The sequence below is a fragment of the Streptomyces sp. NPDC003034 genome, assembly GCF_053591375.1.
This window is the reverse complement of the sequence record NZ_JBSFTS010000038.1, coordinates 1-44,796: the sequence shown is the minus strand read 5'-3', so window position 1 is coordinate 44,796 and position 44,796 is coordinate 1. Positions and strand designations below refer to the sequence as shown.

At 73.2% G+C, this 44,796-nt stretch carries 39 protein-coding genes and 1 pseudogene; 28 read left to right on the top strand and 12 right to left on the bottom strand.

Annotated elements, in window-relative coordinates; genetic code table 11:
* Positions 1-343 precede the first annotated feature (343 nt).
* Both ACWDX7_RS26720 and ACWDX7_RS26715 read left to right on the top strand, forming a co-directional pair.
* Positions 344-2,023, top strand: coding sequence for a PucR family transcriptional regulator (locus tag ACWDX7_RS26720; RefSeq protein WP_451489698.1), 1,680 nt, complete (start codon positions 344-346; stop codon positions 2,021-2,023).
* 166 nt (positions 2,024-2,189) lie between these two features.
* Entirely contained in the window at positions 2,190-2,966 is a 777-nt protein-coding gene (locus tag ACWDX7_RS26715; RefSeq protein ID WP_451489699.1) for a hypothetical protein, read from the top strand.
* A gap of 251 nt (positions 2,967-3,217) precedes the next feature.
* Here ACWDX7_RS26715 and ACWDX7_RS26710 read toward each other — a convergent pair whose 3' ends face one another.
* On the bottom strand, positions 3,218-3,883 hold the full coding sequence (locus ACWDX7_RS26710) for a GntR family transcriptional regulator (protein WP_451489861.1): 666 nt from the start codon (positions 3,881-3,883) through the stop codon (positions 3,218-3,220).
* Positions 3,884-4,037: 154 nt separating this feature from the next.
* Here ACWDX7_RS26710 and ACWDX7_RS26705 point away from each other — a divergent pair, with 154 nt between their 5' ends.
* Together ACWDX7_RS26705 and ACWDX7_RS26700 are read left to right on the top strand one after the other, a co-directional pair.
* Positions 4,038-4,901 (top strand): (2Fe-2S)-binding protein, encoded by an 864-nt coding sequence (locus ACWDX7_RS26705; RefSeq protein ID WP_451489700.1) that lies wholly within the window; start codon positions 4,038-4,040, stop codon positions 4,899-4,901.
* 198 nt (positions 4,902-5,099) lie between these two features.
* The gene (locus ACWDX7_RS26700) at positions 5,100-6,185 is read left to right on the top strand and encodes a DUF2637 domain-containing protein (RefSeq protein ID WP_451489701.1); all 1,086 of its coding nucleotides are present in this window, start codon (positions 5,100-5,102) and stop codon (positions 6,183-6,185) included.
* Positions 6,186-6,280: 95 nt separating this feature from the next.
* Here ACWDX7_RS26700 and ACWDX7_RS26695 read toward each other — a convergent pair whose 3' ends face one another.
* Entirely contained in the window at positions 6,281-6,688 is a 408-nt protein-coding gene (locus tag ACWDX7_RS26695) for an ATP-binding protein (protein WP_451489702.1), read from the bottom strand.
* Between the two features lie 485 nt (positions 6,689-7,173).
* The gene (locus tag ACWDX7_RS26690) at positions 7,174-8,637 is read right to left on the bottom strand and encodes a protein phosphatase 2C domain-containing protein (RefSeq protein ID WP_451489703.1); all 1,464 of its coding nucleotides are present in this window, start codon (positions 8,635-8,637) and stop codon (positions 7,174-7,176) included.
* A gap of 330 nt (positions 8,638-8,967) precedes the next feature.
* On the opposite strand from ACWDX7_RS26690, the gene ACWDX7_RS26685 reads away from it, so the two are divergent.
* Both ACWDX7_RS26685 and ACWDX7_RS26680 read left to right on the top strand, forming a co-directional pair.
* A complete protein-coding gene (locus ACWDX7_RS26685) occupies positions 8,968-9,945 on the top strand; it encodes a helix-turn-helix domain-containing protein (protein ID WP_451489862.1) in 978 nt (325 codons plus the stop codon).
* Positions 9,946-9,969: 24 nt separating this feature from the next.
* The gene (locus ACWDX7_RS26680; RefSeq protein ID WP_451489704.1) at positions 9,970-10,452 is read left to right on the top strand and encodes a DUF456 domain-containing protein; all 483 of its coding nucleotides are present in this window, start codon (positions 9,970-9,972) and stop codon (positions 10,450-10,452) included.
* A gap of 569 nt (positions 10,453-11,021) precedes the next feature.
* Here ACWDX7_RS26680 and rsgA read toward each other — a convergent pair.
* Entirely contained in the window at positions 11,022-12,086 is a 1,065-nt protein-coding gene (gene rsgA, locus ACWDX7_RS26675; protein ID WP_451489863.1) for a ribosome small subunit-dependent GTPase A, read from the bottom strand.
* Positions 12,087-12,648: 562 nt separating this feature from the next.
* Here rsgA and ACWDX7_RS26670 point away from each other — a divergent pair.
* Positions 12,649-13,038: a VOC family protein gene (locus ACWDX7_RS26670; RefSeq protein ID WP_451489705.1), complete on the top strand. Its 390-nt coding sequence runs from the start codon at positions 12,649-12,651 to the stop codon at positions 13,036-13,038.
* Positions 13,039-13,447: 409 nt separating this feature from the next.
* Here ACWDX7_RS26670 and ACWDX7_RS26665 read toward each other — a convergent pair whose 3' ends face one another.
* Entirely contained in the window at positions 13,448-14,563 is a 1,116-nt protein-coding gene (locus ACWDX7_RS26665) for a YihY/virulence factor BrkB family protein (RefSeq protein WP_451489706.1), read from the bottom strand.
* Between the two features lie 17 nt (positions 14,564-14,580).
* On the opposite strand from ACWDX7_RS26665, the gene ACWDX7_RS26660 reads away from it, so the two are divergent.
* The 4 genes from ACWDX7_RS26660 to ACWDX7_RS26645 all read left to right on the top strand — a co-directional run bounded on the left by ACWDX7_RS26660 (position 14,581) and on the right by ACWDX7_RS26645 (position 18,677).
* The gene (locus tag ACWDX7_RS26660) at positions 14,581-16,224 is read left to right on the top strand and encodes an acyl-CoA dehydrogenase family protein (protein ID WP_451489707.1); all 1,644 of its coding nucleotides are present in this window, start codon (positions 14,581-14,583) and stop codon (positions 16,222-16,224) included.
* 424 nt (positions 16,225-16,648) lie between these two features.
* Positions 16,649-17,917 (top strand): GAF domain-containing protein, encoded by a 1,269-nt coding sequence (locus ACWDX7_RS26655; protein ID WP_451489864.1) that lies wholly within the window; start codon positions 16,649-16,651, stop codon positions 17,915-17,917.
* Between the two features lie 24 nt (positions 17,918-17,941).
* Positions 17,942-18,505, top strand: a complete 564-nt coding sequence (locus ACWDX7_RS26650) for a GNAT family N-acetyltransferase (protein ID WP_451489708.1) — start codon at positions 17,942-17,944, stop codon at positions 18,503-18,505.
* A gap of 34 nt (positions 18,506-18,539) precedes the next feature.
* The gene (locus ACWDX7_RS26645) at positions 18,540-18,677 is read left to right on the top strand and encodes a hypothetical protein (RefSeq protein ID WP_451489709.1); all 138 of its coding nucleotides are present in this window, start codon (positions 18,540-18,542) and stop codon (positions 18,675-18,677) included.
* Between the two features lie 89 nt (positions 18,678-18,766).
* On the opposite strand, the gene ACWDX7_RS26640 is transcribed toward ACWDX7_RS26645, so the two are convergent.
* On the bottom strand, positions 18,767-19,732 hold the full coding sequence (locus ACWDX7_RS26640; protein ID WP_451489710.1) for a helix-turn-helix transcriptional regulator: 966 nt from the start codon (positions 19,730-19,732) through the stop codon (positions 18,767-18,769).
* Positions 19,733-19,795: 63 nt separating this feature from the next.
* On the opposite strand from ACWDX7_RS26640, the gene ACWDX7_RS26635 reads away from it, so the two are divergent.
* The 13 genes from ACWDX7_RS26635 to ACWDX7_RS26575 all read left to right on the top strand — a co-directional run bounded on the left by ACWDX7_RS26635 (position 19,796) and on the right by ACWDX7_RS26575 (position 30,662).
* The gene (locus ACWDX7_RS26635) at positions 19,796-20,182 is read left to right on the top strand and encodes a VOC family protein (RefSeq protein WP_451489711.1); all 387 of its coding nucleotides are present in this window, start codon (positions 19,796-19,798) and stop codon (positions 20,180-20,182) included.
* A gap of 372 nt (positions 20,183-20,554) precedes the next feature.
* Positions 20,555-20,803 (top strand): helix-turn-helix domain-containing protein, encoded by a 249-nt coding sequence (locus tag ACWDX7_RS26630; RefSeq protein ID WP_451489712.1) that lies wholly within the window; start codon positions 20,555-20,557, stop codon positions 20,801-20,803.
* 182 nt (positions 20,804-20,985) lie between these two features.
* Entirely contained in the window at positions 20,986-21,069 is an 84-nt protein-coding gene (locus tag ACWDX7_RS26625; RefSeq protein ID WP_312847410.1) for a putative leader peptide, read from the top strand.
* Positions 21,070-21,298: 229 nt separating this feature from the next.
* Positions 21,299-23,005 carry a nitrite/sulfite reductase gene (locus tag ACWDX7_RS26620; RefSeq protein WP_451489713.1) on the top strand — a complete coding sequence of 569 codons (1,707 nt, stop codon included), beginning with the start codon at positions 21,299-21,301 and terminating at the stop codon, positions 23,003-23,005.
* On the top strand, positions 23,002-23,181 hold the full coding sequence (locus tag ACWDX7_RS26615) for a hypothetical protein (RefSeq protein WP_451489714.1): 180 nt from the start codon (positions 23,002-23,004) through the stop codon (positions 23,179-23,181). The genes ACWDX7_RS26620 and ACWDX7_RS26615 overlap by 4 nt, the downstream gene beginning before the upstream one ends.
* The gene (locus ACWDX7_RS26610; RefSeq protein WP_451489715.1) at positions 23,178-23,894 is read left to right on the top strand and encodes a phosphoadenylyl-sulfate reductase; all 717 of its coding nucleotides are present in this window, start codon (positions 23,178-23,180) and stop codon (positions 23,892-23,894) included. Before ACWDX7_RS26615 ends, ACWDX7_RS26610 begins: the two co-directional genes overlap by 4 nt.
* A gap of 11 nt (positions 23,895-23,905) precedes the next feature.
* Positions 23,906-24,511, top strand: coding sequence for an adenylyl-sulfate kinase (gene cysC / locus ACWDX7_RS26605; protein WP_451489716.1), 606 nt, complete (start codon positions 23,906-23,908; stop codon positions 24,509-24,511).
* The gene (gene cysD, locus ACWDX7_RS26600; protein ID WP_451489717.1) at positions 24,508-25,458 is read left to right on the top strand and encodes a sulfate adenylyltransferase subunit CysD; all 951 of its coding nucleotides are present in this window, start codon (positions 24,508-24,510) and stop codon (positions 25,456-25,458) included. Before cysC ends, cysD begins: the two co-directional genes overlap by 4 nt.
* A gap of 2 nt (positions 25,459-25,460) precedes the next feature.
* Positions 25,461-26,801: a sulfate adenylyltransferase subunit 1 gene (locus ACWDX7_RS26595; protein WP_451489718.1), complete on the top strand. Its 1,341-nt coding sequence runs from the start codon at positions 25,461-25,463 to the stop codon at positions 26,799-26,801.
* Positions 26,802-27,025: 224 nt separating this feature from the next.
* Positions 27,026-28,147 (top strand): aliphatic sulfonate ABC transporter substrate-binding protein, encoded by a 1,122-nt coding sequence (locus ACWDX7_RS26590; protein ID WP_451489865.1) that lies wholly within the window; start codon positions 27,026-27,028, stop codon positions 28,145-28,147.
* 46 nt (positions 28,148-28,193) lie between these two features.
* Positions 28,194-28,994 (top strand): ABC transporter ATP-binding protein, encoded by an 801-nt coding sequence (locus tag ACWDX7_RS26585; protein ID WP_451489719.1) that lies wholly within the window; start codon positions 28,194-28,196, stop codon positions 28,992-28,994.
* Positions 28,981-29,883, top strand: a complete 903-nt coding sequence (locus ACWDX7_RS26580; protein WP_451489720.1) for an ABC transporter permease — start codon at positions 28,981-28,983, stop codon at positions 29,881-29,883. Before ACWDX7_RS26585 ends, ACWDX7_RS26580 begins: the two co-directional genes overlap by 14 nt.
* 5 nt (positions 29,884-29,888) lie before the next feature.
* Positions 29,889-30,662 (top strand): sirohydrochlorin chelatase, encoded by a 774-nt coding sequence (locus ACWDX7_RS26575; RefSeq protein WP_451489721.1) that lies wholly within the window; start codon positions 29,889-29,891, stop codon positions 30,660-30,662.
* A gap of 67 nt (positions 30,663-30,729) precedes the next feature.
* Here the strand turns inward: ACWDX7_RS26575 and ACWDX7_RS26570 are convergent, their stop codons facing one another.
* The 3 genes and pseudogenes from ACWDX7_RS26570 to mgt all read right to left on the bottom strand — a co-directional run bounded on the left by ACWDX7_RS26570 (position 30,730) and on the right by mgt (position 33,660).
* Positions 30,730-31,731, bottom strand: a complete 1,002-nt coding sequence (locus ACWDX7_RS26570; RefSeq protein WP_451489722.1) for a ketopantoate reductase family protein — start codon at positions 31,729-31,731, stop codon at positions 30,730-30,732.
* Positions 31,732-31,820: 89 nt separating this feature from the next.
* The gene (locus ACWDX7_RS26565) at positions 31,821-32,369 is read right to left on the bottom strand and encodes a DUF1697 domain-containing protein (protein ID WP_451489723.1); all 549 of its coding nucleotides are present in this window, start codon (positions 32,367-32,369) and stop codon (positions 31,821-31,823) included.
* Positions 32,370-32,389: 20 nt separating this feature from the next.
* Positions 32,390-33,660 (bottom strand): annotated as a pseudogene (mgt, locus tag ACWDX7_RS26560) (macrolide-inactivating glycosyltransferase).
* 244 nt (positions 33,661-33,904) lie between these two features.
* On the opposite strand from mgt, the gene ACWDX7_RS26555 reads away from it, so the two are divergent.
* Positions 33,905-34,762 carry a phosphotransferase enzyme family protein gene (locus ACWDX7_RS26555; protein ID WP_451489724.1) on the top strand — a complete coding sequence of 286 codons (858 nt, stop codon included), beginning with the start codon at positions 33,905-33,907 and terminating at the stop codon, positions 34,760-34,762.
* A 71-nt stretch (positions 34,763-34,833) separates the two neighbouring features.
* Here the strand turns inward: ACWDX7_RS26555 and ACWDX7_RS26550 are convergent, their stop codons facing one another.
* Both ACWDX7_RS26550 and ACWDX7_RS26545 read right to left on the bottom strand, forming a co-directional pair.
* Positions 34,834-35,553, bottom strand: coding sequence for an exonuclease domain-containing protein (locus ACWDX7_RS26550; protein WP_451489725.1), 720 nt, complete (start codon positions 35,551-35,553; stop codon positions 34,834-34,836).
* 176 nt (positions 35,554-35,729) lie between these two features.
* Positions 35,730-37,007, bottom strand: coding sequence for an SAV2148 family HEPN domain-containing protein (locus ACWDX7_RS26545; RefSeq protein WP_451489726.1), 1,278 nt, complete (start codon positions 37,005-37,007; stop codon positions 35,730-35,732).
* A 277-nt stretch (positions 37,008-37,284) separates the two neighbouring features.
* Between ACWDX7_RS26545 and glgX the strand changes: the two genes are divergently transcribed.
* Positions 37,285-39,399 carry a glycogen debranching protein GlgX gene (gene glgX / locus ACWDX7_RS26540; protein ID WP_451489727.1) on the top strand — a complete coding sequence of 705 codons (2,115 nt, stop codon included), beginning with the start codon at positions 37,285-37,287 and terminating at the stop codon, positions 39,397-39,399.
* Here glgX and ACWDX7_RS26535 read toward each other — a convergent pair.
* A complete protein-coding gene (locus ACWDX7_RS26535; protein ID WP_451489728.1) occupies positions 39,384-40,931 on the bottom strand; it encodes an MFS transporter in 1,548 nt (515 codons plus the stop codon). The genes glgX and ACWDX7_RS26535 overlap by 16 nt on opposite strands.
* Before the next feature lie 82 nt (positions 40,932-41,013).
* Here ACWDX7_RS26535 and treY point away from each other — a divergent pair, with 82 nt between their 5' ends.
* Together treY and ACWDX7_RS26525 are read left to right on the top strand one after the other, a co-directional pair.
* Positions 41,014-43,281 (top strand): malto-oligosyltrehalose synthase, encoded by a 2,268-nt coding sequence (gene treY, locus ACWDX7_RS26530; protein WP_451489729.1) that lies wholly within the window; start codon positions 41,014-41,016, stop codon positions 43,279-43,281.
* A 166-nt stretch (positions 43,282-43,447) separates the two neighbouring features.
* Positions 43,448-44,749 carry a M14 family zinc carboxypeptidase gene (locus ACWDX7_RS26525; RefSeq protein ID WP_451489730.1) on the top strand — a complete coding sequence of 434 codons (1,302 nt, stop codon included), beginning with the start codon at positions 43,448-43,450 and terminating at the stop codon, positions 44,747-44,749.
* The last annotated feature ends 47 nt before the right edge of the window (positions 44,750-44,796 follow it).

Below are 44,796 nucleotides of genomic sequence, written 5' to 3'. Positions count from 1 at the left end.
TCGGTGCCACCCGCAATCGGCACAGCTGTGGGGAACTCGGCCTTAGCGGCGAGCGCCTCCTCCCAGCTGGCGGGGCGAAGGAAGTCCATGAGCGGCTCTCTTCTACTTAATCGAAGGGTTTACTTCAAGCCAGGAGGCCCAAAGGCCCTCGACTGGTCGTTCATCTGCTGTTAACGCGGTGTGGAGCCAGTACACAAGCCGTGCGTCCCCCGGGTGCAGTCACCGAAACCATGAAGGAGTTGGCTGACGGCCTCCCTCGTCTTGTAGATTCGTATGAAAGGCAGGATGCAACCACCTGCCCGATTTCCAACGGCAACATTCGAGACAGATCGGCGGCGACATCATGCGGCTGCGCGCACTGCTGGAAACCGAGGCGCTGGGGCTGCGGCTGCTGGGCGGCGAGGACGAACTCGACCGGACGGTCCGCGGGGTCATGACGACCGACCTACGCGATCCCAGCCGATACCTCTCCGGAGGCGAACTGGTCCTCACCGGCCTGGCCTGGCGAAGAAATTCAGCCGACTCCGAGCCGTTCGTACGAATCCTCGCGAGCGCGGGTGTCGCGGGGCTCGCGGCGGGCGAAGCGGAGCTGGGGGACGTTCCCGACGATCTGGTCTCAGCCTGTCGGCGCAACCGGCTGCCGCTGTTCGCTGTGAACGAAGACGTTGCATTCGCCACGATCACCGAGTATGTCGTGCGCCAGGTCTCCGGCGAGCGCGCCGGCGACCTGGCGGCCGTCGTGGACCGCCACCGCCGCCTGATGACATCCGGCCCGGCGGGCGGCGGACCGGATGTGGTGCTGGATCTGCTCACCACGGACCTCGATCTCCGGGCCTGGGTGCTCTCCCCCACCGGCCGGCAGATCGCCGGTGCGGGCGAGCCGCTGGCGCCGGGCATCTGCGCAGCACTGGCGAGCGAGCACCTCGCGGCGGTCCGGACGGGCCGCAGGGGCCCGCACCGGATCTCCCTCCAGGGTATGACGTACTCCCTCTTCCCGATCAGGGGACACGGCCGCGGCGCCGCCGGCCAGGTGACGCGCGATGTGCGCGAGAGCGTGCTGTCCGACTGGCTGCTGGCCGTCGAAGCCGACGCCGGGGACTGGCCGGCCGAGCGCCTGGACCTGCTCCAGGGCGTCACCCAGCTGATCGCCGTGGAGCGGGACCGGCGCGACGCCGCCCGTACGGTGCGCCGCCGCCTCGCCCAGGAAGTGCTGGAACTGGTCCAGACGGGCGCGCCGCCCGCCGAGATCGCCGCGCGCCTGCGGGTCGCGACCCCGGTGCTGCTGCCCGGGCTGGGGGCGGCCCCGCACTGGCAGGTGGTCGTGGCGCGCGTGGACTGGGACAGCGGGGACATTCCCGGCGGCCCGGTGGCCCAGTCGCTGCTGGAGGAGATCCTGGTCGACCCGTCCGTCTCCGGGCCGGAACCCTCCGACCGGATCGCGGTCGCCCATGCGGGTGACGAGGCCATCGCCCTCGTACCGCTGCCGACGCTGACCGGGGACGCCGGGGAGGACAAGGGCCCCGACTCGGCGCTGCACGCCGACGAGCTGCTCAGCGCCGTACGGGAGCCCCTGGCGGCCGGCCTCGCCGACGACGGCCGGCTCACGCTCGGCGTCAGCGCGGCCGTGCACTCCGCGGAGGGGCTGCGAGGGGCGCTGGAGGAGGCCCGGCACGCCCGTCGGGTCGCCGCGGCCCGCCCGGGGCGGGTCTGTGCGGCCGGCCACCACGAGCTGGCCTCGCACGTGCTCCTGCTGCCCTTCGTGCCCGACGACGTCCGCCGCGCCTTCACGGCCCGGCTGCTGGATCCGCTGCGCGACTACGACCGGCGCCACCGCGCGGAGCTCATCCCGACGCTGGAGGCCTTCCTGGACTGCGACGGTTCCTGGACCCGGTGTGCGACCCGGCTGCACCTGCACGTCAACACGCTGCGCTACCGCGTCGGGCGAATCGAGCAGTTGACGGGCCGGGACCTGTCCCGGCTGGAAGACAAGCTCGACTTCTTCCTCGCACTGCGCATGAGCTGAGGAGATCCACTTGCGGCGGCCCGCGCCCCGGCCGGGGGCGGGCGGGCGAGGGATCCGGACTTTGTGAAAGAGTTCACCCGACCCCTTGGCCGAGCAAGCGCATTCGTGCTCTCATTTCGCCCCAGGGCTCAACGATGTGCTGCTTGATTGCTTTGGGGAGGGCAATGTGGCGTATACCGCCATGTCGAGTGCCGGAACTACCGGGGGAGACGACCCCCTCCAGCGGGCGATATGGCGGCTGCGCTCGCGCGGCTGTTGGACCGACGCCGCGGCGCTGCTGACGCCGCACCTCGACCACGCCGGGGCCGCCGTGCAGCGGACCGCGCTGCTGGTCGAGCGGTGCCTGTTCACCGGGCAGGGCTGGGCCGAGGCGGAGGACGCGCTGCGGATCGCCGAGGCGGTCGCGCGCGACGACGACGACCGGGGTTCGGCCGCCTGCGAGCGGGGCCAGCTGGCGTACGCCGCCACCGTGCTCGGCGTACGCGACCGGGCCGACGAGGCGCGGTCGGCGCTGGCGCGGGCGGCGGCCCTGCTGTCCCCCGGCTCCCGGACCCGGCCGCTGCTGGACTTCCGCCGCGGCCTGGTGGCGGAGCACCTGACGGACGCCCCGGAGTCGGCGCGGCCGGCGTACCAACGGGCCCACGAAGGGGCGGTCACGCACGGGGACACCCTCCTGCTGTCCTTCACCTGGCGGCACCTGGCCGCGCTGGCGCTGCGCGACGGGGAGGTGGCCGAGGCCCGCCAGGGCTTCATCGAATCCCTGCGCATCCGCGAGGAGTTGGGCTTCCTGGTCGGTACGGCCCCGGCGCTGGCGGCCCTGGCCGAAGCCGAGCCGGAACCGGAGGCGACCCGCCTGCGTGCGGAGGCCCGCCGCCTGTTCCACCTCCTGGGCGGCATCCCCACCTGGCTGGCGGACCAACTGGCCCCGTCGCCGGCGGTGTAGACCCCTAGGGCGTGTCTTTCGGATCTTGCCGGGCCCGCGTCGCCCGGCACCGCACCTCCCCGCGTTGTCGGGGCTTGCCAGTACGTCCAGTACGAGGCAAGCTCCTCCGCCTTGCGATGCACGGCACCGGACAACGCGGGCTCGGCCGACACGATCCGAAAGACACGGCCCAGGCCGTGCCTGCCCCGGCCGCCGGCACTGCCGGGGCTGAGCCGGTCGCGGAGGCGGCGGGCGGGGGGCGGGGGGCGGGGTCAGGGGCGTGAACCCGCGAAGTGCTCCCGTACGAGGGACTCCACCACGGGGAGGTCCCGTGCGATCAGCGCCTCCAGCAGCGCCGCGTGCTCCGCCGCATCGGCGACGAGATCCGCGGGCCGCACCTGCCGGGCGCCCGGCAGGGGCCATTGCGCCCGGCGGTGGAGTTCCTCCGCCACCTGGACCAGCTGGCCGTTCCCCCCGAGGGAAAGCACCGCGCGGTGGAAGGCCCGGTCCGCCTCCGCGTACCCCGCGAGGTCACCCGCCGCGGCGGCCCGCGCCGTGGCGGCGGCCGCCGGGCGCAGGGCCTCCCACGTGGCGGCGGGCACGGCGCCGGCCAGCCGCAGCATGACCGGGACTTCGAGCAGCGCCCGGACCTCGGCCAGCTCGGCCAGGTCACGCGGGGTGCGGGACAGGACGCGGAAGCCCCGGTTGGGCAGGCATTCCACCGCCCCCTCCAGCGCCAGCTGCTGCATCGCCTCGCGCACGGGTGTCGCCGAGACGCCGAAGCGCTCACCCAGGGCCGGCCCGGAGTAGATCTCGCCCGGCACCAGCTCTCCGTCGAGGAGCGCCGAGCGCAGGGCGTCGAGGATCTGCCCGCGCACCGAATGGCGCAGCACCTTGCGCGGAACGTGCTGCCCCGGAATCGACGGCTGCGCCGACACCCCGGCCTGGGCCGCCTCGTGCACTCGGTCCTCCTACAGGTCTCGACCAGTCCTGAGGATAGGTGACGGAACGCGCGTCGTTGAGGATACGCGGCGTCGCGATCGGGTAAGGTAAGGCTTACCTGTTAACGATCGCGTGATTCGGTGGTCCGTCATGACCGTCATGGCCGTCAGTGCCTCCCGCCCCGCCCCGGCCGGCTCTCCGGTGGCGGATGCCTACGCACGGATGGCCGAGGTCTTCGGCGCACTTGGCGTCGTCGAGCGAGCCGCGCACGAATCCGCCCCTCGCGGTGCGGGGTGGGTCGGCGCGGACGAGCTCGCGGCCGGCGGGCCGGGCCTGGACGCCTTCCTCGCCTGGGACAACGCCCAGATCCTGCGGGACTACGGCCACCAGGCCCGTCCCGACGTGGTGGCGAGCTTCGGACTGCACCGCTACGCCTGGCCCGCCTGCCTGCTGATCACCCTGCCGTGGTTCCTGCGACGGCGGGTGCCCCGGCTGCCGGCCGGCTCCGTCGCCTTCCAGCGGACCCGCGGCCGGATGTCCGTCGCCGTCGAGGAGTTCGCCTGCCTCCCGGACGACCCGGCGGCCGCTCTCCCCGGAGCCCGGGTCGTGCCCGACGAGGAGGCACTGCGCGCGGAGGTGCGGGCCGCGGTGGCCCAGCACTTCGAACCGGTGCTGGAAGGTTTCGGCCCCCGCATGCGGCGCGGCCCGCGGGCCCTGTGGGGCATGGTGACCGACGAGGTCGTCGAAAGCCTCTGGTACATCGGACACCTGCTCGGCGAGGAGCAGCGGGCCATGGCCGAGCTGGAGGCGCTGCTGCCCGGCTCGACCGCCCCGTACACCGGTGGCGCGGGATTCCGTACGCTCCGCGGACCGAACGGCGAGGAGCTGCCCACGCGGAACCGGGCGAGCTGCTGCCTCTTCTACACGATCCGCCCCGACGACACCTGCGTCACCTGCCCCCGGACCTGCGACGCGGACCGCATCGCCCGCCTCACGGGGGCCGCCCCCGCCTGAACCCACCCGCAGGGGTGATGGCGTTCGAACGCAGGCGGAGCGATCGGCCGTCCGTTCGGGCCACAACACCCTATCCGGCGGGCCACGCCCCCCGATGGCGTCCACTTGCCCCGAAACCCGCGTGTCCGGCGGATCCGCTGCGCCACTATGGCGCCCGGAAAGCCGCACAGCCGCATACGCGAGGCAAGGGACATCCGCATGAGACTGACCGACATATCGCTGGACTGGCTGCTGCCCGGCAGCCTGCTGATCCTGGGCGTGCTTGCGGCAGTTGCGGTACTGGCCCGTGGCAAGCGGGAAGGCGACAAGGCCGCCGCCGAGGACAGCTGGGAGCGCAGCGAGGAACGGCGGCGGCGCAAGGAAGCCGTCTACGGGACCGCCTCCTACGTCCTGCTCTTCTGCTGTGCGGCGGTGGCCGCCGCACTGTCCTTCCACGGGCTGGTCGGCTTCGGCCGGCAGAACCTGAGCCTCACCGGCGGCTGGGAGTACCTGGTCCCCTTCGGCCTCGACGGCGCCGCCATGTTCTGCTCGGTGCTCGCCGTCCGTGAGGCCAGTCACGGCGACGCGGCCCTCGGCTCGCGCATGCTGGTGTGGCTGTTCGCGGGCGCGGCCGCCTGGTTCAACTGGGTGCACGCGCCGCGGGGCATGGGCCACGACGGTGCCCCGCAGTTCTTCGCCGGGATGTCGCTCTCGGCTGCCGTCCTCTTCGACCGGGCCCTCAAGCAGACCCGCCGGGCGGCGCTGCGCGAACAGGGCCTGATCCCCCGCCCGTTGCCCCAGATCCGGATGGTCCGCTGGCTGCGGGCGCCCCGGGAGACCTTCGGCGCGTGGTCACTCATGCTGCTGGAGGGGGTACGCACCCTGGACGAGGCCGTGGAAGAGGTGCGCGAGGACAGGAAGGAGAAGGAGCAGGACCGCCATCGCAGGCGGGACCAGCAGCGCCTGGACCGGGCGCACTTCAGGGCACTGGGCCGGCAGAACCGGGCATTCGGGCGCGCCCGCGCCCGGCAGGTCGACATCCCGGGGCTGGTCCCCGGAGCGGGCTCCGCGCAGGTCGGCGCGGAGCCCGCCATATCCGAGCCGGGACAGCTGCCGCCCTTGCATCAGCTACCCTCCGCCGGATCGACCGGCCGGCCCTCCCTGCAGGCCGTGACGAGGAGCGAGGCCACTGATCCGGGTGGTCCGCGGACGGTGGACCTCACCGCCGAGGACGACACCCAGGCCCTTCCCCGGCTCGACTCGCTGGAGCGCAAACTGAAGGACCTGGAGCAGCAGTTCGGCTGACCGGGCCGCTGCGCGGACCCCGCCGGATTCGTGGACCGTCGGACCGTAGGACCCGTCCGACCGGCTTTTTCAGGGGGCCCCGCCGGACCCGCCGTTCAGGCGGGCGCGGCGGGGTCCGCCGCCTCCAGTTCGAACCACACCACCTTGCCGCCGTCCCGTGCGCGCGTATCCACCCCCCACGCATCGGCGAGCGCCTGCACCAGCAGGAGTCCCCGGCCGTGCGTACGGTGGTCCTCCCCCTGTGCGGCCGGCCGGGGCCGGTGGGCCGCGTGGTCCCGGACCTCCGCCCGCAACCGGGTGCCGGCGAGACTCACGGTCACCTCCGCGCCCTGATCGGTGTGGACGAGGGCGTTGGTGACGAGCTCGGTGATCAGCAGCTCCGCGGCGTCGGCGGTGTCGGCCCGGCACCGGTGGCGCATCACCTCCCGTAACGCCCGGCGGATCTCGCCCACCGCCTTCAGATCCGCCCGGCGCACGCTCCGCGTGATCCGCAGCGTGTCCACCGCTCCCCCGTCCCCGGCATACGGCTCACGCGGTACGGTCCTCCCCCGCCACTGCTTTCCCGTCTTGGCCCCCACGCGCACCGCGATGTACCCCCCGCGTCGGTGTCATCTCGAACTGGTCTACGGGATGCATGCCCGCCGGACGGTTCCGCACTCCTGCGGCCTTGCGGCCGCGGCGCAGCGCGGCACAGCGCGGCGACGGGATCAAGCCATCCGGATCACCGGGCCCGCCCCGCCGTTCAGCACCGTCCCGCCGGCGCACGCGCGGAACCGGCCACGGTATCCCCCCTGCCCTGACACGCGGAGCCGTATGCAACGGCGGCCCGGGCGATGGCGTCGAGGGCGGAATTCCTGTACGTCCTGCCGTTTAGGAGGGCAGGCCGAAAACCGGCATCCCCGGCTCCACCAGTCCCCGAGATGAGGTGCCGAAGGGGACGCCTTCGACGGGCCGGCCGTACTGCACCGGGGTGAGGAGATCTCCCCGGTTAGGCCTCCCAGACCGCGGCGGCCGTCCGGTCGTCGGCGTATCCCTTGAGGCGGAGCTGGGTGTCCGCGAGGAAGGCCGCCAGGCCGGGCGGTTCCGGCTCGGCCCACCGCGCCGCGAGTTCGGCCCCGAGGGCCGCCTCCTCCCGCATCGGCTCCGCGAGGCCGCCGGAGCACAGCAGCAGGGTGTCGCCCGGCTGGGCCACGGCCGCGCGGAAACGGAAGCCGCCCTCGGCGGGTGCGGCCGGCCGGGGCGGTCCGGCCGGCTCGGCGGCCGCCGGCTCACCCGGCCGGAGCTGTCCACGCGGCTCCAGGTCCTGCCACTGCCCCGCCCGGAGGCGGAACACCCCGCCCACGCCGGCGCCGAAGCACACCCGGGTGCGGCAGCGGGGATCCACCGGGAGGAGCAGGCCGCGCAGTCCGGCGGTGTACGCCTCCTCCGGGAGCCCCAGCTCCGCGGCACGGGCCCGCAGCCGGCCGTAGCCCCGGTCGGTGAGCCGCTGGAGGCCCGAGCGCAGGGCGTCGCGCCGCCCGGCCAGGATGTCCTCGGCCAGCCGCTCCCGGCTGCGTCCGACGGCCGCGGCCACGGCGCGGCACAGCTCGGCGGCGGCCTCGGCGGCCCCGGGGGCGGCCCGGTCCCCGCCGGCCAGGACCACGAGGACCAGGGCGTCGTCGCCGCCGCCGAAGCGGGCGGTGAGCAGGAAGTCCCGGCGGGCCTCGCCGCGGAAGCGGGCGGAGTCCCCGCGCAGGGACGCGGCACGCAGGGTGTAGGTGCCGTAGCGGGCGCCTTCCAGAACGGTGTCGGGGCTGAGGCCGTCGAGGGCGGCCGGGTCGGCGGGAGGGAGCGCGCCCGGTTCGGCGGCGTAGGTGGGGGCGCGGTCGCCGAGGTGGTGCACCGCGGGGCGCGCGGCGGCGGTTCCGTCCTCGGGGGCGGGCGCGGATGCCGCGCCGGACGGGGCCTCGCGGCGGGGAACCGGCCGGCTCCGGGGCACCCGCCCGGCCTGCTGCACCGGCGGCACCTCCACGTCCCCGAGCGCGTACCCGGTGGCTCCCTGCCGCGGATCCCGCTGCGGGGGCGGGGGTACGGCGGGCGCGGCGGGCGGGCCGGGCGGGGGTACGGGCGCAAGCGCGGGTGCGGGCGGGGGTACGGGCGGGGGCGGTGGTGCGGCAGGGGGCGGTGGTGCGGCAGGGGGCGGGGGTGCGGGCGTCGTTGCTGCCCCGGCCCGGCGCGGGGACGGGAGGAACGGCTCCGGCGGCCCGTGCTCCGCCTCCGGGGGCCGCGCTGGTTCCGGCTCCGGGCGCGGGGCAGGCCCCGGCCCGGGCGCCGGTCCGGCTGCCGGTCCCGTCACCAGTACCTCCGCCGACCGGAAGCGGTGGTCCAGCGTGTCCCCGGGGTCGGGCTCCGGTCCCGCGTCCGGGACTTCGTAGAGCTTCTGCCACCAGTCCTCCGCGCCCTGCTGACTCATGGCCTTATTGTCGGCCTTCGGCAGGGGCGGAAAACGCGGAACGCACGAAAAGGGTCCACCGGGCCGCCGCCCGGTGGACCCTTCCCGCCTTTCCCGAACGGGCTTGCGGACAGCATGTGTCCGCGCGACCGCCCGGGTGACTGTGACGCCGTTCGCGTCGGCCGGTTCGGCCTTCCAGCGATACGGGCTGCCCGCGGCTCCGGCGTGGTCGACGGTGCTGCGGTGGCACCACCTTGGCAGAGAGGCGGAGGGTGCGGCGATGATGTCCGCGGCGGGTTCGCGCCGTGGCCGCTTCCCGCCAGGTGCCGTACGGAGAGGGTGGTGGACGGGTTGCTGGGTGCGATAGGCCTGGACGAGGGCCAGGAGTCGGCGTACCGCGCGCTGGTGGCGCTGGGGGCGGCGGAAGTGCCCGACCTCGCGCACCGGTTGGCCCTGCCGGTGCCGCAGACCGAGCAGGCGCTGCGGCACCTGGAGCGGCACGGTCTGGCGGCCCGGTCCTCGGCCCGTCCGGGGCGGTGGGTGGCGGCGCCGCCCGGGGTCGCCCTCGGCGCGCTGCTCACCCGGCAGCGGCACGAGCTGGAACAGGCGGAGCTGACGGCGGCGCTGCTGGCGCAGGAGTACCGGGCGGAGGCGGTCGAGCCGGCGGTGCACGACCTGGTGGAGGTCGTGCAGGGGGCGAGCGCGGTGGCGCACCGCTTCCGCCAGCTCCAGCTGGGCGCGGTGGAGGAGGTCTGCGCGCTGGTCCGCGGCCGGCCGCAGGTGGTGGCGGGCGCCGACAACGAGGCGGAGGAGTACGCCGTCGTGCGCGGTGTCGACTACCGGGTGGTGGTCGAGCGCGAGGTGCTGGCGCTGCCGAGCTGCCTGCGGGAGGCCACGACGGCGCTGGCGCGGGGCGAGCGGATCCGCGTCACCGGGCAGGTCCCGACCAAGCTGGTGATCGCGGACCGCGCGCTGGCGATGGTCCCGCTCACGGTGCGCGGCGCGGAACCGGCCGCGCTGGTGGTGCACGCCTCGGGGTTGCTGGAATGCCTGATGGGGCTGTTCGAGGCGGTGTGGCGGGAGTCCCTGCCGCTGCGGCTGGGCGCGGCCGGTTCGGCGGAGGAATCGGGCGGGGGCCCCGACGCCACGGACCTGGAGATCCTGTCGCTGCTGCTGGCGGGCATGACGGACGCGAGCGTGGCGAAGCACCTGGAGCTGGGCCTGCGGACGGTGCAGCGGCGGGTCAAAGGCCTGATGGAGCTGTCCGGCGTCACGACCCGCCTCCAGCTCGGCTGGCACGCGTACGAACGGGGCTGGGTGGCCCGATAGCCCCCGGTCGGTCAGGCTGAGCAGATGGACGTGCCTCTGCTGCTGCTGGTGGGGCTGGTGCTCCTGCTCGGGATGGCGGGGGTACTCGTGCCGGGTGTGCCGGGCACCTGGCTGGTGTGGGCGGGACTGCTGTGGTGGGCGCTGCAGGAGCGGTCGCAGGCGGCCTGGACCCTGCTGGTCGTGGCGACGGCCCTGCTGCTGGTCGTGCAGGTGGTGAAGTGGCTGTTGCCGCCGCGCCGGATCCGGGAGGTGGGAGTGACCCCCCGGATGGCCGCGTACGCGGGCACCGGCGCCGTACTGGGCTTCGTACTGGTACCGGTCGTCGGGGCCGTCCCGGGCTTCGTGGGCGGCATCTACCTCTGCGAGCGGCTGCGCCTGGGGACCCGGGGCGAGGCGTGGGCCTCGGTCCGGGCGGTGATGCGGGCGGTGGGCACCAGCGTGCTGGTGGAACTGTTCGCCTGCCTGCTGCTGGTGGCGGCCTGGGTAGCGGCGGTGACCAGGCCGTAGGCCCGGCCGTCCGACCGGCAAGGCCCAACGGGAATCCCTCACCGACCGCCCCGCCAACGAAGCCCAGGCCGGCAACGGGCCGCAGGGCCCGACCGGAAGGGATGGCCCGAAGCCCAGGCCGGATGGCCAACCGAAGCCTCCACCAAAGCCCCGGCCGAAAGCTCGCGTGACCTGGCAGACCGGCCGGGCGGACCGCCCCAAGGCCCGGGCCGCAGAGGCGACCGGATGCCCCGGCACGAAGGACCCGGCGCGCTCGGGCGGGCGGAAGGAAGCCCGGCCGGCCGACCGGTCGAGCCGGAAGGCCGGGCCGGAAGAGGCGGCCGAAGGGCCCGGCCACAACGCCCGACCTGAAGCCCTGGCCGAAGGCTCGGGCGAAACGCCAGACCGGCCGGGCGGACCGGCCCAAAGGCTCGACCGGAAGGCCCAGCTGGAGCCCAGGGCCCCACAGGCCAGGCCCGAAGGGTGGCCCGAAGCCCAGGCGGGGGCCAAGCCCGGGCCCCGGAGGGGCGGCCGGGTGCCCCGCAGGGAAGCACCCGGCGGGCCCGGGCAGAGGCCCGGCCGCGGCGGGGTCAGGCGCGGCCGGTTCGCTTTGCCGCGTAGTTGGCGCGGCCCTCCGCCGACTTCAGGCGCCAGTCCCGCCGGATCTCCGACCGGACCCTCGCGTCGGTCTTCGCCACGATCCGCTGGTTCTCCCGCAGCAGCTTGCGGTAGCTGGCGAGACGGCGTTCCGCCAGCTCGCCCGAGGCCACCGCCGCCAGCACCGCGCACCCCGGCTCCGCCTCGTGCGCGCAGTCGTGGAAGCGGCACCGCGCGGCGTACTCCTCGATCTCCGAGAAGACCTGGCCGACGCCCGCTTCGGCGTCCCAGAGCCCGACGCCCCGCAGCCCGGGGGTGTCGATCAGGACGCCGCCGCCCGGCAGGGCGAGCAGGTTGCGCGTGGTCGTGGTGTGCCGGCCCTTGCCGTCGACCTCGCGGATGGTCTGGACTTCCATGACGTCGGCGCCGAGCAGCGCGTTGGCCAGGGTGGACTTGCCGGCGCCGGAGATGCCGAGCAGCACGCTGGTGCCGTCGGCGACGACGGCGGCGAGGACGTCCGTGCCCTCCCCGGTGTGGGAGGAGACGGTGAGCACCTGGACCCCGGGCGCGGCGGCTTCCACGTCCTGGACGAGGTGCCCGAGCGTCGCCGGGTCCGGTACCAGGTCCGCCTTGGTCAGGACGACCAGCGGCTGGGCTCCCGACTCCCAGGCCAGGGCGAGGAAGCGCTCGATGCGCCCGAGGTCCAGTTCCACGGCGAGGGAGACCGCGATGATCGCGTGGTCCACGTTGGCGGCGAGGATCTGGCCCTCCGACCGCTGTGAGGAGGTGGACCGTACGAAGGCGGTCCGGCGCGGCAGGTACGCCTTCACGTACCGCGGATTGCCGGCCGCCTCCACGGCGGCCCAGTCACCGGTGCAGATCACCCGGAGCGGGTCGTGCGGGGTGACGAAGGCGGTGTCGGCGCGGACGATCCCGTCCGCGGTCATGAGGTCGCACTGACCGCGGTCGACCCGTACGACGCGGCCGAGCAGCAGGCCCTGTTCGGCGTACGGGGCGAACTCGGCCTCCCACGCCTCGTCCCAGCCGAAGGTGCCCAGGGCGGACGCGAGCCCGGCCGCCGGAAGAGACGCGGCGGACGCGACGGACGCGACGGAACCGCGGGAAACGGAAGAAGAGAAGAAAGACAAGGGGGAACCCTTCACAGGGCGGCCCCGGCAGCGCGCGCTCGCTCGGCGGCGGCGCGCGAAAGAGGTGTGAGGTCAGCCGGAGACCACGGAAGTGACATTGATGGTCTTCTGAGTGCGGGCAGCGCCCTGCGCGACGACAGTCATCAACGAACTCACCTCCGGGTCATGCACGTGCGGACGTGTTCCGCGCCGGCCGGCGGGAACGGACCCCACCGTAACAAGCCCCCTCAGCGCGGGGCCAGTTCTTTTTCCCGCAGCCGCCGCAGCCGCCCGGAGCCGCCGGAACGCGAGCCGCGGCCGCGGCCGCCCGCGGCGGATCGGCGGGGTGCCGCGCGAGGTCGCCCGCCCGGACCGCCGGCCCCGGCACGGGCGACGCGGCGGTCAGCCGGACGGCGGGCAGGGGGACGGGCGCGGGCGGATGATGTCCGTTTCGTTCAGGACGCGCGACCCGGCACGTGCCTAGCCTGCTGGCATGACTCCACGACTCGACATGATCGGCCTGGTCGTCTCCGACATGGCCGCCTCGCTCGCCTTCTACCGCCGCCTCGGGCTCGACGTCCCCGCCGACTCCGACGAGCAGCCGCACGTCGAGGCCACCCTGCCCGGGGGGCTGCGGATCGCGTGGGACACCGAGGCGACGGTGCTCTCCTTCGACCCGACCTGGACCAGGCCCATCGGCGACAGCCGCCGGGAACTCGCTTTCCTGTGCGACTCCCCCGCCGAGGTGGACGCGCTGTACGCCGAGTTGACCGGCGCCGGGTACGAGGGCCATCTGCCGCCCTGGGACGCGGCCTGGGGCCAGCGCTACGCCATGGTCTTCGACCCGGACGGCTCCGGGGTCTCGCTCTTCGCCCCGGCGTAGGCACGCGGCGGCGCGGGCGGGCCCCCGGCCGAGCGTGCGCGGCCCGCAGCGGGAGGCGTCCGGGAGCGCGGGTGCTCCGGGGTGCCGGCGCATGCCCGCGGGCCCGGCGCACGGACCTCGGCGCCCGGCCCGGCAGTACGCCACCTCTCAGCGGGCCGGTGGCGCACCACGGGCACGCGCCGCTCCCAGGCCCCGCCGGCCGAGGCCGGACCGTCCGGCCGCCCGGGCCGTCGAGGCCGGGCCCGCGCGCCGGATCGGCGGCGCCCGCCCCGCCACCGCCCGGCCGGGACGGCGGCGCCGTCTCCTGCCTGCCGCCGGGCCGGGCCGGGAGGTGGCTCCCGGCCCGCGATGGCCGCCGCCGCTCGGTCCGAGCCGCGCCGGCCCGGCGGAGAGCGAGCGGCCCGGGTGGTCAGTGCTTGCGCAGCCGGGCGGAGTAGTCCTCCGGCGGCAGGAACTTCGACCACCGCTCGGGGAATTCCGAGGGCATCCCCTCGTCCTCGTCGTCCTCCGACTCGCCCTCCGCCATCGCCCGCCAGGCCGCCGCCCGAGCGACCAGCTGCGCGGCCTCCGCCTCCCGGGCCCGCTCGTTCGCCTCGCGCGCCGTGGCCGTGGCCACGGACGGCCAGACCCGGTCGATGGCCGCGTTCACGGCCGCGCCGACGAGGACCGCGAAGGCCGAGATGCCGATCCACAGCAGGACCGCCACCGGCGCGGCGAGGGACCCGTAGATCGTCGGCCCCTCCACGGTGTTGGTCAGGTAGATCCGCAGCAGGAACGAGCCCACCACCCACATCGCGAGCGCTACCAGCGCGCCCGGCACGTCCTCGATCCAGGGCGACCGCACCGGTACCGACACGTGGTAGAGCGTCGTCAGGAAGGAGATGGACAGCAGGGTGACGGTCGGCCAGTACAGGACCGCGATCAGCTCCGTGCCCCAGGGCACCAGCCGTACCACCGCGTCCGGCCCCGCCACCATCAGCGGCAGCAGGACCGCGCCGATGAGCAGCGCGATGATGTAGAGGAGGAAGGCGAGCAGCCGGGTCTTGACGATGCCCCGGTGCCCGTCGAGCCCGTACATCACGGTGATGGTGTCGATGAAGACGTTGACCGCGCGCGATCCCGACCAGAGGGCGAAGGCGAAGCCGAGGGAGATGATGTCGGGGCGGCCGCGCCCGGTCACGTCGTCCAGCAGCGGTCGGGCGATGTCGTTGACGCCCCGGTCGGACAGCACCGTGCCCACCGCGCGCAGGATGTTCTCCTCGATGCTGGCGACGGTCTGGGTGTCCGTCCACCCGTCGACGTAACCCAGCAGGCCCAGCAGGCCGAGGAAGAGCGGGGGAAGCGAGAGCAGCGTGAAGAAGGCGGCCTCGGCGGCCAGCCCGAGGATGCGGTATTCGATGCAGGAATTGACGGTGTCTTTCAGCAGCAGCCAGGCCATCTTGCGCTTGGAGACGTTGCGGTAGAGGGCGCGGGCCCGGTGGAGCCGCCCTGGGAGCCGCTCGGGTGTTTCTTTTGCTGGCTGCACGTCCTTACGGTATCCGCATGGCAGCCACCACCCACACAGTCAGCAATCAGGCCCCGCCCCTGGTGGGCTACGACGTCTACGGCGGTGACCGGGTCCTCACGGAGGGCGTGGAGCGGCATCTCGCCTCCGCGGAGCCCGCACTCCTGCGCGCGGTACAGGAGGAGCTCACCCGCCTCGGGCGCTCGGCGGGCTCGGCGCAGGCCCAGGAATGGGGGAGGCAGGCGAACGAGTACCCGCCCAGGCTCCGGACGCACGACCGGTACGGGAACCGGATCGACGAGGTGGAGTTCCATCCGGCCTGGCACCGGCTGCTCGGCAAGGCGGTGACCTCCGGGCTCACGGACGCCTGGGGGCGTCCGGCGGGGCATCTGCGCCGGGCCGCCGGGTTCTTCGTATGGTCGCAGACCGAGTCCGGGCACGGCTGCCCGGTGTCGATGACGCATGCCGCCGTGCCGGCGCTGCGGACCGATCCCGAGCTGGCCGCCGAGTGGGAGCCGCGGCTGACCTCGCACGTGTACGAGGAGGGGCTGCGGCCGGCCGCCGAGAAGACCGGTGTGCTCTTCGGCATGGGGATGACGGAGAAGCAGGGCGGCAGCGACGTACGGGCGAACACGACGGCGGCGGCGCCCCTGGACGCCCCCGGGGAATACCTGCTGACCGGGCACAAATGGTTCTGCTCGGCGCCGATGTGCGACGGCTTCCTGGTGCTGGCACAGGCCCCGGGAGGACTGACCTGCTTTCTCGTGCCGCGGGTGCTCCCCGACGGCACGCGCAACGTCTTCGCGCTCCAGCGGCTCAAGGACAAGCTGGGCAACCGGTCGAACGCGTCGAGCGAGGTGGAGTTCGACGGGACCTGGGCCCGGCGGGTGGGCGAGGAGGGCCGGGGCGTGCGGACCATCATCGAGATGGTCGCGGCGACCCGGCTGGACTGCGTCATCGGCTCGGCTTCGCTGATGCGGCAGGCCCTGACGCAGGCGGTGCACCACGCCGAACACCGGTCCGCGTTCGGGGCGCCGCTCGTCCGGCAGCCGCTGATGCGCAACGTGCTCGCCGACCTGGCCGTGGAGTCGGAGGCGGCCACGACCCTGACCTTGCGGCTGGCGGCCGCCTACGACGCGGGGACGGAGCAGGAGAAGGCCTTCCTGCGCCTCGCGGTGCCCGTCGCCAAGTACTGGGTGACCAAGCGCTGTACGCCGATGGTCGCGGAGGCGCTGGAGTGTCTGGGCGGCAACGGCTACGTCGAGGAGTCCGGGCTGCCGAGACTGCTGCGGGAATCTCCGCTGAACTCCATCTGGGAGGGATCGGGCAATGTACAGGCGCTCGACGTGCTGCGGGCGCTCCAGCGGGAGCCGCAGGCGCTGAACGCCTTCCTCCAGGAGGTCGGCCTGGCCAGGGGCGCCGACCACCGGCTGGACGCGGCCGTCAAGGGCCTGCTCACGGAGCTCGCCGACCTGGACGGCATCGAGGCCCGCGCCCGCCGCGTCGTGGAGCGCATGGCGCTGGTGCTGCAGGGATCGCTGCTGGTGCGCTGGGCCCCGCCGGAGGTGGCGGACGCGTTCTGCGCCTCGCGGCTGGGGGGTGACTGGGGCGCGGCCTTCGGCACGCTGCCGCACAGCCTGGGTCTGGGCGCGATCGTGGAACGGGCGCGGATCGCGGACTGAGGACGTGTCCTTCGGATCGTGCGGGCCCCGCGAGGTCCGCACGACGCCCGCGGGCCCGAAAGCGCCCGCGAGTTTGGAGGACGCGTCCCGGGGCGGTCCCCAAACCGCTCCGAGCCGGGATCCGGGCCCGTTGACCGGATCAGGGGCGGCGCCGCGCCGACTCGGCGCCGCCCCTGATCCGAGAAGCCCCGAGGAGGAGCTGTCACGCCACCTCAGCGGCGTGCGGACAGTTTCGGTCGGGTGACCGGGACTTGGCGAGAGTTGCATACCGTTGCAACCTTTGAGTCGGCGGCCGTCGGCCGGGGGTGCCGGGGGGGTCTCGCGGGACCGGCCCCGCGGTTCGCGTCGTACGTCCTGTTCGCACGGGGAGGTTCCGGTGGCCAACACCGCACACGGCACGGTCGATGTGGCGCGCATCTCGGCCATGGACGCGCGGGACGCCGCTCGTCTGCTCAAGGGCGTACGGGCGGCCGCGCTGGCCGGGGACCGCCCGCCCGCCGCGCCGCGCCCGGATATCGCCGAGTCCTGGCGCCGGATGCTGGCCGTCGGGGTGCACCCCGACCGCGACGCCCGCTCGCGGATGCTGTCGGCCGCCGAGACCGAGGAGCGGCGGCACGTCTCGCCGCTGCGGGAACTGCTGCCGGTGCTCCGCGAAGGGCTGCTGCCGTCGCTGGACGAGGCGCTGCACATCATGGTCGTCGCCGATGCCGACGGGCGGCTGCTGTGGCGGGAGGGCCACAGCTCCATCCTGCGCAAGGCGGACCGGCTGGGCTTCTCGGTGGGGGCCGACTGGGACGAGGCCGTGGTCGGCACCAACGGGGTGGGCACCGCCCTGGTGGCCCGCCGGCCCGTCCAGGTGTTCTCGGCGGAGCACTTCGTCTCCAGCCACCACGACTGGACCTGTGCGGGGGCGCCCGTGAGGGACCCGCGGGACGGGCGGCTGCTCGGCGTGGTCGACGTCAGCGGGCCGCTGGCGACCATGCATCCGGCGACGCTGGCCTGGGTCAGCTCGGTGGCCCGGCTCGCCGAGCGGGAGTTGCGGATCCGGCACCTGGAGTCGCTGGAACGGCTGCGCGCGGTGGCGGCCCCGCTGCTGGCGCGGCTGCCGGGGCGGGCCCTCGCCGTCGATCCGCACGGCTGGACGGCGGCGGTGACGGGGCTGGCGCCGACGGAGCGCGTCACGCTGCCGAAGGACTTCGGGCCGGGCCGGGTGTGCGTGCCGCGGCTCGGCGAGTGCGTGGTGGAGCCGCTGCCCGGGGGCTGGCTGCTGCGGGTCGCCCAGGACCGTACGAGTGCGGCGGTGACCCGGATCGTGCTCGATCTCAGCCGGGCCGGATCCTGGTCGGCGACGGTGTACGGGGCCGCCGGGAGCTGGTCGCAGGAGCTGAGCCCGCGCCACGCTGAGCTGTTGTTCCTGCTGGCGGAGAAGCCGGGGGGCCGCTCGGCGGCGGAGCTGTCCGCGGAACTGTTCGGGGACCCGACCCGTACGGTGACGGTCCGCGCGGAGATGTCGCGCGTACGCCGCCACCTCGCGGGCGTGCTGACCCACCGGCCGTACCGCTTCGCGCCGGACGTGGAGGTGGAGCTGATCCGCCCGCGGGACCCGGCCGCGCTGCTCCCCCACTCCACGGCTCCGGCGGTACTCCGCGCCCGCCGGGGCGGGAGCGGGCCGGGGGGCAGCCCGCGGCGGTAGCGGGGCCTGTGGTTCCCTGGCCGCATGAGCACCATCACCCTCACCACGTGGTCCCTGGAAATGACCTCGCCCTCGGACCTCGTCGCCGCGGCCGCGCCGGGCCCGGGGATCACGGTCTCCCGGGCGGAGGTCCCGTCCCCCGAGTTCAGCCGCTTCCTCTACGCCTCGGTGGGCGGGGACATCCACTGGACGGACCGGCTCTCCCTGACCCGGGCGCAGTGGGTGGAGTGGCTGGACCGGCCGGGAGTGGAGACGTGGGTGGCGTACGACCGGGGCACGCCGGCCGGGTACGTGGAGCTCGACCCGCAGGACGACGGGGTGGTGGAGATCGTCTACTTCGGCCTGCTGCCGGACTTCCGCGGCCGCCGGATCGGCGGACACCTGCTGTCGGTGGGCGTGGCCCGGGCCTGGGACCTCGCCTCGCGGTGGCCGGGGCGCGAGGCGACCCGCCGCGTGTGGCTCCACACGTGCAGCTTGGACGGACCGACGGCGATGGACAACTATCTGCGCCGTGGCTTCCGGCTCTTCAAGACGGAAACGGAATCCACGGAGGCCACCGGGACCCCGGGTCCCTGGCCCGGCGCGTAGCCCTGGGGGCAAAGGCCCGGTCGACGACGGACTGTTGGCCCATATCTCCCCAGCCCACTCGGAGAACGTGAACTCCTTCGGCACGATCTCCGTGGAAGTCGACACCGAACTCGCCAAGCTCGACCCGGCTGGCTACCGCCCACTGCGGCCCCGCCGCCCGGAACGGTCCTGAAGGCGCCCACTGATCACATCCGTCCGAAGGAGCTGAGCGGCCCTCTGACACCAGTTGCGGTTGAGGTCTCGTACCCGGCGCAGCGCCCGCTACCGGGGCTGACCGCCCCCGTTGTCCTCGAACAGGTCTCGGGTACGGCGCAGCAGCGCCTCCCGTACGCGGTCCGGTGACAGGACCCGTAGCGTGGTGCCCAGGCTGAGGAGGTATGCGGCGAGCTGGTCGGCGTCGTTGCCGCCGATTTCGACGATGGTGGCATCGGGGCCGTCCGGGTGATGGGTGCCGATCGTGGGCGGGACCAGCCGAAGCGCCTGGTCCATGGGGTGCGCTAGCCGGACTGTGACGTAGAGGGGGTACACGACGCCCGCGATGGATCGAGAGACGAGGAGCGCCGGGTCGGGCGGGTCGACGAGTTCGACGGCATGTCCGGTCGGCTGTACTTGTACCACCCGGTCGGCCCGGAATGTCCGCCACTGGTCCCGGGCCACGTCCCGGGCGACGAAGTACCAGCGGCGGCCTGTGTGTACCAGGCGGTAGGGGTCGATGTCCCGGACAGTGGCCTTCCCCGCATGGTCGCGGTACGACATACGGGTGCGCTCGCCACGGCGGCAGGCGGCGGCCAGTTCCAGCAGCATGCCGGGCGAGATCTGACGTCCCTCGGGCCTGGGAGTGTGTACGAAGGTCGCATCCATCTCGCTCAGCCGGTCCGCGATCCGGGGCGGTAGGACCTGCCGTAGTTTCAACAGCGCCGACAGCGAGTCCTGGTCGCTGCCCAGGACGCCGCTGAGCGAGGCCTCTCGCAGTGCGACGGCCACGGCAAGCGCCTCCTCGTCGTCGAGGATCAGCGGTGGCACCCGGGTGCCGCCGCCGAGGCGGTAGCCGCCCCAGGGTCCGGGGTCGGACTCGATGCCGTAGCCGAGTTCCCGCAGCCGGGCGATGTCCCGCCGGACCGTGCGGTCGGTCACCGCCATCCGCTCGGCCAGCTCGCGGCAGGTCCACGTCGGTCGAGTGGACAGCAGCGAGACCAGTCGCAGCAGGCGGGCGGAGGTGCTGATCACATCCCGAAGTGTTCCCCATGACCAGGACCGGAACTGTCCTGGTCCCGTCATAGCGTCCTCCCCATGAGTACCGAACCCACATCCGGACCCACGATCCGCTTGCTGTCCGTCGACTTCGATTGCCCGGACCCCGCCGAGCTGGCCCGTTTCTACGGCGACGCGCTCGGCTTGCCCGTCGTCTACTCCAGCGACGACTTCATCCTGCTCGGCCGGGAGGGTTCACCTGGACTGGGCTTCATCCGGGTGGCCGACTACCGGCGTCCGACCTGGCCGGACCCATCCCATGGCAAGCAGGCTCACATCGAACTGGGCGTCGACGATCTGGACGCCGCCCACGCACGGATGCTGGCACTGGGCGCCATGGAACCCCTGGTTCAACCACACCCCGATCAGCGGAGGGTCCTGCTGGACCCCGCAGGCCACCCCTTCTGCATCTCCACGCAGGACTGAGCATCATCGGCCGGCCGATGACCATGAGCGCCAGATCAGCCAGGAACGGAGCCAACCCGGGCACGGCGCGCACCACGGAGTCTGGGGTTGGCGGAACGACACCACCGCGCAGGCCTCCCTCGCCGCCGCCCTTGGCCCCGCTGTAGGCCTCGCAGTACCAAACCGGCCTCACTGTCCTGGCCGGAGTAGGCCTGCCGGTCGATGGCCGCCCCTGATGAAACGAGCCACCGAGGCATGGGCATGGTCCTCAGACAGGGACCATGCCCATGCCCGGAGCGTCACGTGAGGGGCGAGCCGCTCATCTCCTTCGGGCAGCGGTCGAGATCGCCCGAACGCGGGTGCCGGAGCATTCCACTCGGCTGTCTCACAAGCATGGAACGGATCTACATGCTGGAGCGCGCCGCCGGCGCCCGTGCCGCCAAGGAAGCCCGCGGCCTGCCTACCGGACGCCCCGCTAAATTGGACGCGACCACCCGAGCCGGAGCCGCCCAGCGGATCAAGGACGGCGCGATCCCCGAGCAGGTCGCCGCCGAACTCGGCGTCAGCCGCTCCACGCTGTACCGGGAGCTGCGCAAGCACCGCGAGGGTGCCATCGTCGAACAAATCGGACGGGAAGGGTGATCAGCGGTCCAGGCCAGATCCCCGCAGGTCATCCATATCCGGTGCTTTTGCGGCGATTACTACGGGACCCCCCTGACGGGCGGCCAGTGACGCCCGTCACGTCATCCCATCATGCGGGACGACTTCGTCCGCATGGTGGACAGTAGTGGACTCCTCCAATCGGCACATGACACGCTTCCGCCATGAATGGAGCTGGAATTGCCTTGGTGAGTCGGCGGCACGTCGACCTCGGCCGCATGTCCAGCGCCATCTGTCCGGCGCGCTGACGGAACCAGCACCGCCGCACATCGCCGCAGCTCCCGGCCCTCGCCGCCGTGGACGCGTCGATCACCGCCAGCCCCCGAAGGCCGCATACCGCCCTGCCCGCCGGCAACCCCGGTACTGGCGCGGAGGTCAGCCACACCCGCTCAGCGGCGCCGACGTGACCGGGGGCGGGCCGCCGCTCCCCCTGCCCTCCCCTGCCTCGATCGAGCCGCCGAAGAAGGACGTACCCCCATGGCCGCCACCCCCGAAACGCCCGCAGCCGCGCCCGCAGCCGCCGCGCGCCGCAAGACCGGTCGTCACCGCGGTGAGGGCCAGTGGGCCGTCGGACACCACACCCCCCTCAACGGCAACGAGCAGTTCAAGAGGGACGACGACGGTCTCAATGTGCGGGCGCGCATTGAGACGATCTACTCCAAGACGGGCTTCGACTCGATTGACCCCAACGACCTGCGCGGCCGCATGCGCTGGTGGGGCCTCTACACCCAGCGCAAGCCCGGGATCGACGGCGGCAAGACCGCGATCCTGGCGCCGGAGGAGCTGGACGACAAGTACTTCATGCTGCGCGTGCGCATCGACGGCGGCCGGCTGACCACCGAGCAGCTGCGCGTCATAGGCGAGATCTCCGAGGAGTTCGCGCGCGGCACGGCCGACCTCACCGACCGCCAGAACGTGCAGTACCACTGGATCCGGATCGAAGACGTCCCGGAGATCTGGCGCCGTCTGGAGGCCGTCGGGCTGTCCACCACCGAGGCCTGCGGTGACACGCCCCGCGTCATCCTCGGTTCGCCCGTCGCCGGCATCGCGCAGGACGAGATCATCGACGGCACGCCCGCGATCGAGGAGATCTACCGCCGCATCGTCGGCAACCCGGACTACTCCAACCTGCCCCGCAAGTTCAAGTCCGCGGTCTCCGGTTCGCCGCTCCTCGACGTGGCGCACGAGATCAACGACATCGCGTTCGTCGGCGTCAACCACCCCGAGCACGGGCCCGGTTTCGACGTCTGGGTCGGCGGCGGCCTGTCCACCAACCCCAAGCTGGGCGTGCGCCTGGGCACCTGGGTCCCGCTCGACGAGGTCCCGGACGTCTACGAGGGCGTCATCTCCATCTTCCGCGACTACGGCTACCGCCGGCTGCGCACCCGCGCCCGTCTGAAGTTCCTCGTCGCCGACTGGGGTCCGGCCAAGTTCCGCCAGGTCCTGGAGGACGAGTACCTGGGCCGCAAGCTCACCGACGGCCCGGCGCCCGAGCAGCCCACCGGCCAGTGGCGCGACCACGTGGGTGTCCACCAGCAGCAGGACGGCCGCTTCTACGTCGGCTTCGCGCCCCGCGTCGGCCGCGTCGACGGTGCGACCCTCACCAAGATCGCGGACATCGCCGAGCAGCACGGTTCCGGGCGCCTGCGCACCACCGCCGAGCAGAAGATGATCGTGCTGGACATCGAGGCGGACCGGGTCGACTCGGTCGTCGCCGCGCTGGAGGCGCTGGACCTGCGGGTCAAGCCGTCCCCGTTCCGCCGCGGCACGATGGCCTGCACCGGCATCGAGTTCTGCAAGCTGGCCATCGTGGAGACCAAGGCGCGCGGCGCCTCGCTCATCGATGAACTGGAGCGCCGCCTGCCGCAGTTCGCCGAACCGCTGACGATCAACATCAACGGCTGCCCGAACGCCTGCGCCCGTATCCAGGTGGCGGACATCGGTCTCAAGGGCCAGCTGGTCCTGGACGACGACGGCAACCAGGTGGAGGGCTACCAGGTCCACCTGGGCGGCGCCCTCGGCCTGGAGGCCGGCTTCGGCCGCAAGGTCCGCGGCCTCAAGGTCACCGCCGACGGTCTGCCGGACTACGTCGAGCGGGTCGTCACGCGCTTCGAGGAGCAGCGCGCGGACGGCGAGCGCTTCGCCGCCTGGGTGACCCGGGCGAGCGACGAGGCACTGTCGTGAGCGAGCGCGCCGCCCCCTTCTACTGCCCGTACTGCGGCGACGAGGACCTGTTCCCCCATGAGCAAGGCCACGGCGCCTGGGAATGCAGGGCCTGCAACCGAGCCTTCCAGCTGAAGTACCTCGGGCTGCTGGCCCCGGGAGTGCGGTCCGACGACGCTGGAGGGGACGAGACGTGACGAGGACTCAGGAGACGGGCGGCCTGAACGCCGCGACGCTCAAGGACGTGGCCGAGCGGGCGGGCCGGGACCTGGAGGACGCCTCCGCGCTGGAGATCCTGCGCTGGGCGGCCGACACCTTCGGCAAGAAGTTCGCCGTGACCTCCTCCATGGAGGACGCGGTCGTGGCCCACCTGGCCTCCCGTGTCTTTCCCGGCGTGGACGTGGTCTTCCTCGACACGGGCTACCACTTCGAGGAGACCATCGGCACCCGTGACGCGGTCGAAGCCGTGATGGACGTCAACGTCATCACGCTCACCCCGCGTCAGACGGTCGCCGAACAGGACGCCGAGTACGGCCCGGGGCTGCACGACCGCGACCCGGACCTGTGCTGCGCGCTGCGCAAGGTCAAGCCGCTGGAGGAGGGCCTGACCGCGTACGACGCGTGGGCGACGGGCCTGCGCCGCGACGAGTCCCCGACCCGGGCGAACACCCCGGTGGTCGGCTGGGACGAGAAGCGGCGGAAGGTCAAGGTCTCGCCGATCGCCCGCTGGACGCAGGAGGACGTGAACGCCTACGTCGCCGAGCACGGCGTGCTGACCAACCCGCTGCTGATGGACGGCTACGCCTCCGTCGGCTGCGCCCCCTGCACCCGCCGCGTGGCGGAGGGCGAGGACGCGCGGGCCGGCCGCTGGGCCGGGCGGGGCAAGACCGAATGCGGGCTGCACGGCTGATGGCGCGGCCGATGACACCTGTGATGACACGGCTGACGGCGCATGACACAGAACCGACGGAGAAGAAGCAGATGAGCGTGAGCGACCAGGGCGCCACCGTGTGGCTGACCGGGCTGCCGAGCGCGGGCAAGACCACCATCGCCTACGCGCTGGCCGAGAGGCTGCGCGCCGAGGGCCACCGCGTGGAGGTCCTCGACGGCGACGAGATCCGCGAGTTCCTCTCCGCGGGGCTCGGCTTCAGCCGCGAGGACCGGCACACCAACGTGCAGCGGATCGGGTTCGTCGCCGAACTCCTCGCCGGCAACGGCGTCAAGGCGCTGGTGCCGGTGATCGCGCCGTTCGCGGACAGCCGGGAGGCCGTGCGCAAGCGCCACGCCGCCGAGGGCACCCCGTACCTGGAGGTCCATGTGGCCACCCCGGTCGAGGTCTGCTCGGAGCGTGACGTCAAGGGCCTGTACGCCAAGCAGGCGGCGGGCGAGATCTCCGGTCTGACCGGGGTCGACGACCCGTACGAGGCACCGGAGACCCCGGACCTCCGTATCGAGTCGCACACGCAGACCGTGCGGGAGTCGGCTTCGGCCCTGCACGCGCTGCTCACCGAGAGGGGTCTGGCATGACCACCGTCGCCCACCTGCACGACGCCGCGGACGATTCCGCCGCTTCCGCTCCGTACGCGCTGTCGCACCTCGACGCCCTCGAATCCGAGGCGGTGCACATCTTCCGCGAGGTGGCGGGCGAGTTCGAGAAGCCGGTGATCCTCTTCTCCGGCGGCAAGGACTCCATCGTCATGCTGCACCTGGCGCTGAAGGCGTTCGCGCCGGCGCCGGTGCCCTTCACGCTGCTGCACGTCGACACGGGCCACAACTTCCCCGAGGTGCTGGAGTACCGCGACCGCACGGTGGCCCGGCACGGGCTGCGCCTGCACGTGGCGTCCGTCCAGGACTACATCGACGCGGGCAAGCTCCGTGAGCGCCCGGACGGCACCCGCAATCCGCTCCAGACGCTCCCGCTGACCGAGGCGATCCAGCAGCACCGCTTCGACGCCGTCTTCGGCGGCGGCCGCCGCGACGAGGAGAAGGCCCGCGCCAAGGAGCGGGTGTTCTCGCTGCGCGACGAGTTCTCGCAGTGGGACCCGCGCCGCCAGCGCCCGGAGCTGTGGCAGCTGTACAACGGCCGCCACGCGCCCGGCGAGCACGTGCGCGTCTTCCCGCTGTCCAACTGGACCGAGCTGGACGTGTGGCAGTACATCGCCCGGGAGTCCATCGAGCTGCCGGAGATCTACTTCGCCCACGAGCGCGAGGTGTTCGCCCGCAACGGCATGTGGCTGACGGCCGGCGAGTGGGGCGGCCCGAAGGAGGGCGAGACGACCCAGACGCGTCTGATCCGCTACCGCACCGTCGGTGACATGTCCTGCACCGGCGCCGTCGACTCCGACGCGGCCACGCTGGACGCCGTCATCGCCGAGATCGCCGTCTCCCGGCTCACCGAACGGGGCGCCACGCGCGCCGACGACAAGATGTCCGAGGCCGCGATGGAAGACCGCAAGCGCGAAGGGTACTTCTAGACATGACCAGCACCACCGAGCAGTTCGCCGATCTGTCGGCGACCACGCTGCTGCGCTTCGCGACCGCCGGTTCCGTCGACGACGGCAAGTCCACCCTGGTGGGCCGCCTGCTGCACGACTCCAAGTCGGTCCTGACCGACCAGATGGAGGCCGTCGAGGCCGTCTCCGCCCAGCGCGGCCAGGACGCCCCCGACCTGGCGCTGCTCACCGACGGCCTGCGGGCCGAGCGGGAGCAGGGCATCACCATCGACGTCGCCTACCGCTACTTCGCGACCGCGCGCCGCCGGTTCATCCTGGCGGACACCCCCGGGCACGTGCAGTACACCCGGAACATGGTCACCGGAGCCTCCACCGCCGACCTGGCCGTGGTCCTGGTCGACGCCCGCAACGGTGTGATCGAGCAGACCCGCAGGCACGCGGCCGTCGCCGCGCTGCTGCGCGTCCCGCACGTGGTCCTGGCCGTCAACAAGATGGACCTGGTGGACTACGCGGAGTCCGTCTTCGCGAAGATCGCCGAGGAGTTCACCGCGTACGCCTCCGACCTGGGCGTCCCGGAGATCACGGCGATCCCCATCTCGGCGCTGGCCGGGGACAACGTCGTGGAGCCGTCCGCCCACATGGACTGGTACGGCGGCCCGACGGTGCTGGAGCACCTGGAGACCGTCCCGGTCAGCCACGACCTCACCGCCTGCCCGGCGCGCTTCCCGGTCCAGTACGTGATCCGCCCGCAGAGCGCGGAGCACCCGGACTACCGCGGCTACGCGGGCCAGATCGCCTCCGGCGTGCTGCGCGTCGGCGAGGCCGTGACCGTACTGCCCTCGGGCCGTACGACCACCATCGTGGGCATAGACGCGCTCGGTGAGAGCGTGGACATCGCCTGGGCCCCGCAGTCGGTGACGCTGCGTCTGAAGGACGACATCGACATCTCGCGCGGCGACCTGATCGCGCCCAGCGCGAGCGCCCCGGCGACCACGCAGGACGTCGAGGCGACGGTCTGCCACGTGGCGGACCAGCCCCTGGCCGTCGGCGCCCGCGTGCTGCTCAAGCACACCACGCGCACGGTGAAGGCGATCGTCAAGGAGATCCCCTCGCGGCTCACCCTGGACGACCTGTCCCAGCACCCGAACCCCGGTCAGCTCGTCGCCAACGACATCGGCCGGGTGGTGGTCCGTACGGCGGAGCCGCTCGCGCTCGACGCGTACGCCGACTCGCGCCGCACCGGCTCCTTCCTGCTGATCGACCCGGCCGACGGCACCACCCTCGCGGCGGGCATGGCGGGCGAGTCCTTCGCCTCCACGGCGGAGACCACCGTCCAGGCGGACGAGGAAGGGTGGGATTTCTAAATCATGCTCTCCGACATCTACTCCACCTTCGCGAAGGAGGGCGGCCGCGTGGGCAGCGGCGTCCTCGGCAGCGGCCAGGGAGGAGTGGCGCGATGTGCGCGATGACGTACGCGCACCGCATGCGCGCCCACACCCCCCACGAGCCGTACCCGCCCCTGCTCCACAGACGAAGACGTGCGTCATGAGATGACCACGTCACGAGAGGAAGTCCTCCCGTGCCTGCCATCCGCACCACCCGTACCTCCCTGCGCCGCGGCGCCGTCGTCGCCGCCACCCTGCCGCTCCTGATCGGTGCGCTGGCCTCCTGCGGCTACGGCTCCCAGGCCGCGAAGAACGAGCCGAAGGACCCGGCCGCCAACGTGGCCGGCTCCGACAAGAAGCTCTCCGCCTCCGAGGTCCGCATCGGGTACTTCCCGAACCTGACGCACGCCACCGCGCTGGTCGGTCTTGAGGAAGGCCTGATCGCGAAGGAGCTGGGCGGCACCAAGATCAAGCCGCAGGCCTTCAACGCCGGCCCCTCCGAGATCGAAGCCCTCAACGGCGGCTCTCTCGACATCGGCTTCATCGGCCCCTCGCCGTCGATCAACGCCTACGTGAAGGCCAAGGGCGCCAACCTGCGGATCATCTCCGGTTCCGCCTCCGGCGGCGTCAAACTCGTCGTGAACCCGGACAAGATCAAAACCCTGGACGACCTCAAGGGCAAGAAGATCGCCACCCCGCAGAAGGGGAACACGCAGGACGTCGCGTTCCTCAACTGGATCGCCGAAAAGGGCTGGACGGTCGACCCCGAGTCCGGCAAGGGTGACGTCTCCGTCGTCCGTACGGACAACAAGGTCACCCCGGACGCCTTCAAGCAGGGCTCGATCGACGGCGCCTGGGTACCCGAACCCACGGCCTCCAAGCTCGTCTCCGACGGCGGCGCCGTCCTCCTGGACGAGACCTCCCTGTGGCCCGACAAGAAGTTCGTGATCACGAACGTCATCGTGTCCCAGAAGTTCCTCACGGACCACCCGGACGTGGTCGAGGCCGTACTCAAGGGCACCGTCAAAACGAACGAGTGGATCAACGCCCACCCGGACAAGGCGAAGGCCGCGGCCAACGCGGCGCTGGCGAAGGAGGGCGGCAAGCCCCTCGACGCCAAGGTCATCGACCCGGCCTGGCCGAGCATCGCGATCACCGACGACCCGCTGGCCGCGACGCTGAAGACCCAGTCCGACTGGGCGGTCAAGGCGGGGCTCATCGAGCAGCCCGACCTGACCGGCATCTACGACCTGACGCTCCTGAACAAGGTCCTGAAGGCCGCCGGCAAACCCGAGGTCTCCGACGCCGGTCTCGGCGCCAAGTAATCCGCCACTTGTAACCCGTAGTCCAGCAACCCAGGAGGTGACGACCATGGCCACCACACTCGCCAAGGCTGCCGAAAGCGCCTCAGCGGAGCAGACGCACACGCACGCCGCCCGCATCGAGCACGTCTCGAAGTCCTTCTCCGGCCCGGCCGGATCGCAGCTCGTCCTGGACGACATCAGCCTCGATGTCGCTCCCGGAGAGTTCGTCACCATCCTGGGTGCCTCGGGGTGTGGCAAGTCCACGCTGCTGAACCTGGTCGCGGGTCTCGACAAGCCGTCCACGGGGTCCATCGAGACCCCCGGCGGCCGTCCGGCCCTCATGTTCCAGGAGCACGCCCTCTTCCCGTGGCTGACCGCGGGCAAGAACATCGAACTCGCCCTGCGCCTGCGCGGGGTGGCCAAGGCCGACCGCAAGCCGGAGGCCGAGCGGCTGCTGGAGCTGGTCCGCCTCAGCGGCGCTTACGGCAAGCGCGTCCACGAGCTGTCCGGCGGCATGCGCCAGCGCGTGGCGCTGGCCCGGGCCCTCGCCCAGGACAGCCAGCTCCTGCTGATGGACGAGCCGTTCGCGGCGCTCGACGCCATCACCCGCGATGTCCTGCACGGCGAACTCACCCGCATCTGGGAGGAGACGAACCTCTCCGTCATCTTCGTCACGCACAACGTGCGCGAGGCCGTCCGGCTCGCCCAGCGCGTGGTCCTGCTCTCCTCCCGGCCCGGCCGGATCGCGAAGGAATGGACCGTGGGCATCCCGCAGCCGCGCCGCATCGAGGACGCGGACGTCGCGGAGCTGTCCCTTGAGATCACTGAACACCTGCGTGGGGAGATCCGCCGCCATGGCCAGCACTGACACCACCCCGAAGGTCGCAGCCAAGGGCAGCCGCGACGACCTGGCCGGCCTGGAGGCGGGACTCGACGCCCTCGACGCGGTCCAGACCCACCGCACGCCGGTCCGCGAGGTCCTCGTCAAGAAGGTCCTCCCGCCGCTCCTGGCCGTGAGTCTCGTGCTCGTGGTCTGGCAGATCCTCGTCGCGGCGAAGGTGACCGAGGAGAGCAAGCTGCCCGCGCTGTCCGCGGTATGGGACAGCCTGGCCGACATGTGGCTCAAGGGCACCCTCCTCGACGTCATCTGGACCAGCGTCTCCCGCGGCCTGCTCGGCTTCCTGCTCGCCCTCGCCATCGGCACCCCCCTCGGCCTCCTCGTCGCCCGCGTCAAGTTCATCCGCGCCGCCATCGGCCCCATCCTGCAAGGCCTGCAGTCGTTGCCTTCGGTGGCCTGGGTACCCCCGGCCGTCCTGTGGTTCGGCCTCAACGACGCGATGATGTTCACGGTGATCCTGCTCGGCGCCGTCCCCTCCATCGCCAACGGCCTCGTCTCCGGCATCGACCAGATCCCACCGCTCTACCTACGCGCCGGCCGCACCCTGGGCGCCACCGGCCTGCGCGGAGCCCGGCACATCGTCATGCCCGCCGCCCTGCCCGGCTACCTCGCCGGACTCAAGCAAGGCTGGGCCTTCTCCTGGCGCTCCCTGATGGCCGCCGAAATCATCGCCTCCTCCCCCGACCTCGGCCTGGGCCTCGGCCAACTGCTGGAGAACGGCCGCAACAACATCGACCTGCCGGGCGTATTCCTCGCCATCATCCTCATCCTCGTCGTCGGCATCGCCATCGACCTCCTCATCTTCAGCCCGGTCGAGCGGTGGGTCCTGCGCACCCGCGGCCTGATGGTCAAGAGCTGAGCCCCGTGTCCCGCGTACCCGCACTCCTCGTCATCGCCCACGGCAGCCGCGACCCGCGGCACGCCGCGACCGTGCACGCCCTCACGGGGCGGGCGCGGGCGCTGCGGCCCGGGCTGCGCGTGGAGACGGCCTTCCTCGACTTCAACTCCCCGACGGTGGGCCAGGCCCTGTCCGCGCTGTACCTGTCGGGCGTACGGGAGGTCGTCGCCCTCCCGCTCCTCCTCACCCGGGCCTTCCACGCGAAGTCCGACATCCCGGCGGCGCTGGCCGAGTCGACGGCCCGCCTCCCGGGGCTCTCCGTGCGGGTCGCCGACGTCCTCGGGCCCTCCCCGCTCCTCCTCTCAGCCCTCGAACTCCGGCTGGCCGAGGCCGGAATCACCCCGGCGGACCGCGCCACCACCGCGGTGGTGCTCGCGTCCGCCGGCTCCACAGACCCGGAGGCGATCGCAGCGATCGCTGAAACCGCGCGGGAGTGGCGGCGCACCGGTTGGTGCGCCGTGCGGCCTGCGTTCGCCTCCGGAGCCTTTCCCGCGGGGTTCTCCCGTACGCAGGACGCCGTACGGGCCCTGCGGGCCGAAGGTTTCCGCAGGGTGGCGGTGGCCCCGTACGTCATAGCCCCCGGCCGCCTGCCGGACCGTATCGCGGCGGGTGCGCAGGCCGCGGGCGCGGACGTGGTGGCCGGCGTGCTGGGCGCCGCCCCGGAACTGGCCCGCCTGCTGCTGCGCCGCTACGACGCCTCGGCGTCGGCCCCGGCCCGCCTCCCGGCCCTGACGGCTTGACGCACTCTGCTGGGCCTCCGCGCCTCTTGCCCCTCGGGTCATCCGGCCGCCTGCCGCGCGGGGGCGGCTACGCGCGGGCCGCCGCCTCGTCCGCCAGCGCCGTCAGGTCCTGGATGGACATGGAGCCCGGCGGAAACGACTCGCGCGCGAAGATGTTCGCGGCGTGCCGCAGGACGTCGTTGACCGGGGTCGGAACCCCGTGCAGGCGCCCCAGCAGCGAGATCTCCCCGTTGAGGTAGTCCGCCTCCACCGACCCCGTGCCCCGCGCCAGGCTCTGCCAGGAGGATCCGCCCCGTACGCCCGGCGGCTGGTCCGCCTTGCCGTCGCGGGCCGCCGACTGCTCGGCCTCCGAGGCGTACGCGATGCCCGCGGCCCCGTACGCCGCCTTCGCCTCGCGGATCGCCCGCGCCAGCAGCGCCGCCTTCGCCGCATCCGGCTCGGGGCCGGTCGTCGCCTGGATCGCGTTGCCGAGATTGCCCAGCAGCTTGGCGTACTTCCACCGCATCACGTCCTCGACCACCGGCGCCTCGAACCCGGACTTCTCCAGGTCTGCCGCGATCCTGCGCGCGAGGCCGTCCGCGCCGCCCGCCGCCAGGCCCAGGTGCAGGATCCCGGTGAGGGGCGCGCACAGTGCCGAGACCACGCCCGGCTCCAGGAAGGTGGAGGGCAGCCATACGCACAGCCCGTACACCCGGGCGAAGCGCCGCAGGGCGAGCCGTTCGCTCTCCACGCCGTTCTGCGCGCACAGCACGGGCAGCCGTTGCGCCGCCGTACCGCCACCCGCGACCTCCGCATCGCCCCACGCGTCGAGCGCGGCGATGGCGTCCTGGGTCTTCACGCCGAGCAGCAGGACGTCATCGGGCCGCAGTTCGCCCGGTTCGGCCGGTCCGCCGACGACCGGCAGGCGGTGGACCCGGGTCCCGTCGGCCGTCGTGAGCCGCAGCCCGTCCGCGCGCAGCGCCTCGGCGTGCGCCCCACGTGCGACGAGTACGACCTCGCGGCCCGCCTCCGCGAGCCGCCCGCCGATGGTGGCGCCGACCGCGCCCGAGCCGATGATGAGATAACGCATACCCGCGAGCCTGTCACACCGAGCCCCCCGCGCGCCGGTCGGGCCACGGCGGAACCTGACGCAACCTGTGCCCCACGCCGGGCACCGGATCAGGTGGCGGTGAGCTCGACAAGCTTGACGACGGTGTTCCAGTTGCGGGTCGTCACGTCCATGCCCCCGACAACGGCCGGCCGGGCCAGGGCCTCGGCCAGCTTGGAGCGGCCGAGGCCCTGCGGGGCGTAGAGGTAGAGGACGCGGTCGCCGACGCGGTACTCCTCGGGGAGGAAGGACGGAGCGTCGAGCGCGGCGAAACGGTCCTCGGCCGGCTGCTCGGAGCAGAAGACGGCGTGGAGCTGCTTGCCCTCCAGCTGGGCGGCCGGGAACGGGCAGGCGTCGGCGACGGCGCGCAGGTACTCCCCGTCCACGACCAGGCACGGCACCCGGAAGCCGAAGTGGGCCTCGATGGCGGTCTCCAGCTCCCGGGCGAGCGCCGCCGGGTCCTCGCGCGCACTGCTGAAGACCGCGTTGCCGCTCTGCAGGTACGTCTGTACGTCACCGTGGCCCAGGCCCTCCAGCACGGAGCGCAGCTCCGCCATCGGCACCCGCTTGGCCCCGCCCACATTGATGCCGCGCAGCAGCGCCGCGTACTTCTTCGTCATGAAGCCACCGTAGGCGGTGGCTACGACAGTTCGGCCTCGATGAGGTCCGCCGCCCGGCGGGTGCCGCCCTCGGCGGCCGTCGCCGCCCGCAGGACCGCGCAGCGGGCGGCGACGGCGGGGTCGCCGATCAGGGTGAGGACGGCTTCGCGGAGGGTCGCGGCGTCCGCTTCCTCCATCGGGACGTGCCGGGCCACGCCGAGGGAGGCGAGCATGTCGGCGTTGGAGAACTGGTCGACGGCCTGCGGGACGGCGACCATCGGGGTGCCGGTGGCCAGGCCCTCCTGGCTGCCGCCCGCGCCCGCGTGGGTGATGAAGGCGTCGGCCTGGCGCAGGATGTCCAGCTGCGGAACCCAGCGGTGGACCTCGACGTTGGCCGGGACCTCGCCCAGTTCGGCGGCGTCGGTGAACTTGCCGATCTGGAGGACCGTGTACCAGTCGGGGAGGTTCCCGAATGCCTCGATGCAGGTGCGGTAGAAGGCGGGTTGCTTGGTGAAGGTGGAGCCGAGCGAGACCAGCAGCAGCTTCCGGCCTTCGGCCGCCGGCGGGCGCAGCCAGCTGCCCTGGGCCGCCGTGCGGTCGCCCTGGCAGCTGCCGACGAAGGTGTGGACGGATTCGTCCACGCGGTCGGCGTTCGGCTGGAGGGCGCGCGGGATGAGGACGATGCTGCGGCGCGGGCGGCCGACGAGCCGGTCGGGGTCCTCGTCGATGCCGTTCGCGTCGAGCCAGGCGCGGAAGCGGGCGTAGTACGCCTTGCCGCGTTCGGAGGCGCGCAGTGCGGCCGTCATCGGCTCGGCGACCTCCTCCTCGTATCCGGTCCAGGCGACGAGGTTCGGGGAGAGCGAGACGGCCGGGACGCCCCAGCGGCGGGCGAGGACGATCGCGGGGTAGGAGGTGATGTCGTGGAGGACGAGGTCGGGTTCGTCGCCCTCGAAGGCGGCGGCGAGTTGGCCGAGTGCCTGGACGGCGTCGGCGAGGAAGGGTTCGAGGTGGTCGATGAGTTCGGTGCCCCAGGCCTCGGGCTCGTCGTCGGTGGGGAGGGTGGAGTTCCAGATCACCGGGGTGGCGCCGGTTTCCGCGACCTTCTCGGCGAAGGAGGCGGGGATGGCGTAGCTGACGCGGTGGCCGCGGGCGACGAGTTCCCGGATCACTTCGATGCTCGGGTTCACGTGCCCGTGGGCGGCTATGGAGAACATGGCGATGTGTGCGGGCTTGGCTGAGGTCATGATCCGACCATAACGAGACGAGACGTCTCGTGCAAGCATTTATGGCGGTCGTGGGCGCTGGCGGGGATCAAGAAGGACGCCCCGGCGCCTTCGGGGGCGCCCCGGCGGCATGCACCGCCCGCCTGCCCCGAAGGCGGCCGGGCCGTGACGGCAGAGTCACGCGTAACCGCCTGCCGGCCGGATCGGCCGGGTCCGGACCCGCCCCGGTCCTCGCGCGCGGCCGCTGATGGCGCGTCACAGCGCGCACACCGGGATGCGAGACTTGGCGCATTCACGACGAACGACGATCCGGCGAAGGACGAGACGAACGGCATGGACGAGGCGCGGGCCAGGGACGTACTGACGGCGGCGGGCCTCACCCGGGACCGGGATCCCGCCCTGCTGGCGTTCGGGGAGAACGCGGTGTTCGCGGTCGGGGAGCTGGTGGTCAAGGTGGGCCGCGAGACGGCCCTCCTGGCACGGGCCGAACGGGAACTCGCCGTGGCGCACTGGCTCGCCGGGGCCGGGGTGGCGGCGGTCCGTCCCGCCGAGCCGGAGCCCCGGCTGGTGGACGGGCACCCGGTGACCCTGTGGCACCGGCTCCCGGACCCGGTCCGGCCCGCCGGCCCGGAGGACCTGGCGGTACTGCTCCGGCAGATCCACGCCCTGCCCGCGCCGCCGTTCGCCCTGCCCGCGCGAGATCTGCTGGGCGGGGTCGAGCGCTGGCTGCGGCTGGCGGGCGACGCCGTCGATCCGGCGGACGCCGCGTACCTCCGGGCCCGGCGCGATGCATACGCCGACGAGGTGGCCGCGCTCACCCCGCATCTCCCTCCGGGGCCCATCCACGGCGACGCCCTGCCCCGCAACGTCCATGTGGGTCCGGACGGCCCGGTCCTGGTGGACCTGGAGACGGTATCGGCGGATCTGCGCGAACACGACCTGGTGGTGATGGCCCTCTCCCGCGACCGGTACGGACTGCCCGGCGAGCAGTACGAGGCGTTCGTGACGGCATACGGCTGGGACGTCCGCGACTGGGCAGGCTGCGCGGTCCTGCGCGGCGCCCGCGAAACGGCCAGCTGCGCCTGGGTCTCCCAGCACGCACCGGCCAACCCGAAGGCCCTGGCCGAATTCCGCCGCCGCGTCGCCTCCCTGCGCGACGGCGACCGGGAAACACGCTGGTACGCCTTCTGACCACCGAACCCGGGCGCCTCGTCACCACTGCGGGCTACGTCCAGCCCAGCGATCGCTGACACCCTCTCATCTCAGGCCGGCAGCAGCCCCCGCAGCGGCCACGCCGTGTCGATCACCGCGTCCACCGTGCCCTGGCGGCGCAGGTAGGACTGGAAGTCCCGGGCCCAGCGGGCGTGCCAGGTGCCCTGGCGGGTGTGCAGGTCGGCCGGGGTGAGGGCGGCCACTTCCGGGTGGCGCGCGGCTATCGCGCGGGCCACGTGGACCGCCGCGAGGGCGTCCGCCCCCGCGTCGTGGGCGTCGTCGAGGGTGACCCCGTACACCCCGCAGACCGCCTCCAGGGTCCGCTTGCCGCGCCGGTAGCGGTCCACGGCCCGGTCGATGGTCAGCGGGTCGACCACCGGTCCGGTCTCCATCCCGCCGAGCCGGTCGGCCAGCGAGGGCAGCCCGTGCCGGGCCAGTTCCGCCGTCAGCAGCGTCAGGTCGAAAGCCGCGTTGTACGCGACGACCACCGCCCCCCGCCGCCAGTGCCCGACCAGCGCCTGCGCGATCTCGTCCGCGACCTCCCCCACCGGGCGGCCCTCGGCGACCGCCCGCTCCGTACTGATCCCGTGGATCGCCGACGTCTGCTCGGGGATCGGTATCCCCGGATCCGCGAGCCAGCCCCGCCGCTCGCGCACCTCACCGCCCCGCACTTCGACCACCGCCGCCGTCACGATCCGGGACTCGCCCGGCTCCGTGCCGGTCGTCTCCAGGTCGAATCCGATCAGCACACCGCCGTGCCAGTCCCCCATGCCGTGCCAGCCCTCCACCCCGTGCCCCTCCCCCGTAAGTCCTTCAACGGTCCTCAGCCTGACACGGGGCACTGACAGCAGTGCGGCGGCCCCACCTGGAGTGTCAGGACGCCGGGTCGCCGCCGGAGAAGGGACACCCTCGCGCACACCGGTGCGGCGGCCCGCACAAACGGCCCTCAGGACACGGGCCGGGAGTCCTCCCACACCGACTCGAATTCCTCCCGGTACGTGGTGAACAGCCCCTGGTCCGCGTCCTTGGGCACCCCCCGCCCACCGCCCCGCAGCACCAGGACCGGCGCCTCCATGCCCCGCGCCCGGCGCAGGTAGGACTGCACCACCGCGATGCCCGAGGACTCCCCCTCCACCAGATAGGCGGTGAAGCGCGGGGTTTCGTCGAAGACGTGGATCTCGAAGCGCGACGGGTCCCGCAGCCCCGCCCGCACCCGCCGCACGTGCAGGATGTTCATCTCCACCGAGCGGCTCAGCTCCCCCTTGCGCAGTCCGAGTTCCCGCTCGCGCCGCTTGACCGCACTGCTCGCCGGGTTCAGGAACAGCAGCCGCACCCGGCAGCCGGCCTCCGTGAGCCGGACGAGTCTTCGGCCCGAGAAGTTCTGGACCAGCAGGTTCAGGCCTATGCCGATGGCGTCGAGCCGCCGGGCGCCGCCGAAGAGGTCCTCCGCCGGCAGCTGCCGCTGGAGCCGCACCCGGTCCGGGTGGACGGAGACGACGTCCGCGTACCGGTCGCCCACCAGGTCCTCGACGGCGTCGATCGGCAGCCGGTCCGCGGACGGGCTGCCCGCGCCGCCGCCCAGGACCTCCAGCAGCCGCGCCGAGGCCCGCTCGGCCTGCTCCAGCACCGCGCGCGACAGCGCCCGGTTGCGGGAGACGACGTTGCGCGTGACCTCCAGCTCGTCCAGGGCCTGCTCGATCTCGCGCCGGTCGTCGAAGTACGGCTCGAAGCAGGGCCAGTGCTGGACCATCAGTTCCCGCAGCTGCGGCAGGGTCAGGAAGCTCAGTACGTTGTCGTCGGCCGAGTCGAGCAGGTAGCCCTTGCGGCGGCTGACCTCGCGCACGGCCACGGCCCGCTGCACCCACTCCTGCCCGGCGGGCCCGGCCGCGGCGACGACCCAGTCGTCCCCGCCGTGCACCGGCTCGTAGATGGGCCGCAGCACCGCCCCGACCACCGACCGGAGCCGCTGTTCGATCAGATTGAGCCAGATGTAGGCCCGGCCCGCGCGCTGCGCCCGGGTCCGGACCTCGCCCCAGGCCTCCGCGCTCCAGTCCAGCTCGGCTCCGGCCCGCGCGCCCCCGGCCGCCGCCGGGCCGCCCGCCAAGGAGACCGCCCCCGCCGCGACCCCCGGCGGCGCCCCGCCGGGGGCGCTCCCCGCGGTGTCCGCCGGGCCACCCTCGTGACCGCTGTCACCAGGGGGCAGCTCCAGACCTCCCGAGCTCACCCGTGCACCGCCTTCTGCGTCTGGACGCCCGTCTCCAGTGATCACGGAAGGGTACTCCGCGCGCGCGGCCCGTCGCAGCCCGGTGGGCCGTACACCGGCTGCCCGTTGACCCATTATCGGATGCCCGGACAGTCCGCTGACCCGCATATCAGCTCTCCGGGTCACCCGGTAGGCGCATCCCATGTCCACGCGTGGGGCCCCTCTTTCGGGGAAGATCTGGCAGTGACGTGGTCCACGCCGGATCAAAGCCGGAGCAGGATGGGAAGAGACGTTATCTATGCAGGTCTGGCCGGGACAGGCGTATCCGCTCGGCGCCACTTACGACGGCGCCGGCACCAATTTCGCGGTCTACTCCGAGGCCGCCCGACGCATTGAGCTGTGCCTTCTCCACGACGACGGCTCGGAGACCGCCGTCGAACTGCGTGAGACGGACGCCTTCGTCCGGCACGCCTACCTGCCCGGCATCATGCCGGGCCAGCGCTACGGATTCCGTGCCCACGGCCCGTACGCGCCCGAGCGGGGGCAGCGCTTCAACGCGGCGAAGCTGCTGCTCGACCCGTACGCACGGGCCATCAGCGGCAGCGTGAACTGGGGAGAGGAGGTGTACGGCTACCACTTCGGCCGGCCCGACTCGCGCAACGACATGGACTCGGCCCCGCACACCATGAGCTCGGTCGTGGTGAACCCGTACTTCGACTGGGCCAATGACCGGCCGCCGCGCCACGAGTACCACCACACGGTGCTGTACGAGGCGCACGTCAAGGGCCTGACGATGCGCCATCCGGACCTCCCGGAGGAGCTTCGCGGCACGTACGGGGCGCTCGCGCACCCGGCGGTCATCGGGCACCTCACCAAGCTGGGGGTGACGGCGCTGGAACTGATGCCCGTACACCAGTTCGTCAACGACCACCGTCTGGTGGACGACGGCCTGAGCAACTACTGGGGCTACAACACCATCGGTTTCTTCGCCCCGCACAACGGCTACGCCTCGGGCGACCGGGGCGAGCAGGTGCTGGAGTTCAAGTCGGCGGTCCGAGCCCTGCACGAGGCGGGGATCGAGGTGATCCTGGACGTGGTCTACAACCACACCGCCGAGGGCAACCACCTCGGCCCGACGCTGTCCTTCCGGGGACTCGACAACACCTCGTACTACCGGCTGTCGGAGGACATGCGGCACTACACCGACACCACCGGCACCGGGAACTCGCTGCTCATGCGCTCCCCGCACGTCCTCCAGCTGATCATGGACTCGCTGCGCTACTGGGTCACCGAGATGCACGTGGACGGTTTCCGCTTCGACCTGGCGGCGACGCTCGCCCGGCAGTTCCACGAGGTGGACCGGCTGTCCTCGTTCTTCGACCTGGTCCAGCAGGACCCGGTGGTGAGCCAGGTGAAGCTCATCGCCGAGCCGTGGGACCTCGGCGAGGGCGGCTACCAGGTGGGCAACTTCCCGCCGCTGTGGACCGAGTGGAACGGCAAGTACCGAGACACCGTACGGGACTTGTGGCGCGGTCAGCCGCGCACGCTCGCGGAGTTCGCGGGGCGGCTCACCGGCTCCTCCGACCTCTACCAGGACGACGGCCGGCGGCCGCTGGCCTCCATCAACTTCACTACCTGCCACGACGGCTTCACCCTGAACGACCTCGTCTCGTACAACGAGAAGCACAACGAGGCCAACCGGGAGGGGAATCAGGACGGCGAGTCCCACAACCGGTCCTGGAACTGCGGGGCGGAGGGGCCGACTGAGGACCCGGAGATCGTGGAGCTCCGGGAGCGGCAGATGCGCAACTTCATCGCCACGCTGATGGTGTCGCAGGGCGTGCCGATGCTCAGCCACGGTGACGAGTTCTCCCGCTCCCAGGGCGGCAACAACAACGCGTACTGCCAGGACAACGAGCTCTCCTGGGTGAGCTGGCCCGAGCCGGGGAAACCGGCCCCGGCCCTGCTGGAGTTCACCCGGCGGATGGTGTGGCTGCGGCGCGACCACCCGGTGTTCCGGCGGCGCCGGTTCTTCCACGGGCGGCCGGTGGAGGGCACGCACGATGAGCTGTCCGACATCGCCTGGTTCACCCCGTACGGGGAGGAGATGCGGGCCCGCGACTGGCAGGCGCAGCACGCCCGGGCGCTGACGGTCTTCCTCAACGGGGAGGCGATCTCGGAGCCGGGCCCGCGCGGGGAGCGGATCACCGACGATTCATTCCTGCTGATGTTCAACGCGGGCGCCGAGCCGCAGGACTTCACCATCCCGGCCGGGCACGGCGCGCAGTGGCGCCTGGTCGTGGACACCACGCGGCCGGACGTACTGCCACCCGGCACAGGGCCGCAGTACGCGGCGGAGGACCGGGTGGCGCTGGCGGGGAGGTGCCTGGTGGTCCTTCAGCGGCCGGCGTAGGCGGCGCTCTCGCCGAGGTCCTCCCCGGCGGCCCGTCCGACGCCCTCCCCGGCGGCCGTTCCGGCGGCGGCCGGGGAGGTCTCCGGCGAGGCCGTCTGCTGGGCGGGGATGAAGGCCCTGGCCCGCGTACGGGCGGCGGGCACCCGGGTGAGGAGGGCGAGGGCCAGGCACAGCGCGGCCGCCCCGACGGCGACCGCGAAGGCCCCGGTGGGTCCGTACCACTGCGCGAGGCGCCCGCAGACGGCGAGCGCGACGGCCTGCCCGGCGACCAGCGAGCTGGCGGCGAAGGCCATCGCCTCGGTGAGCCGGGCCGGTTCCACGGCGCGTTCGGTGATCGCGAAGGCCGTGATCAGGTGCGGGGCGTAGGCGGCCCCGAGGACGGTGACGACCGCGTACAGCGGGGCCAGGGTGCCGGTGAAGAGCAGCGGCACCGAGAGCACCAGCGCGGCCCCGGTGGCGGCCCGCCAGCGCATCCGCAGCCCGAAGCGGGCCGGGAGCGCGCCGAGCCCAAGGCCTACGGCCGCGCTGGCCACCCCCATGGCGGCATAGACGATTCCGGCCTGGCCGGGGACGCCCAGCCGGGCGGTGAGCGCGGCGATCCCGGCCTGGCAGGCGCCGAACATGGCCCCCTGGAGCGCGAGTGAGCCGCGCACGGCGTACACGACGCGCGGCTGCCGGCCCCGGGCCGGGCCCTTGCCCTCCCCGCCCCGGATCGCAGCCGGAACGCTCATGAGGGCAGGGACCCGAATCCGGGCCCCGGTCCCGACCCGAGCCCCGGTCCCGACCCGAGCCCCGGTCCCGACGCGGGCCCCGGTCCGGACGCGGGCCAGCATCCGGACCCGGGCCGGGCCCTTGCCCTCCTGGCCCACCGCGCACGCCCGGTTCCCGCCCTCCCGCCCGGCGTCCCGCGCGTGCGTCCCGGCCGTGACGGCGGCGGTCGGGTGCAGCGCGTAGGCGGTGCCGAAGACGGCGACGAGTCCGGCGGCGCCGCCGAGGGCGACCGCCGGGTGCGCGATGAGCGCGGCGATTCCGACGAGGGCGGGGCCGATGACGAAGGACACCTCGTCCAGGGTCCCCTCCAGGGAGTGGACGGCGCCCACGACGCCCTCGTCCGACTCGGCGCGGTGCGCCAGGGCCACGGAGCGGGTCCGGGCGAGGGGTCCGATCAGCGGTACGGAGGCCCCGGTCACGGCGGCGATCGCGGCGAGCGGGAGGGTGGCGAGCCCGCCGAGGGCCCCGGCGACGAGGGCGGCGGTGGCGACGGCGTTGACGGCGGCGGCGCACAGGACGACGGGCCGCTGCCCGTGGCGGTCGCACAGCCGGCCGAGGACGGGTCCGCAGACCACCTGGCCGGCGGAGAGGGTGCCGCCGACGATGCCGGCGGTGGCCAGGGAGCCGCTGGTCTGGGCGACCAGCAGCACGCTCCCGAACTGGGACATCGCGACGGGCAGTCGGGCGAGGAACGAGACGAGCGGGAGTAGGGGCCCGGTCAGGGCGATGACTCTTCGATAGGTGCTGACGGTTCCAACCACCCGAGGGACGTTAACCCAGTGCAGTCACCCGGATGCATTGGGTAATGGCACGGAATCCGGCAGGCTGGGTACGTACGTTCTCATGAGCCAGCCTCAGTCAAGCAAGCAACCGGAATCTGATCTGCCGACACCTGTCACTCCGGCGTCGACCTACCGCCTCCAGCTGGGTCCGGAGTTCCCCTTCGCGGCGGCCGAGGCAGCCGTACCGCACCTCGCCTCGCTCGGCGTCTCGCACCTGCACCTCTCCCCCGTGCTGGAAGCGGTGCCCGGCTCGACGCACGGGTACGACGTCACCGACCACTCCCGCGTACGCGCCGAACTCGGCGGCGAGCCGGGCCTGCGGGCACTCGCCGCCGCCGCCCGGGCGCACGGCCTCGGGCTGGTGCTCGACATCGTGCCGAACCACATGGCGGTGCCGACCCCGCTGCGCCTGAACCGGCCCCTGTGGGAAGTGCTGCGGGAGGGTCCCCACTCGCCGTACGCCCGCTGGTTCGACATCGACTGGGAGGCGGGCGGCGGCCAGGTGCTGCTGCCGGTGCTCGCCGGACCGCTCGACCCCAGCGGGCTCAAGGCGGACGGGGAGGTCCTGCGCCTCGGGGAGCACGAGTTCCCGCTGCGGGAGGGGACCGCGGGGCTGGAGCGCTCGGCGCTGCTGGCCGCGCAGTGGTACCGGCCGGCCTGGTGGCGCGAGGCCCGGACCGCGCTCAACTACCGCCGGTTCTTCACCATTTCGGATCTGATCGGCGTCCGGGTGGAGGACCCGGAGGTGTTCACCGCCACGCATGCCAAGGTGCTGGAGCTGGTCCGGGACGGGGTCGTCGACGGGCTGCGGATCGACCACGTGGACGGCCTGGCAGACCCGGAGGAGTACCTGCGCCGGCTGCGGGCGGCGGCGGGGCCGCACTGCTGGGTGGTGGTGGAGAAGATCCTGGCCCGCCACGAGGGGCTGCCGGCCGCGTGGCCCGTGGCGGGGACGACCGGATACGACGCACTGCACCGGGTGGACGGGGTGCTCACCGACCCGGCGGGCGCCGCCGAACTGGCGCGCCGGTACGCGCAGTCCACCGGCCTGCCGGGCTGGGAGGAGACCGCCGCCGCGTGTGCGCGTGAGGTGCTGACCGGCGATCTGGCCGCCGAGCTCGCGGCGCTGGAGCGGCAGGCCGGGCCGGAACTGGCCGAGGCGGTCCAGGAGTTGCTGATCGCCTATCCCGTCTACCGGCCGTATCCCGGGGAGCGCGAGCCGGATCCGCGGGCCCAGGAACGGGCTGCCGAGGTGGCCGGTCCGGGCGCGGTGGCCGCCGTACGGGAGCTGCTGCGGCGCGATCCCGCCTTCGCCGCGCGCTTCGCCCAGACCTCGGCGGCCCTGCGCGCGAAATCCCTGGAGGACCGCGCCTTCTACCGGTACGCGCCCCTGCTCTCGGCCACCGAGGTCGGCGGGGACCCGGGCGGCCCGGCGGTGTCACCGGCGGAGTTCCACGACTACTGCGCCGGACTGGCCCGCGCGTGGCCCGGATCGGGGACGGTGCTGTCGACGCACGACACCAAGCGCAGCGCGGACGTCCGGGCCAGGATCGCGGCGCTGTCGCAGGCGCCGGAACTGCTGGAGCGGCCCGCGGGCCCCGATCCCCAGCTGGCATGGGTGGCCGGACAGACCGCCCTGGGGCTCGGGCACGCCCCGCAGGCCGTGCCCCGGCTGACGCAGGCGCTGCTCAAAGCGGTCCGCGAAGCCGCCCTGCACACGAGCTGGACCGGCCGGGACGAGGCGTACGAGGCGACCGTGCCGGGATATGTCCCGGCCGCCCGGGACCTGCCACCGGAACTGGCCGGGGCGGCCCGCGCCAACCTGCTCGGCATGACGCTGCTGCACCTGGCCATGCCGGGAGTCCCGGAGATCTACCAAGGCGCCGAGACCGAATACCGTGCCCTGGTCGACCCCGACAACCGGCGCCCGGCCGTCTTCCCCCGGGAGGAGCTGGCCCGCCTCGACGCGGGGGCCGCCCCGGACGGCCAGGCGGACGAGAAGCTGGCCCTCACTGCCGCCCTGCTGCGGCTGCGCCGGGACCGGCCCGGCCTCTTCACCGGCTACACCCCGCTCGCGGCCCGCGGCCCGGCCGCCGACCACTGCCTGGCCTTCGCCCGCTCGCCCGGCCTGGTGGCGCTGACGACCAGGCTCTCCCACCGGCTGGCCGCCTCCGGCGGCTGGCGCGGCACGACCCTGCCCCTGCCGCCGGGCCGGTGGATCCCGCTCCTGGCCCCGCCGGGCGTGCAGCGGAGCACGTACGAGGACGAGGCCCGGCTCGATGAACTCCTCTCCACCTGGCCGGTGGGGGTCCTGCTCCGCGACGACTAGACAGGTCCCGGCGACGCGCGGCGGCCCGGAGCCCACGTACCAGCAGGCCCGAGCCGGTCGGAGACGGGCTCCGCGGCCGGTCGTGAGGGGCGGTCGAAGGTGCTTGCGGGCAAGTGCGGGGCTCGGGGAGCGGTAGGGGGCGGGCGCGGCGGGCATGGCTTCCCCTGTGAGCCTCCTCCGTGACACGCGCTACCCCACCCCGCACGAACTCGCGCTGACGGCCCGTGCGCTGGCGGACGCGCATCCCGGCCCGGTCCGGCTCCGCCGGGCCGGCACCTCCCGGGGCGGGCAGCCCCTGTGGCTGCTCTCCGTCGCCGCGGCCGACGGCCCGCGGGGGCCGGCCCGCAACGTCCTGGTGGTGGCGGGAGCGCACGCCAACGAGCCCGTCGGCGGCGCGACCGCCCTCTTCCTGGCCCACCGCGTCATCCGCGACCCCGCGCCGCGCGCCGGATGCGGCTGGCACTTCCTGCTCTGCGCGGACCCGGACGGCGCGGACCTGCACCGCACGCCGCGCCCGCACTCGCTCCTCGACTACCACCGGAACTTCTTCCGGCCGCCCGGGCCCGAACAGCCCGAGTGGGCACCGTCCTTACTGACACCGGACCGGCTGCCGCCGGAGACCCTGGCCCTGACCGCACTCATCGACGAGCTGCGGCCGGTCCTCCAGGTCTCCCTGCACGCCACGGACCTCGGCGGTTCCTGGGTGCAGCTCACCCGGGACATCCCCGCCCTCGCCGAGCCCTTCGCCACGTCCGCCGCCGCGCTGCACATCCCGGTGGAGACCGGTGCCACGGACGCGGCCGGCTGGCCCTCCCCCGGGCCCGGGATCTTCGTGATGCCGGAGCCCGCGAGCGAGGCCGCCGGGACCTTCCATCCGGAGGACGCGCGGCTGAGCACCTGGTACCACGCCCACCGGTACGGCGGCACGACCGCCATCGTCGAAGTCCCCATGTGGGCCTCGGACCTGGTGGAGGATCCGGCGCCGCATCCCGACGCGCGCGGCGCCCTGCGGATGCTGGCCGGGCGGCTCGACCGCGATGCGGCCCTGGTGGCGTGCGTGCGGGCCGCGATCCGGCCCGCGCCCGGTCAGCGTACGAAAGCGTCGCCGTACGAGGATCCGGCCGCGGCGGCGCTGCTGCGCGCGGTGGACTGGACGCTCGCGCTGATCCCGCGCATCAGCGCCGAGTGGACCGGCGCCGACGCCCCCGCGGAGGCCACCACCGCGTACATCGCCGGTATCGACGCCTTCGGGCGCCGGCTGCCGCTGCGGGCCGCCGCGATGCTGCTGCGCGTGCTGCGTACGCGGGACGATGCGGCGGCGCCCGGACTGGACCGGCTCGTCACGGGCTGGTGCGAGGACTTCTCGACCCGGTTCCACGCCCGCTGGGTGCCGGTGACGGCGCAGGTGGAGCACCAGTCCCGCACGGTACTGGCCGCCTACGAACGGCTCGTGGCGGCCGGCCGCTAGGGCGTGTCTTTCGGATCTTGCCGGGCCCACGCTGCCCGGCAAGATCC

What these genes read in the sequence shown, in the direction of transcription:
- ACWDX7_RS26720 (WP_451489698.1), top strand. Translation starts at nt 344, where the DNA reads ATGCGGCTGCGCGCACTGCTGGAAACCGAGGCGCTGGGGCTGCGGCTG.
- ACWDX7_RS26705 (WP_451489700.1), top strand. Translation starts at nt 4,038, where the DNA reads ATGACCGTCATGGCCGTCAGTGCCTCCCGCCCCGCCCCGGCCGGCTCT.
- ACWDX7_RS26700 (WP_451489701.1), top strand. Translation starts at nt 5,100, where the DNA reads ATGAGACTGACCGACATATCGCTGGACTGGCTGCTGCCCGGCAGCCTG.
- ACWDX7_RS26690 (WP_451489703.1), bottom strand. Translation starts at nt 8,637, where the DNA reads ATGAGTCAGCAGGGCGCGGAGGACTGGTGGCAGAAGCTCTACGAAGTC.
- ACWDX7_RS26680 (WP_451489704.1), top strand. Translation starts at nt 9,970, where the DNA reads ATGGACGTGCCTCTGCTGCTGCTGGTGGGGCTGGTGCTCCTGCTCGGG.
- ACWDX7_RS26670 (WP_451489705.1), top strand. Translation starts at nt 12,649, where the DNA reads ATGACTCCACGACTCGACATGATCGGCCTGGTCGTCTCCGACATGGCC.
- ACWDX7_RS26660 (WP_451489707.1), top strand. Translation starts at nt 14,581, where the DNA reads ATGGCAGCCACCACCCACACAGTCAGCAATCAGGCCCCGCCCCTGGTG.
- ACWDX7_RS26655 (WP_451489864.1), top strand. Translation starts at nt 16,649, where the DNA reads ATGGACGCGCGGGACGCCGCTCGTCTGCTCAAGGGCGTACGGGCGGCC.
- ACWDX7_RS26650 (WP_451489708.1), top strand. Translation starts at nt 17,942, where the DNA reads ATGAGCACCATCACCCTCACCACGTGGTCCCTGGAAATGACCTCGCCC.
- ACWDX7_RS26635 (WP_451489711.1), top strand. Translation starts at nt 19,796, where the DNA reads ATGAGTACCGAACCCACATCCGGACCCACGATCCGCTTGCTGTCCGTC.
- ACWDX7_RS26630 (WP_451489712.1), top strand. Translation starts at nt 20,555, where the DNA reads ATGGAACGGATCTACATGCTGGAGCGCGCCGCCGGCGCCCGTGCCGCC.
- ACWDX7_RS26625 (WP_312847410.1), top strand. Translation starts at nt 20,986, where the DNA reads ATGAATGGAGCTGGAATTGCCTTGGTGAGTCGGCGGCACGTCGACCTC.
- ACWDX7_RS26620 (WP_451489713.1), top strand. Translation starts at nt 21,299, where the DNA reads ATGGCCGCCACCCCCGAAACGCCCGCAGCCGCGCCCGCAGCCGCCGCG.
- cysC (WP_451489716.1), top strand. Translation starts at nt 23,906, where the DNA reads ATGACACCTGTGATGACACGGCTGACGGCGCATGACACAGAACCGACG.
- cysD (WP_451489717.1), top strand. Translation starts at nt 24,508, where the DNA reads ATGACCACCGTCGCCCACCTGCACGACGCCGCGGACGATTCCGCCGCT.
- ACWDX7_RS26595 (WP_451489718.1), top strand. Translation starts at nt 25,461, where the DNA reads ATGACCAGCACCACCGAGCAGTTCGCCGATCTGTCGGCGACCACGCTG.
- ACWDX7_RS26585 (WP_451489719.1), top strand. Translation starts at nt 28,194, where the DNA reads ATGGCCACCACACTCGCCAAGGCTGCCGAAAGCGCCTCAGCGGAGCAG.
- ACWDX7_RS26580 (WP_451489720.1), top strand. Translation starts at nt 28,981, where the DNA reads ATGGCCAGCACTGACACCACCCCGAAGGTCGCAGCCAAGGGCAGCCGC.
- ACWDX7_RS26570 (WP_451489722.1), bottom strand. Translation starts at nt 31,731, where the DNA reads ATGCGTTATCTCATCATCGGCTCGGGCGCGGTCGGCGCCACCATCGGC.
- ACWDX7_RS26565 (WP_451489723.1), bottom strand. Translation starts at nt 32,369, where the DNA reads ATGACGAAGAAGTACGCGGCGCTGCTGCGCGGCATCAATGTGGGCGGG.
- ACWDX7_RS26555 (WP_451489724.1), top strand. Translation starts at nt 33,905, where the DNA reads ATGGACGAGGCGCGGGCCAGGGACGTACTGACGGCGGCGGGCCTCACC.
- ACWDX7_RS26550 (WP_451489725.1), bottom strand. Translation starts at nt 35,553, where the DNA reads ATGGGGGACTGGCACGGCGGTGTGCTGATCGGATTCGACCTGGAGACG.
- glgX (WP_451489727.1), top strand. Translation starts at nt 37,285, where the DNA reads ATGCAGGTCTGGCCGGGACAGGCGTATCCGCTCGGCGCCACTTACGAC.
- treY (WP_451489729.1), top strand. Translation starts at nt 41,014, where the DNA reads ATGAGCCAGCCTCAGTCAAGCAAGCAACCGGAATCTGATCTGCCGACA.